The 43,135-nt window shown below is 55.0% G+C and carries 34 protein-coding genes; 23 read left to right on the plus strand and 11 right to left on the minus strand.

Annotated features, from left to right (window positions below; all coding sequences use genetic code 11):
* Both TH19_RS21065 and TH19_RS21070 read right to left on the minus strand, forming a co-directional pair.
* Positions 1-5,878: DUF4347 domain-containing protein (locus TH19_RS21065; protein WP_147250807.1), on the minus strand; the 5,878-nt coding region annotated here is incomplete at its 3' end.
* A gap of 172 nt (positions 5,879-6,050) precedes the next feature.
* Positions 6,051-6,935, minus strand: coding sequence for a sulfotransferase family protein (locus TH19_RS21070; protein ID WP_114104335.1), 885 nt, complete (start codon positions 6,933-6,935; stop codon positions 6,051-6,053).
* 265 nt (positions 6,936-7,200) lie between these two features.
* Here TH19_RS21070 and TH19_RS21075 point away from each other — a divergent pair, with 265 nt between their 5' ends.
* From TH19_RS21075 to TH19_RS21085, 3 genes are read left to right on the plus strand one after another with little or no spacing between them, the layout of a single operon-like run.
* Positions 7,201-7,881, plus strand: coding sequence for a phage tail protein (locus tag TH19_RS21075; RefSeq protein WP_181846507.1), 681 nt, complete (start codon positions 7,201-7,203; stop codon positions 7,879-7,881).
* A gap of 54 nt (positions 7,882-7,935) precedes the next feature.
* A complete protein-coding gene (locus tag TH19_RS21080) occupies positions 7,936-8,616 on the plus strand; it encodes a phage tail protein (RefSeq protein ID WP_114104337.1) in 681 nt (226 codons plus the stop codon).
* Positions 8,617-8,675: 59 nt separating this feature from the next.
* Complete coding sequence (locus tag TH19_RS21085; RefSeq protein ID WP_147250808.1) at positions 8,676-9,389, plus strand: phage tail protein; 714 nt, start codon at positions 8,676-8,678, stop codon at positions 9,387-9,389.
* 216 nt (positions 9,390-9,605) lie between these two features.
* On the opposite strand, the gene TH19_RS21090 is transcribed toward TH19_RS21085, so the two are convergent.
* The 7 genes from TH19_RS21090 to TH19_RS21120 all read right to left on the minus strand — a co-directional run bounded on the left by TH19_RS21090 (position 9,606) and on the right by TH19_RS21120 (position 17,218).
* Positions 9,606-10,670 carry an aldo/keto reductase gene (locus TH19_RS21090; protein WP_114104339.1) on the minus strand — a complete coding sequence of 355 codons (1,065 nt, stop codon included), beginning with the start codon at positions 10,668-10,670 and terminating at the stop codon, positions 9,606-9,608.
* Between the two features lie 110 nt (positions 10,671-10,780).
* Entirely contained in the window at positions 10,781-11,416 is a 636-nt protein-coding gene (locus TH19_RS21095; RefSeq protein WP_114104340.1) for a dihydroxyacetone kinase subunit L, read from the minus strand.
* Between the two features lie 12 nt (positions 11,417-11,428).
* A complete protein-coding gene (locus TH19_RS21100; protein ID WP_114104341.1) occupies positions 11,429-12,430 on the minus strand; it encodes a dihydroxyacetone kinase subunit DhaK in 1,002 nt (333 codons plus the stop codon).
* A gap of 11 nt (positions 12,431-12,441) precedes the next feature.
* On the minus strand, positions 12,442-13,488 hold the full coding sequence (locus tag TH19_RS21105; protein WP_114104342.1) for an ABC transporter permease: 1,047 nt from the start codon (positions 13,486-13,488) through the stop codon (positions 12,442-12,444).
* Positions 13,485-15,032: a sugar ABC transporter ATP-binding protein gene (locus TH19_RS21110; RefSeq protein ID WP_114104343.1), complete on the minus strand. Its 1,548-nt coding sequence runs from the start codon at positions 15,030-15,032 to the stop codon at positions 13,485-13,487. Before TH19_RS21110 ends, TH19_RS21105 begins: the two co-directional genes overlap by 4 nt.
* Positions 15,033-15,123: 91 nt before the next feature.
* Positions 15,124-16,134 (minus strand): substrate-binding domain-containing protein, encoded by a 1,011-nt coding sequence (locus tag TH19_RS21115; RefSeq protein WP_114104344.1) that lies wholly within the window; start codon positions 16,132-16,134, stop codon positions 15,124-15,126.
* 58 nt (positions 16,135-16,192) lie between these two features.
* Positions 16,193-17,218: an ABC transporter permease gene (locus TH19_RS21120; protein WP_114104345.1), complete on the minus strand. Its 1,026-nt coding sequence runs from the start codon at positions 17,216-17,218 to the stop codon at positions 16,193-16,195.
* A 184-nt stretch (positions 17,219-17,402) separates the two neighbouring features.
* Between TH19_RS21120 and TH19_RS21125 the strand changes: the two genes are divergently transcribed.
* The gene (locus tag TH19_RS21125; RefSeq protein ID WP_114104346.1) at positions 17,403-18,431 is read left to right on the plus strand and encodes a LacI family DNA-binding transcriptional regulator; all 1,029 of its coding nucleotides are present in this window, start codon (positions 17,403-17,405) and stop codon (positions 18,429-18,431) included.
* Between the two features lie 72 nt (positions 18,432-18,503).
* On the opposite strand, the gene TH19_RS21130 is transcribed toward TH19_RS21125, so the two are convergent.
* Positions 18,504-19,205, minus strand: coding sequence for a GntR family transcriptional regulator (locus TH19_RS21130; RefSeq protein WP_114104347.1), 702 nt, complete (start codon positions 19,203-19,205; stop codon positions 18,504-18,506).
* Positions 19,202-20,578 carry a formimidoylglutamate deiminase gene (locus TH19_RS21135; RefSeq protein ID WP_114104348.1) on the minus strand — a complete coding sequence of 459 codons (1,377 nt, stop codon included), beginning with the start codon at positions 20,576-20,578 and terminating at the stop codon, positions 19,202-19,204. Before TH19_RS21135 ends, TH19_RS21130 begins: the two co-directional genes overlap by 4 nt.
* Before the next feature lie 81 nt (positions 20,579-20,659).
* Between TH19_RS21135 and hutI the strand changes: the two genes are divergently transcribed.
* The 19 genes from hutI to TH19_RS23180 all read left to right on the plus strand — a co-directional run.
* Positions 20,660-21,871 (plus strand): imidazolonepropionase, encoded by a 1,212-nt coding sequence (gene hutI / locus TH19_RS21140; protein WP_114104349.1) that lies wholly within the window; start codon positions 20,660-20,662, stop codon positions 21,869-21,871.
* Between the two features lie 44 nt (positions 21,872-21,915).
* On the plus strand, positions 21,916-23,457 hold the full coding sequence (gene hutH / locus TH19_RS21145; protein ID WP_114104350.1) for a histidine ammonia-lyase: 1,542 nt from the start codon (positions 21,916-21,918) through the stop codon (positions 23,455-23,457).
* Between the two features lies 1 nt (position 23,458).
* Complete coding sequence (hutG, locus tag TH19_RS21150; RefSeq protein ID WP_114104351.1) at positions 23,459-24,262, plus strand: N-formylglutamate deformylase; 804 nt, start codon at positions 23,459-23,461, stop codon at positions 24,260-24,262.
* A complete protein-coding gene (hutU, locus tag TH19_RS21155) occupies positions 24,259-25,935 on the plus strand; it encodes a urocanate hydratase (protein ID WP_114104352.1) in 1,677 nt (558 codons plus the stop codon). The genes hutG and hutU overlap by 4 nt, the downstream gene beginning before the upstream one ends.
* Before the next feature lie 79 nt (positions 25,936-26,014).
* Positions 26,015-27,109: a TRAP transporter substrate-binding protein gene (locus tag TH19_RS21160; RefSeq protein WP_114104353.1), complete on the plus strand. Its 1,095-nt coding sequence runs from the start codon at positions 26,015-26,017 to the stop codon at positions 27,107-27,109.
* A 66-nt stretch (positions 27,110-27,175) separates the two neighbouring features.
* On the plus strand, positions 27,176-27,697 hold the full coding sequence (locus tag TH19_RS21165; protein ID WP_114104354.1) for a TRAP transporter small permease subunit: 522 nt from the start codon (positions 27,176-27,178) through the stop codon (positions 27,695-27,697).
* A complete protein-coding gene (locus TH19_RS21170; RefSeq protein WP_114104355.1) occupies positions 27,697-29,244 on the plus strand; it encodes a TRAP transporter large permease in 1,548 nt (515 codons plus the stop codon). Before TH19_RS21165 ends, TH19_RS21170 begins: the two co-directional genes overlap by 1 nt.
* A gap of 174 nt (positions 29,245-29,418) precedes the next feature.
* Positions 29,419-31,179: a sensor histidine kinase gene (locus tag TH19_RS21175; RefSeq protein WP_114104356.1), complete on the plus strand. Its 1,761-nt coding sequence runs from the start codon at positions 29,419-29,421 to the stop codon at positions 31,177-31,179.
* The gene (locus TH19_RS21180; protein WP_114104357.1) at positions 31,142-32,515 is read left to right on the plus strand and encodes a sigma-54-dependent transcriptional regulator; all 1,374 of its coding nucleotides are present in this window, start codon (positions 31,142-31,144) and stop codon (positions 32,513-32,515) included. The genes TH19_RS21175 and TH19_RS21180 overlap by 38 nt, the downstream gene beginning before the upstream one ends.
* 241 nt (positions 32,516-32,756) lie before the next feature.
* Positions 32,757-34,094 carry an ABC transporter substrate-binding protein gene (locus TH19_RS21185; protein ID WP_114104358.1) on the plus strand — a complete coding sequence of 446 codons (1,338 nt, stop codon included), beginning with the start codon at positions 32,757-32,759 and terminating at the stop codon, positions 34,092-34,094.
* A gap of 22 nt (positions 34,095-34,116) precedes the next feature.
* Complete coding sequence (locus TH19_RS21190; RefSeq protein ID WP_114104359.1) at positions 34,117-35,430, plus strand: ABC transporter substrate-binding protein; 1,314 nt, start codon at positions 34,117-34,119, stop codon at positions 35,428-35,430.
* Positions 35,431-35,508: 78 nt separating this feature from the next.
* Positions 35,509-36,408: a branched-chain amino acid ABC transporter permease gene (locus tag TH19_RS21195; protein WP_114104365.1), complete on the plus strand. Its 900-nt coding sequence runs from the start codon at positions 35,509-35,511 to the stop codon at positions 36,406-36,408.
* 1 nt (position 36,409) lies between these two features.
* Positions 36,410-37,357 (plus strand): branched-chain amino acid ABC transporter permease, encoded by a 948-nt coding sequence (locus TH19_RS21200; RefSeq protein WP_114104360.1) that lies wholly within the window; start codon positions 36,410-36,412, stop codon positions 37,355-37,357.
* The gene (locus tag TH19_RS21205; protein WP_114104361.1) at positions 37,354-38,130 is read left to right on the plus strand and encodes an ABC transporter ATP-binding protein; all 777 of its coding nucleotides are present in this window, start codon (positions 37,354-37,356) and stop codon (positions 38,128-38,130) included. Before TH19_RS21200 ends, TH19_RS21205 begins: the two co-directional genes overlap by 4 nt.
* Positions 38,127-38,789 (plus strand): ATP-binding cassette domain-containing protein, encoded by a 663-nt coding sequence (locus TH19_RS21210; protein ID WP_114104362.1) that lies wholly within the window; start codon positions 38,127-38,129, stop codon positions 38,787-38,789. Before TH19_RS21205 ends, TH19_RS21210 begins: the two co-directional genes overlap by 4 nt.
* Before the next feature lie 23 nt (positions 38,790-38,812).
* A complete protein-coding gene (locus TH19_RS21215) occupies positions 38,813-39,967 on the plus strand; it encodes an iron-containing alcohol dehydrogenase (RefSeq protein ID WP_114104363.1) in 1,155 nt (384 codons plus the stop codon).
* A 15-nt stretch (positions 39,968-39,982) separates the two neighbouring features.
* The gene (locus tag TH19_RS21220; protein WP_181846508.1) at positions 39,983-41,458 is read left to right on the plus strand and encodes an NAD-dependent succinate-semialdehyde dehydrogenase; all 1,476 of its coding nucleotides are present in this window, start codon (positions 39,983-39,985) and stop codon (positions 41,456-41,458) included.
* A 21-nt stretch (positions 41,459-41,479) separates the two neighbouring features.
* On the plus strand, positions 41,480-42,634 hold the full coding sequence (locus TH19_RS21225; protein ID WP_114104364.1) for an iron-containing alcohol dehydrogenase: 1,155 nt from the start codon (positions 41,480-41,482) through the stop codon (positions 42,632-42,634).
* A 281-nt stretch (positions 42,635-42,915) separates the two neighbouring features.
* The coding region (locus TH19_RS23180; RefSeq protein ID WP_181846509.1) for a dienelactone hydrolase family protein at positions 42,916-43,135 on the plus strand (220 nt) is incomplete at its 3' end.

The following is a 43,135-nucleotide window of genomic DNA, read 5'->3' on the forward strand; positions in this document are numbered from 1 at the left end:
CAACAGTGCCAAGCGTCACGTCACTGCCACCGCCTGTACCGGTATTCCCACCATCATTAGCCTTGATGGTCAGGGTCGCCACATTGTCGCCCGAAGCATTCGTCGCACTGGTATATTTGATGTTCGAAGCGGTATTGAGATAGGCATCAATATTGGCAACTGTGCCTGTCAGGGTCAAAGCACTCGCCGAACCGCCAACCGTCACACCACCAGAGTTTGTTGCAGTCAGTGTTCCCGCACTTGCGGTAATCGTCACGGTAATGCTGCCAGAACCGGAGTCCTTATCCGTGATCGTGATCGCCGAAAGATCGACATTGCTTGCGGTATCTTCCGTCACCGTCACAGAGGCCGGTACCCCCGTCGCTGTCGGCGCATCGTTCACTGCAACCTTGGTAAGGGTCACACTGCTTTGTGTACTGGTCCCACCATCATTATCCGTCAGGGTAATCGTGATGGTTTTGGTTCCCGCTGTCGGGGCATCGGACAGGTTATTATAAGAAAGCGAGCGCAATAGCGTCGTCACCCGGGCAACGGTCGCTTCCTCGTTGAAGTTGACACGGAGCTCATTCCCCGCACTTAGCGCATTGGCAAGCGTACCGATTGTCACGCCACTAACCATGACATTCGAGCCCGCAATACTATCGGAGAAAGTGACGCTACCAACAGCGGCCAGAATATCGTTACTGCCAACCCCGCCGGTCATGGAAACGACGACGCTGCCGCCATTCAGGTCGGCCGGATTGTTGTTGTCGGTGATCGTGGCGTCGCTGCCGCTATCAAGCACAACAGCCCCACTATTCTCGGTAAAGGTGACTGCATCCCCGTTCAGGTTGCCGATATCAGGTCGGTCATTGACTGCAACGGTGATGGTATCGGAATCCGTATTGGTTCCGTCTGACGACAAAACCGTGATCGTATGGCTGCCGCTGGCATTGATTGCCGGTGTGTATTGCAGATTGGCAAGCGTTGCATTGACATCGGCAAGCGTACCTGAAATCTGTATCGAATTGCTGCCGCCACCGGTGATCGATGCCGAGCCCGATGCCGTGGTGCTAAAGGTGCCAAGCCCCGAACCGACCGAAACCGTCGTCGTCACATTGGAGCTGTCCGTATCGGCAACCGAAATCCCGGTGAGCGCCTTGCTGGTGCCATCAGTGCCGCTCTGTGCTCCAGGCACTGTGTTGACCGGCGCGTGGGCGACATTAATCGTCGTGGTTGCCGCCGTCGAGGTGCCCGCATTGGCAGACGCATCAGAAATCGTCAGGCTGAATGTGTGGGCGCCACCGGACGTGCTACTATATTGCAGGGCACGTAACAACGTCTGAACCTTTGCGGGCGTTGCCTCGCTTCCAAAAGTCAGAACAAGATTGTTGGTTCCCTGTCCGGTATCCGTACCGCTTACCGTCGCGATAGCCACGCCATCAACATAAATGGTCTCTCCGGCGGCAATCGTGCCATCGGCGGCCCCCGTCGAGGTACCTGCGGATACACCAGTCGATCCCGTCCCTGACAGAGAGAAATTCCCCGACAGGCTGCCGGTACGGGTAATCGTCAGGGCACCGCCATTAAAGTTGGCAGAATCACTGTCGGTCACCGTCACATTCCCACCCAGGTCAAAACTCACGGTCTGGCCGTTATTGGCGGAAACCGTGTCTCCGGACAGGTTGCTGATGACCGGCGGGTTGGGCTGAACATTCACTGTGAAGTCGGCCGTTCCGGCCTCGACACCACCATTGGCGGTCCCGTCACCATCATTGACTGTAAGGGTAAATGTTCGCGCACCCAGTCCCGATGCCGCGTCAAAAGTCAGGTTACTCAACAACGTCTGGATATTCGCGCTGGTCGCATTGGCATTCAGGGTAATCTCAAGACTGTTGCCACCCTGACCGGTGTTGGTATTGCTGACCGTCCCGATGGTCACACCATTGATGGTGATCGCCTCGCCACCGGCAATGATATCATCGCCCCCCGAATAGGCGACAGTGGTATTCTCAAGCCCCCAGGAACCGTTCGTAGTGCCACTGTTCTGAACGATGGTGATCTTGCCACCGTTATAATCCGTGGAATCAACATTGGTGATGGTTACATCATCAAACAGCGACACATTCTGCGCACCATTGCCCGCGGTGATCGCACTGCTATCTCCGTTCACCCCGCCAACAACCGGCGCGTCATTGATCGCGGTAATATCAACATTGATGGTACCTACAGCAATATTGCCACCACCATGACCATCATTTACCGTTGCAATGATCGTCGTTACATCATTGCCATTGACGTTTTCAGCCCCGGTAAATTGAATATTCGATGCCGTATCCAGGAAACTGTTGATATCTGCAGCTGTGCCTTGCAACGTAAGGGTGCCCGTACCCGAACCGCCAATGGTAACGTTGTTACCAGATGTTGCGGTCATGGTTCCTGCCCCCGCGGCAAGGGTGAGGGTTATGGTTTCACCATCGACGTCGGTCAATGTGATCGCCGAAAGATCAAGGTTACTTGCGGTATCCTCAGTCACGGTCACATCCGTTGGGGCACCTGACCCTGTCGGGTTGTCATTGACCCGCGTGATGCCAACCGTCACATCATAGTTGGCCGAATTGGTCTCGCCATCATTCAGGGTTATGCGCACCGTACGGTCCGTATTGGTCGGATTCCCTGTATCGGTGTTGCTATAAGTCAAAGCACGGACAAGTGCCTGAACATTGGCAAGGGTGGCATCGTCGGTCGTGAAACTAATAACTAGGTTATTGCCCGCAGAAATCGCGTTATCCAACGTTCCGATAACATTACCGTTGACCCGAACGTTTGCACCAGCAGTCACGTCGTCCAACGTGACGACCCCGGACGTCGAGATACCAAGCAGATCTTCAGTCACATCGCCACCGGATGCGATCGCAACTGTCAAACTACCCCCGTTGAAATTTGCATTATCAACATCGGCAACGACTGCGTCCGAACCAACATCAAGCAGAACGGCAGAGCCATCTTCTGTAAAGGTCGCACTGTTCCCGTCGAGCCCCGTAATCGTTGGGGCATCATTGACTGCCGTAATATTGATTGTGCTATCAACAAGCTTCGGATTAACAGTGCCGTCATCAACATGAACGGTATAGGTCGCCGCCGCCGTCCCCGAGGCATGTGATGCACCCGTATACTGAATATTGCTGGCGGTATCGAGATAGGCGTTGATATCCGCCGCACTGCCGACAAGTTTGATGGTTGTGCTGTTTTCCAATGTTGCTGTGACGCCGCTGCCAACACCTACACCACTTGCTGGTGATAAGAATGTCCCGGCAGATACGACGATGGTGACAGTAAGATTGTCACCATCAACATCAGCAAGGGTAACAGCGGATAGATCAAAATTACTTGCCGTATCTTCTGTAACCGTCACAACTGTCGTCCCGCCATTGGGGACGGTCGGCACATCATTGACATCCGATACGGTGATACTGACAGATGCAGTTTGAGACGAGAACGCGGTACTCCCGCCATTGGTGGTGGTATCTGCGGTGCCCCTGCTTGCACCATTTGTTGCAGAACCGGTCGCCTGATCCCATGCCCGGAAGGAAAGTGTCGCAGTTTCACCATTTCTGCTATCAGGCACGTAGCGAAGCTGCTCGTCTGGCTCAAGCAGCAATGCTTCACCTGCGCTTACCGACCCGACATCATGCCAACTCGTACCATCATCCGTCGAATATTCCCATCTGCCGTTTCCTGTTACCCCTGTAATGGCAATCCCGGTCGACGCACCACTTTCAGGATCGCTATAGGACACATCCGTCAGGATATCGGATACCGATTTTGCCGCACTGGTCGTATCCTCGTTGGTCGTCGTCAATAAGGATGTTCCGCCATTGGTAATCGTCGGCGCATCATTTACGTAATGGGCAATCGAAACCGTCTTTGTCGGTGCAGTACTATCTGCGGAGCCATCATTGACAACGAACGAAACCGTCCGTTCCCCGGTCACGGCATCGTTGGTGCTGTCATAAGTAATCGCTCGCAATGCGGCCTGCCATTGTGCAACAGTTGCCGTCGCCCCGGCGGATGTCAGCGTCAGAACGCCGGTTGATGCATTATAACTGGCCGCAATGTTCCCCATTGTCGAGCCGTCATTGGTAAAGGCCAGAACATCAGAACCGGTGTCAAACCCGGTTGTAATCGAAACCGTCGCCGACGCGAGTGTCGCGCTATCGACATCTGAAAGCGTCAAACCACCATCCACGGCAATAGCAACGCCTTCTGTATAGTCCGTCGTGCCACCACTCGCGGTTACAGTCGGTGCATCATTGACCGCCGTGATGTTGATCGTGACCGTATCGGCCGTTCCCGTTCCATTCGCCTTACCATCAGATGGCGTAACGGTCAGTGTGGCCGATCCCGTCGCATTGGCTGCCGGTGTATAAACGATCTTTGATCTATCAGTCAGATAGGTATTCAGGTCCCCCGCCGTCCCCGTCAGGGTCATGCTGCCCGTACCTGAACCGGCTACCACTATATTTTCGGACGTACCGTTATCGTCCGTGCTGGCAATCGTCCCGCTATCCACATGAAGGGTTAGTTCGATCTCGTCACCATCTGCATCCGCGACAGTATAGGCCGAAAGATCAATCGTAGTCGCCGTATCCTCGTTGGTTGTCGCATCACCCGGTGTACCGGTCAGGGTCGGTGCATCATTTGAAGGCGCTGTAGCAATATTGTTAAAGACAATATTGTCCAAATTTATAGCAAACTGCCCACTGTGCTGAGACGAAGTGATCGTAAGCGTGCTTATGCCTGTAAAGTCGGTAAAATTAATTGTTGAAAACGACAGGTCACTAGTCACATCTAATGTTAAAATATCGCCCTCATTAGAGGTAAATGTAAAGGACTGCGGCTGATCATCTCTCATATTAAAGATATCAAGCGACGCAATATTAAATGTCTGATTGTCAGAAAGGCTGATTGTTATCTCGGTTTCCCAAGCCGATGGTTGGTAGCTACCATCAACCGGCGTGGATGTATAACTGTAATAACCTAGATTTATATTCGTATCCTTACCATCGACGACAATGGTATATGCACCAGATGTTTGATGTACCTTGTCGCCTACAACCGAACCACCTTCAAAATCAAACGTGACATTCGCCAGCACCCCGACAAAATTGTTCATCGCAACCGATGACAGGGGCGTGGTGGCGTCGATATCGCCGGTGGTGATTTCAAGGTCCCAGTCGCCGCCAAGGTTTTCGGCACCGGTCAGATCATCGGATGCCGCAATATCCGCCCCTGTGAGGTTGGCAAGCGCATCAACAAAAGCCTGCCCCTCGCCACCTTCGCCAACAAGGCAGCCATAAAGCAGGATATCACCCTGTTCGCCAAGCGACGCGGATATGACCGACAGCGCATCGGCATATCTGGCAAGGGTATCTGTCGTCAGCGTGTCGGTACCAAGCTTGATCATCCCTGTATCGCCATGCGACAGGATATGCAGGGCATCAATGCCGGTTTTCCCCGCAAGCATCTGTGCAAGCTGCGCGATGCCGCCTTTTGTGCCGTCAAGAAGGATGGTTTCCGTGCCCGGTGCCAGATCGCTGATCAGGTCCTGCCAGCCTGCGACAGAAGTATCAACCACCATGATTTCCCGGCGCGTACCGGAATCGGCCCCGGTTCCAGCAGGAATATCGGCAACTTCGTGATTATCCGCTTCGTTACCACTGTCGCTGCTATGGGCCTGCTCTGCCTCGGCTTCGGCTTGCGCATCAGTGGCCGCATCCGCCGCCGTGGCAGCACCGGCCGCATCGAACATGAACCGGGGCTCCAGTGCGATTGGCACAACGGAGGAAAAAGTCGCGGTTAACGGATTTTGTTTCGCCCGCCCTGTGGTGACAGTCATGGCAGTGCCCCTTGATACGCAGTCATATCCAAATTCGAGCGGTCATCAGCCCCGCAACACTTATACTAAAATACAGTTTCAGCACCAAGCCAGCTGCAAGTCATAGTTGCGCCACTTTAGTTGACATACCTAGCGATAGTCGCTGACCACATAAAGTTTTAATTGGTGGATGTCAGAAATTGCCAGAATTGGACAATTTCTTTGCCAGGTCTGCCGGATTAAGCCCGTTTTGTGTCGGGACGATCACGCTTGCGGCGCTGCCGCTGGTATCTTTCCAGAAATCCATATTCTCGAACTTGTGAAAAAGGTCCGGGGGCAGGATGGTTTTCCGGGCTTGAAAGGCAACCTTGGGGCGAACGCGATGCAAGCCATCGACTCCCAGGGCCTCGTCAAACTTCGGCGCGTCATACTCGACATTATCGAAATCGTGGCCATCATACCAAGGTTCGTCGATGAATTTATATATCAGGCGCAGGGTTTTTTCCGGCGATTTCGCCAGAATTTCATAATCGACCACCAGAAGATCCTTGGCCTGTTCGCCATAGAACGCCTCTTTCAGCGCTGTCCACGGATAACCAACCAACCGGTTATGGCGGGCAAGGCTTTCCATACGTGAATAGACCGTGGCACGTTCGCCATCATTGCCAAAAAGACGGGTATTTTCATAAGGATTACGACGAAACAATCGTTCCAGACTGTCAAGTATCCATGGAACATCCCGCACGCAGGCAATGACTTTTGCCCCCGGGAACAGATCGGAAATCAGCGGCATTTTCGCACACCATGACCGGTTGGTATCAAAGAATATTTCGCGGTCTGTGCTGGTCTGGCAAAAGGTTCTTGCAACACTGCGCAGGATTTCGGGTCTCTGCTCTGGCGCCATCAGAAGTGAGACCTCGTGGCCAGAGCTCATGATATCGAGGTTGGCATTGATTAGCGGGGCCAGCGCGCTCGACATCGCCGCATGAAAGCGCGGGTTCTGGCGCAGCAGGGCCGCCAGCAAGGTGGAACCGGATCGCGGAAGACCGGAAATAAAATGAAACTTTTCTGGAGCCATAAAGCCCTCCCCCGCAGGATCACTGAGGATCAGTGACTGTTTGAAGTCATAGACTTGCCAATAGCATGGCCTTTCATGACCGGCACAGCATTTTTCACAAAAAACCGGTCATACCCGTCACCAATTACAGTAAAATTTAAGTTGCAATAAATAGTTGATGTGCAACCCATAATCTGATCCTGTAATAGCGGACATCCTATACGAGTGCATAGATTTCGCAATGCCCGTTCAAGACTGGCATTTTGGTACATTTGGGGAGAATATCATGAAAACGAAAATGGCAGCCTGCCTTGCGGCCGGGCTCGCGATCCTCACAACAATGACGATACAATCCGACGAAGCCAAAGCCTGCAACGACAACGGCTATATCGGAAGCATCTGCTGGACGGCCAACAAATTCTGTCCAGAGGGATATGTCCGGGCAGACGGAACAAGCTATCCGTATCAGCAATTTCAGGCGCTTCTTGCCCTTTACGGGAACACCTATGGCGGGTCGCCGTCGCAAAATACTTTCGCAGTGCCGAATCTGATGGGCCGTGAGCCGGTTGGCACCGGCACGGGACCGGGACTGACACCAAGAGCAGCCGGGTACCCTGTAAATGGGGACGAATCCAGCCTCGTTGCAACACCTTCGCACAATCACGGCGTTGCCCTTTCGGTTGATTCCGGTATCAGCGTTGCGGTGCAAGACCAGCCAGGAACAGAAAGAACACCGGGCGGGAATGTACCCGCAGCACCACAGGCAGCAACTGCGCAAATGTATGCAAACAGCACCAATGCCGTAATGGCCGATGGCAGCGTTTCGGCTAATATCGCAGGACAAAATGTTTACAGCGGTGCAACACCCGCATCAGGTCAGGCCCAGCCAATACCGGTACTTGGGCCACAGCTTGTGATGCTTGCATGCGTGAATTATTCCGGGACTTTCCCGGTTAATCCGAACTGAACCGGTTGCGGTTTTGCAATCTCATTTCAATGATCCTGCCCCGGGGAGGAATAGATGTTCCGTTTGAACAAACGCTTCACAATTGCGGCCATGATGGCCACCATAGTGGCATTTTCGATGCCGGAAACCGCAAAAGCATCCTGCAGCAGCGACCCCACGATTGGCGACATATGCTGGATGGCGACGGATTTTTGCCCGCAAAACTATCTGCCTGCCGACGGGCAGGTATTACAGGCCCAAAGCCATCAAGCCTTGTATTCCCTGCTCGGAATTACTTATGGCGGCAATGCAACTACCCTGCAATTCCAGCTTCCGGATTTGCGGGGGCGGTCGGTGATTGCCGAAGGCAACTATTACAAAGGTACCGTTTTGCGTGGTCAAAAACGCGGCGCATCAACCAGCACCATGAACGCCACCAACCTGATGCCGCATATTCATGAAATTAAACCATCCACCTTTGTCCTTTCCGGATCGGTAAAAGCAAACAGTACCGCACCCGATGCAAACAGCCCGGCAGGCGGCTATCCGGCGCTGGTGACACCGCCAGCACTTGACGTCTATGGCAATGCCGGGGCCGTTGTCGATATGAAAAGCGGCATCGTTTCCGGCAGCCTTGAATACCTGTCAGGCAATACGACTGTCACCGGCGCAGGCACACCGATCCCGGTCACGGCACCGCGACTTGGCCTGACAGCCTGTATTGCGATTACGGGATATTATCCGCAACGGCCCTAGGACCGTCTTTGCCGTGTATTGACAATCGGCATGACCGGTTGTTCGGAAAGGAAACAGAAATGAAAAATTTTGCAAGACAGGCGCGCCGGACAGGCTTTTTTGCGGCATTTGCCACAATGACAACCTTAGGCTCGATACAACCATCCAGTGCGTCAGAGTGCACAACGGACGGATATATCGGATCGGTATGCTGGACCGCTGTACGCTATTGCCCGGAACATTATTTGCCCGCCGATGGGCGGGCCTTGCCGATCAACGGAAACGACGCGCTGTATGCCCTTATCGGCACAAGATATGGCGGATCACCAGTTCAATTCAATTTGCCGGATCTGCGCGGCCGGACCATCGCGGGCACCGGCACCAGCCAGGATCTGAATGTCAATCCGGTAGCCCTGGGCCAGATTCATGGCGCAGAAACAGCGACCGTCACTCCGGACAATCTTCCACCACACAGCCATAGCTGGCAACTGGGAACCGCAGAGGTTACCGGAACCCTCCGCGCCAGAGAAGCTTTGGGAACGACCGAAAACCCGGCCGGTGCTATGTTTGCGGAAAGAAGCACAGGTGGCATACCGGCGTCACGGACGCCCGTATATGCAACTTCATCCAACAAGACATTACATCCGGATTCAGTAACCCTGACCAGCAATCCGGCCACCAGCAGGACAGAAGATGCCGGACTTGATAAGGTGAACTTCGCCTTGAACCCGGCACAACAACCGATGCTGGCCTGCATTATGGTGCAGGGGGTTTTCCCGGTAAAACCCAACTAAGGATGCTGATCTCCCGGATGACAGAGCTTGTCCGGGAGTTTTATTTTCCGAGCTTCGGCCCCACGACCCGTTTCGATCGCTTCGGCAACGGCGACACTTTCCGGCAATCGCCGAGACCCAGAAAAACTTCATCCTGCAATCAGTATTCGGCTTTGATCCTGCAAGACCCAAAAAAATACCTCGCAGGTTTCAGACCACCGGGCTCTCCGATGCCTGTTACGACAGTGCATTCTTCCCCGCCCGATCATGCAAAGCCCAGTCACCATCACTGAATCGGTCGCGGGCGAACTGGCCCTGATGCCAGTATGGATAGATCAGCGGCGGCTGACTGACGAGATCAAGCTGTTTGAGGTCTTCGTCATCAAGCTTAAGGTCAATGGCCCGGAAATTGTTGGTGAATTGCTGTTCGGAACTTCCGCCAACCACAAGCGAAGAGACCGCCGGTCGCGTCAACAACCATGCAAGCGCGACCTGGGCGGCCTCGACGCCGTGTTTTTCACCCACCGAGACAAGGACGTCAACTATATCCCACAAACGTCCCTGATCCCGGATGGGTGGTTCGGTCCAGCCCGCATCCTGCCTTGAACCCTTGGCGACAGGCGTATGACGGGTGTGTTTACCGCTCAGCAAACCAGCCGCCAACGGGCTCCAGACCAGAACCCCCAACCCTTGATCAACCGAAATCGGAAGCAGTTCATATTCTGCTTCGCGGGCCTCAAGGGTGTAATGGATTTGTTGCGTGACAAACCGGACGCGACGGTCGCGTTCAGATGCCTGCAACGATTTCATGATGTGCCAACCCGAATAGTTGGAACAGCCGACATAGCGCACCTTGCCCTGTGTCACGAGGGTATCAAGGGCTGCCATTTTCTCTTCGACCGGCGTTACACCGTCCCATTCGTGCATATAGTAAATGTCGATATGGTCGGTGCGCAGGTTGCGAAGCGTCTTTTCACATTCCCGAATAAGGTGATAGCGACTGACACCTTCGTCATTCGGGCCATCCCCGATCCGCATTCTGGCCTTGGATGTCACCAGAACATTGTCCCGGCGTCCTTCAAGAACTTCGCCAAGAATCTGTTCGGACAGACCGGTGGAATACATGTTCGCGGTGTCAAAAACATTCACACCGTTATCAATGCAACAATCCACCAGACGTTTGGCATCCGAAACACCCTGGCTTCCGACCATGGCAAACGGGCCCTGACCACCAAACGTAAAAGTACCCATCGAAATGGCGGAGACTTTAAGGCCTGAACGGCCAAGGGTTCTGTATTCCATGTCTTGTTCCTGCGGTTATCGAGAACGGAGTTCAGGGAAAGGCGGGCACGGCATATGGGACAATCCCAGGGAAGAAGGGAGAAAACAGATCATCTCCATATGCCGCGTGATCAGCGATTACAGAATGCTGCAACCGTTTCGATCAAAAGTGCTGCTACTGTGCTGCCGGCATCCTGAAGGCCCTTGCTTTTATCGGCAAAGGCGGCTGCCTTGCCGTGCTGGGCAACAAGATCCTTGGTGGCTTCAAGGGCGGCCTTGGCGTCCTGCGACGCCTTGCCGGTCGCATCCCCAAGCGAAACACCCGCTGCAAGCGATGCTTCAAGACTGTCGGCAATCGGCACCAGAACATCAAGAACGGTCTTGTCGCCAAGCTTGGCCTTGCCGCGCTCGGCAATCCCGTCGGCATAGGCCCGCCAGAACGCCGCCATTTCGGCAGTCCCGATTTCGGTCGCGTCCCCAAGGGCCTTGCCACCACGCATAAATCCGGTCGCGGTCAGGGTGCCCATGGTTGACGGCGCTGCTTTTGCCATCGCAGCACCGGCCATCATGAACTGTTTGCCCATCGGGTTATCCGCAAGCGATGCGACGGTGTTTGATGCAGCTTCAAACGCCGCATTCATCGTGATCCCGAGATCACTGTCACCGACCTTGGCATCAAGGGCGATCAGTTCATCGCGTTTGTCACGGAACGTTCCGTGCAGGGCTTCGAACAATGCGGCGATATCGCCACTGGTAATCTTGTCCATTGCGGCCTCGGCTTACTTGGCAAAATGTTTGAAGAACGGGGTGTCGGCCTTGGCCGCCATCAGACGATCAAGTTCCTCGTCGAGATGCAGAACAGAAATGGACGCACCGGCCATTTCCATCGATGTTGCAAACTCGCCGATCCAGACATGCTTTACGTTGACCTTGCGTTCGCTCATCAACTGATGCACGCGACGGAACAGGATATAAAGTTCTTCAAGCGGGGTGCCGCCAAGACCGTTGACCAGAATGGCAACGCCGTCATCGGCCTTGTAATCCTGTTCGGCAAAGATTTTGTCCATCATCTCGTCGACAAGCGGATCGGCCGCGGTCAGCTTTTTGCGGCTGATGCCGTTTTCGCCATGGATACCCATGCCGATTTCCATTTCATCAGCACCGATTTCAAAGGACGGCTTGCCGATTTCCGGGATCACGCAGCTGCTCAGTGCAACACCGATGGTACGCGTGCGATCTTTTGCCTTTTCGGCAACGCGGGCAACATCTTCAAGCGACATGCCTTCTTCGGACGCCGCACCGGCTGCTTTATACAGGAAGAAGATACCGGCAACGCCGCGGCGTTTGTGTTCTTCACCAACGACGGACGATGCAACATCGTCATTGCCAACAACCGAAAGAACCTTGATGTCTTCCATGTCGGCAAGTTCGGTCGCCATATCAAAGTTGATGATGTCGCCGGTATAGTTGCCATAGATATAAAGAACGCCCGCGCCCTGGTCGATATACTTGGTGACTTCAAGCATCTGATCGGCACTCGGGGACTGGAACACGCCACCAACAGCCGCGCCATCCAGCATACCTTCACCAACATAGCCCAGGAACAGCGGAAGGTGACCCGAACCGCCGCCCGTCGCAATACCGACCTTGCCCGGCTTCGGCGCCGATTTCACATAGCAGCGCTTGTCGTCATTCACATAGGTGACGTCGCTGTTGGCAAGATAGATACCTTCAAGCATTTCATCGACGAAATTCTTGGGATCATTCAGAAACTTTTTCATGATTTTCTCTTTTATTTCGCAGGTTTGAATTTGCGCTGGCGGGTCACAAAGAAGGCTGCGGCAAGCAGGATGAATGCGCCGACGAACACCCGTTGCCAGGTACTCGGAATGCCAACCATCACCAGAACGTTATCGACAACAACAACCAGAAGAACACCAAGCATGGTCCCGATAACCGAACCCGTTCCCCCGGTGATGCGCGCACCACCAAGAACCACTGCGGCAATCACCGCGATCTCGGTTCCGACAAGGTCAAACGGATTGGCAAGACGGTTTGCGGTGATGTGAACAATCCCCGCCAGACCAGCCAGGGCACCGGCATATCCAAAGACAAACAGATGAACGATTTTGACGTTGTAACCCAGACGTGCGGTTACCTCGGGATTACCGCCAAGCGAAAAGATCGCACGCCCCATCAGGGTGCGTCGCATGATCCACCAGGTCAGAACAGCAACAGCAGGCAGGATCAGGAAATAAAGCGGCAGACTGATCAGGGCACCGTTCACTGCTTCGACTTCCAGCAACGAAATACGGCCAAATGTCCCCATCTCGCCGGGAAGTTCCATGATCCAGGTCGTGCCGATAAAGGCCAACAAGCCGCCACGGAACAGGTATTGGGTGCCGATGGTCACAATCAGCGACGGGACGCGCAGGGAATAGACAAGATAGCCATTCACAACGCCAAGAAACACGCCACCCGCAACCGCAATCGCAAAGACCGCGATGATCGAAAGATCGGGGGCGAAATTCTGCACCAGCAATGTGATGGAATACATCGTCAAAGCGGCAATTGCGGTAAAGGAAACATCAATCCCGCCCGCTGCCAGAACGACAAAGACACCAAGGGCAAACAGCCCCGTCACCACACTTGCACGTCCGATATCAATCAGGGTCGATGCCTGAAGGAATGCCGGGTTGGCAATGGTGACACCAAGGCAAATCGCCACCAGCAAGAACAGGGTCACAAATTCCGGCCTTTTGGCGATCAATTCGCCCAAACCGCCAGAACGCTGTGCCTGGATTGCCTTGTCACTATGCGAGGTTCCAGCCGAACTCATGCTGCACCTTCCTGTACTGAACCAAGCATTGCCTGGTAAATCTCGTCCTCGTTGGCGCTCGCCCCGTTCAGGTCGGCAACAACTTCGCCTGCATTCATCACCAGAATGCGATCACAGTTCTGAAGAAGTTCGGGCAGATCATCACTGACAATCACAAGCCCCATGCCTTCTTCGGCCATCTTCTGGATAGTCTGGTAAATCGCATCCTTGGACCCGACATCAACACCGACGGTCGGCCCGTGCAGGACAAGAATTTCAGGATCGATACTTAGCCAGCGACCAATCAGAACACGCTGCTGGTTGCCCCCGGAAAGGGCCGAAACCGGTAATTCGATATCCCCGGTATTCAGGCGCATCTTCTCGGAAATGTTGCGGGCAATTTCCTTGCCCTTTTTCATGTCAAGAATGCCGAACTTGTTGGCAAGCTTGGTCAGGATCAGGGCAATTTCGTTCTGATAGATCGACTTGGTCAGGAACAGACCTTCAGACAGGCGATCTTCGGGAACATACCCGATCCCGGCTTTGATGGATTCCGGTGCCGAATGAATGCGAACCGGTTTGCCATTCACCGAAATCGAACCGCTGCTGGCCGGGCTGATCCCTGCAATGGCCAGGGCCAATTCGTTCCTGCCGCTATCGGACAGGCCGGTGATACCCAGAACTTCGCCCTTGTGCAGCTTGAAGCTGACATCATTAAAGCGTCCGGGAACTTCAAGACCATCAAGCGCCATCAGGGTTTCCGTCGATGGGCCTGCGGTGCGATAGCGTTTTTCGCTGATCTGTCGTCCTGTCATCAGTTCGGCAAGATCGGCACGGGTGTAATTGTTGATCGGTCCCTGTGCGACACACAAACCATCTCGGAAGACAATCGCGTGCCCGCCGATCCGGTAGCATTCTTCAAGTTTGTGGGTAACAAACAGCACTGCCACATTTTGCGAACGCAGGCGCGACACAACTTCGATCAGGTTTTCAACTTCGCGACGGGTCAGCGATGTGGTCGGCTCGTCCATGATCACCAGACGCGCTTCGCACGCAATGGCGCGCGCAATCGCAACAAGCTGACGAATGGCAAGCGGAAGCTCGGACACAATCGTTGACAACAATTCGGCCGTCACAGTCAAACCAACCTGTGACAGGGCCTTGGTCGCGGTATCTTTCAGACGTGCGCGATCAAGCGTGCGCAGAAGACGGCCATGGCCTTCTACAAGCTGTTCTCCAAGCGCGACGTTTTCCATCACGGTCAGATTGGGGATCAGTGACAGGTCCTGATAGACCGTCTCGATCCCGAAATCGAGTGACTGGATCGGCGTCAGTTCTTTATGGACTTCGCCATCAAGAATGATCTGCCCTTCGCTGGGCGGATGCGCCCCGGCCATAATCTTGATTACGGTACTTTTGCCACAACCGTTCTCGCCAAGCAGGTGATACACCTCGCCGGCCTCAAGTGACATATCAACCCCCCGAAGGGCATGCACACCACCGAAACGCTTGTGGATATTTCGCAGCTCAAGAAAGCAGCGATTTTGCTGATCTTGCTGGGTCACCAGTTATTCCCTTCTTGCTGACGCGTTCTGTCAGACATAGCCTGACGGGCCCGAAGCAGTTCATGCTTCGGGCCACAGGCATCAGGTGATCTTAGAAAAGGTAATCCTTGTAGGTGTCTTTATCGGCCAGAACCATGCCGTTACCGATAATCAACAGACCTTTACCCGCACCCGGCTTGACGGTGACTTTTTCGTAACCTTCAACGCCAAGATCCATGCCATCGGTGATTTCTTTGCCTTCAAGCATGAATTTCGCGACAGCATTCATCGCCATACCGGCTTTCTGCGGATCCCAGAAGCCGATTGCGGTGATTGCGCCAGAGTCCAGATACGCCGCAGACGGGTTCGGAAGACCGGTACCAACCAGGCAAACCTTGCCAGCCAGACCTGCTTCTTCAATCGCACGACCTACACCAAGAACATCGTTACCAGCCGAAGTCTGGAAACCTTTGATGTCCGGGTGCTTGCGCAGGATTTCTTTGGCTTTTTCGTAGGTGCCGTTGGCATCGTCGAACGATTCATTGTTCGGATCAACCAGTTCCATGCCCGGATATTTCTTGGCATTTTCTTCACCTGCACCAACCCACTGCATGTGGGTACGGCTGCCAAGCGAACCAACGAAGGTGGTCCATTTGCCTTCACCGCCCATGCACTGTGCAAGACGCTCGTTCAGGGATGCACCGTAATCGTTGTTATCGAATGCTTCGATATCAGCGTGGGTGTTTGCCTGGTTATCGGCTTCGTGGGTGACGATGATCGTGCCACGGTCCATAGCACGGCCCAGAATACCTTCAAGGATATCCGGATCCATCGGAACAACTGCCAGCGCATCCACACCGGTCGCGACCAGATCCTGAACGATCTGAAGCTGCTGTGCGGAATCGGCCGTTGCCGGGCCAACCTGGCGAATATTCATTTCCGGGTTCTGTTCCGCAAACAGGTTAACACCGGTTTCCATGCGGTCGAACCACGGAATACCGCTGATTTTAACAACCGTGGTGACGGTTTTGCCGTCCTGCGCCGAAGCCGGTGCTGCAATTCCTGCCAAAGTCATGGCAGCAACAGCAAATACAGAACCTTTCAGAAGAGTCGAAATTTTCATTAGCTTTCCTCCCGAGTTGGAAAATCTTGTTTAGGCAGACGGTGCCCTCGATTTTTGATTATGGTTTCCGTGCCTGAGGGCTTTGCACAGAAGTCGTAACCGGACGGGCCTGAGGACTGAAAAAGTCGGTCAGGCGGAACCGACCAATGGCGAGGAAGCCCAGAAGCAGCGCGCCCCAGGCAAAATCACGCACGAAGTTGGAAAGTCCCATGAAGTTCAACATGCTCGACATCATCTGCAGAGCAATCGCAGACAGAACAACGCAAACCACGCGTCCGTAACCACCTTCAGGACGAACCCCGGCCATGACTGCAATCAGGATCGCCACCAGCAGGTATGACGTGCCGTAATCCCACTTCACATTGATCGTGCGCGCCGCAATGATGATACCGGCCAGCGACGACAGAACGCCGCTTACGGTATAGGTCGCGATGATCACTTTGTTTTGCGGGAAACCGGCATATTCCGACGCCTTCGGGTTTGACCCGTTCAGCATCAGCCACAATCCGAACGGCGTGTAGCGCAGCACGAAACCAATGGCGCAAGCCACAGCAATGAACAGAAGGAAGCTGATCGGAATTTCAAGCAAGTATCCGTTGCCGATTTCATAAAGCGGGCCGGGCGCACCAACGCGAACCGAACGGCCATCGGACAAAACAACCGCCAGACCGATAAAGAACATCTGGGTGCCAAGGGTACAGAGGATCGCAGTGATTTTCAGATAGGCAATCAAAAGCCCGTTCAGCAAACCACCAAGCACCCCGACGGCCAACGCCACAAGAATGAAGAACAGCGAAAACATGCCCGGATCGGCCGATGCCGACAGATGGCTTGAAACCAGCGTCGCGGCAGCAACCCCCGAAAGATTGGCAAGCGCAATCCCCGACAGTTCGATGCCGCCATTGCCAACAGACATGGCCAGCATGACACCGATTGCCAACAGACCAATTTCCGGCACCTGACCAGCCATCGACTGAAGGTTAAACAGCGAAAGATAATTCCCGCCAGATACAATGGCGCCAGCAGTCATCAGCACAATGATAAGTGCCACGAGGACAGTTAAGTGCCCGTCTTTGGTACGCATAATTCCTCCCTTATGCGTTTACTAAACTTTTTGTTTTGTTGACTAAAACTAGCAAGTCATTTTTATGTTGGCAAGCGGCCTATTTCACTAAAAAGTCATAGTAAGGTTGCGCTGAGCTGGTCAGAATGTTTATTAAACAACCTAAACAAAAAAAAATCAGGGATGGGGTTTCGGGGACAACCATATGAAAAAGAAGAACAAAATAACGATCAAAGAGATTGCCGAGCGGGCTGGCGTATCCCCGTCAACTGTATCGCTGGTTCTCAATGGCAAAGGTGAAATTTCCGGCACCACCCGTTCGCGGGTTCTGGAAGTGGTTTCATCACTCAACTACACGCCGCGCACCCCGAAAAAGCACGCAACCACGCAGAAAACCATCAAGTTTCTCAAAATTGCCAAGCATGGTCATACGGTTAACCGAGACCACAGCCACTTCATTTCCGACTATATCGATGGCATGTCGCAAGAAGCGACGAGTCGTGGCTACAAATTGCAGGTACTCAGCTACGAAAACGTAACAACAAACGACATCATTGATTTGCTGGCGACCTCGGATGCAACAGCCGCCATCGTTCTTGGCACCGAGCTTGGCCGCGATGACATCAAAAAGATCCAGGATCTGCATCTGCCAATTGTTTTCATTGATACTTTTTATGATTTGGTCGATGCAAACTTTGTCGATATGAACAACGGGGATGCGGTTTACACCGTCCTCGAACACCTAAAAAGTTTAGGTTTTACTAAAATTGGTTATGTCGGCAGTGACACCCAGACCCGGAACTTTGCCCTGCGCAAAAGCGCATATCTCAGCAACATGGCGACACTGGGCCTGACGGTTGATCCGGCCCATGTCCTGTCGATTGGATCGACCTTGTCATCGGCCTATGAAGAAAGCATTTCCGCATTGGGCAGCGACATTGCCGAGGCCTATTTCTGCGCAAATGACATCATGGCCTATGGCTTTACCAAGGCCCTTAAGGAACGGGGCTATAATGTCCCCGATGATGTGTCGGTAATTGGCTTTGATAACCTGCCCATGAGCATCACGCTTGACCCGCCCCTGACCACCATTGATGTTTCCAAGCGCAAGATTGGCAGCATGGCCGTCACCGTGCTTGATGAACTGATCAATGCCGACACCGCCCCACCGGCAGTAAAGGTTCTGGTTGGCGCGCAATTGATCACGCGCGCAAGCACGCGTTCAAAAACCTGAAATCCTGATTGTTATAGAAAACTGGTTACGGACGGGGTGCCTGCGTCACTGCACCGCCCCACAGTTCGCCGATCAGATCGCCGAATGCATCCGGTAACCCGGCGCAAACAACAAACGTGCAGCCGTAATGCCGGCATCATGTTCCCAGGTCATACGTTCCATCAGGAAAAGCGGCGCGCCCGCATGGGTGCGCAGAATTTTGGCCTCGGTTTCGGTTGCCAGCACAGCCGAGAACGAAATATCGCCCTTGGTGTAGGGTGCATGAAGTACCAGCCATTCATTGGCACTGATCGCCGACAGGTCGGCATCAACGATTTCCGGCACCGTATCAATCGACACCCAGCGTTCTTCGAACATATAGGGTTTGCGATCGGCCAGATGCAGTGACGTGATATGGAGCATATCGCTTTTGGCGCTGACACCAAGATTGGCACAGACCTCCGGGGTCGGTGTGCGCCGTTCACTCAGAAGCAGGCCATAGCCGTATTTCTGCCCTCGGCCTTCGATTTCAAGGCGGATGACCGGAATATCAAGTTTGGCGCGGCGGACCGGATGGGTTGAAACCCGCGTACCGGCCTTGCGCCTGCGATCAAGGAAACCCTCGGCGGCCAGTTCGCGCAGCGCACGGTTCACCGTGGCGCGCGCGCAACCAAGCTGTTCGGCAAGTTCGACTTCCTTGGGGATCTGATCGCCGGGCTTCCATTCGCGTGTATGGATGCGGCGCAGGACCTCATCATGGACCGATTGCCAGTTTGTCTGTTCCGAGGCGCTCACACCACTTCCTTGAGTTGTTCCATCACCTTGCGATACCGGCTGGTGATATCGTCATGCGCGACATGGCGGCCATCGGTCACAACATGGCGACCGGCCGACCAGACATCACGCACCATACGATCATCTCCGGCAAAGATATATGTATCGAGGATCGTATCGCCTTTCCGGCCGATCAGGTCAACAGCCGAGCCATCAAGCGCCATCAGATCGGCAAGTGCGCCAGTTTCGATCCGCCCCGAATCACGAGCTGCGGCGCGTGCCCCGCCCTTTGCCACGGCATCATACAAACGCCGTCCGGTGGACTTTTCCGGTGTTGCCAAGGCCGCACGGGATTTGTCACGCAGGCGCTGACTGTAATCAAGGGTGCGCAATTCTTCGGAAAGCGAAATGCGGATATTGGAATCCGATCCGACACCAATCACCCCGTCCGCACCAAGATACCGCACACCATCAAAAATACCGTCGCCAAGGCTGCTTTCGGTAATGGGGCACAGGCCCGCCACCGCACCGGTCCTTGCCAGACCAAGGGTTTCATGTTCCTGCATCTGGGTGCAGTGGATCAGGCACCAGTTTTCATTCACATCCGCATTATCCAGAAGCCATTCGACCGGGCGCTTGCCCCAGGATGCTTCGACTTCCTCGACCTCGGCAACCTGTTCGGCCAGATGCATATGGATCGGGCCATCCTTGGAAAGCTTTGTGGTCGCAATCAGGTCTTCACGGCCAACTGCGCGCAGCGAATGCGGGGCAACGCCAATGCGGGTATCAGCGGGCAGACCTTTAACCGCACGAACCGATTCCTCATACAATTTGGCGAACTGTTCGGGATCGTTGCCAAACCGGATCTGTCCGGCGCCTAGTGGGCGCTTGTCACAGCCCCCGAATTGATAATGAACCGGCAAAAGAGTCAGACCGATACCAGTAATATTTGCAGCCGCCGCAATGCGTTCAGCCATCTCGCCGATATTGTCATACAAATGTCCGCCCGGACGGTGATGCAGATAATGGAACTCGGTATTATTGGCGTAACCGGCCTCCAACATCTCCATCTGCACAAAGGCAGCAATGGCTTCGACATGATCGGGCGTTAGCTGATCGAGAAAGCGGAACATCAATTGCCGCCATGTCCAGAACGTATCGCGTGGATCCGGTCCGCGCTTTTCGGTCAAACCCGCCATCGAGCGCTGAAAAGCATGACTATGAAGGTTGGCAACTGCTGGCAACAAAACCCCGACGCGATGATCTGCGGTCGATGCCAGCTCGGGTGAATCGGCTTTAATAGTGCCGATTTTGCCCGATTGATCGACCTCTACCGCGACGTCCTGCGCCCAGCCATTACTGGTAAGTGCCTGATTTGCCCAAATAACCGTCATAATCCATACCCGTCTTGACAGAAATATTATGTGCAGACATATTATCTTTAATAACGGACTTATCAAGGGGTGATCATTCGCATGCTTCTCAGAAATGCAAAAATCGTCACAATCACGGATGAAAATCGCTATGGCCTGATTGAGGCCGGTGCGATTGCCATAAAGGACGGTTTGATTGACTGGGTCGGAAGCGATGATGCAATCCCGGTCAAATATCTTGAGCAAGCATCCCGCGACCTTGAAGGCCGCCTGATTACCCCGGCGCTGATTGATTGCCACACCCATGTGGTTTATGGCGGCAATCGTGCGGTTGAATTTGAAATGCGCCTTGAAGGTGCCAGCTACGAAGAAATCGCGCGTGCTGGCGGCGGCATTGTTTCCACGGTCACCGCCACCCGCAAAGCCGATGTCGATCAGCTTGTAAAAACCGCCCTGCCACGCGTTGATGCACTTTTGGCCGAGGGTGTGTCGGTTATCGAAGTCAAATCAGGCTATGGCCTTGATCGCGACACCGAACTCAACATGCTGCGTGCGGCCCGCAAAATCGCGACACTGCGCCCGGTCCGGGTCAAGACCACCTTCCTTGGTGCCCATGCGACCCCGGCTGAATTCAAGGGTGAACCGGATCGTTATATCGACGAGGTCTGCATCCCCGCCCTGCATGCCGCCCACGAAGAAGGGCTGGTCGATGCGGTTGACGGGTTCTGCGAAGGCATCGCCTTTGACACCGATCAGATCAAACGCGTGTTTGACGTCGCGCGTGAGCTTGGCATTCCGGTCAAGCTCCATGCCGAACAGCTTTCCAACATCGGCGGCACCAAACTGGCCGCTGAATATGGCGCGATTTCCGTTGACCATGTTGAATATGCCAACGAAGACGACGCCAGGGCGATGACAAAATCGGGATCGGTTGCTGTCCTTTTGCCTGGTGCGTTTTACACCCTGCATGAAACCCAGTTGCCGCCGATTGCAGCCTTCCGCAAGCATGGCGTGCCGATGGCGGTTGCCACCGATTGCAATCCGGGCACTTCGCCTTTGATGTCAATCCTGATGACCATGAATATGACCTGCACCCTGTTCCGCCTGACCCCGGAAGAGGCACTTTGTGGTGCAACCAAACATGCCGCAACCGCGCTTGGCCTTTCCGATACCGGCCAGATCAAAGCGGGACTTCGTGCCGATCTGGCAATCTGGGATATCGAACACCCGGCCGAACTTTCCTATCGCATCGGGTTTAACCCGCTGTTTGAACGTATTTTCGGTGGCGAAACCGTCGCCAGCAAAGCCGACTAAGACATACGAAACGCCCCACAACCTGTATTCCACAAGGATGCAAAATGACCGTAACCCTGACACCCGCCGCTGCAACGCTTGCCGATCTTGAAAATATCTGGCGCAACCAGATTGCCGTCAAACTTGATCCGTCGGCCAAGGCCGGTGTTGAGGCCGCCAGTGCGATGGTGCGTGCGGCAGCCGAAGGTGACGTTGCGGTTTACGGTGTGAATACCGGGTTCGGGAAACTGGCATCGGTCAAAATTGCCCCTGAAGATACCGAAACCCTTCAGCGCAACCTGATCCTTAGCCATTGCTGTGGCGTGGGTGAACCGCTTGATATCGCAACCACGCGATTGATGATGGCACTTAAACTGCTATCACTTGGTCGTGGCGCATCGGGTGTGCGCTGGGAGCTGATTGAACTGATCGAGGGGATGCTGGCCAAGTGCGTAACCCCGGTTGTCCCGTCACAAGGATCGGTCGGCGCATCGGGCGATCTGGCACCGCTGGCCCATATGGCGGCTGTCATGATCGGTGCGGGCGAAGCCGTTTATAACAACGAAACTCTGTCTGGTGGTGACGCCCTTGCCAAGGCCGGTTTGACCCCGGTTGTTCTGGGCGCGAAAGAAGGCCTTGCCCTGATTAACGGGACGCAGTTTTCAACCGCCTGTGCGCTGGTCGGGCTGTTTTCAGCTTGGCGCAATGCAGCAAGTTCGATTGTGACCGCATCGCTTTCGACCGATGCGATCATGGGATCAACCGCACCGCTGGTCGACGAAATCCATACCCTTCGCGGCCATCCCGGCCAGATCAATGTGGCGCGCGCGATGCGCGATCTGATGGAGGGTTCGGAAATCCGCGAAAGCCACCGCGAAGGCGACACCCGTGTTCAGGACCCCTATTGCATCCGTTGTCAGCCGCAAGTCACCGGGGCAGCCATGGATTTGCTGCGCTTTGCCGGTCAGACGCTTGAGATCGAGGCCAATGCGGTTACCGATAACCCGCTGGTTCTGAAAGAAGACGGGCGCATTGTTTCAGGTGGCAACTTCCACGCCGAACCCGTGGCCTTTGCCGCCGATCAGATCGCCCTTGCCGTTGCCGAGATCGGCGCAATTGCCCAGCGCCGTGTGGCATTGATGGTTGATCCGACCCTGTCACACGATCTGCCACCGTTCCTGACCCCGGAGCCGGGCCTGAATTCCGGTCTGATGATTGCCGAGGTCACAACGGCCGCCCTGATGAGTGAAAACAAGCATCTTGCCAATCCGTGTTCAACTGACAGCACGCCGACCAGTGCCAATCAGGAAGACCATGTATCGATGGCCGCCCACGGCGCACGCCGTTTGGCACGGATGAATGCCAATCTGTCCTATATCCTTGGTGTTGAACTGATCTGTGCAGCACAGGGCGTTGAATTCAGAGCCCCCCTTAAAACGAGTGCCGGACTTCAGAACATTCTGAAAACCGTGCGCAAGGATATCCCGACCGTCAGGGAAGACCGCTATATGGCGCCTGATCTTGCCAAGGCCGGTGAACTTGTGACCGAAGGCGCACTGGTTGCTGCCGCCAAGCTTTCCGGTTTCGTCGTCGGGGAAGGTGCATAACATGACCCATCCCGTTGAAATCAAACACGGCGATGGCCCCATTGTTCTGGGACTGCCCCATACAGGCACCTATGTTCCCGAAGACATTGCCATCAAACTGAATGATCGCGGGCGCGAGCTTGCCGATACCGACTGGCACATCCATACCCTGTATGACGGGCTGATAGATAATGTCACGACGGTTCGGGCAACGTTTCATCGCTATGTGATTGATGCCAACCGCGATCCCGAAGGTATCAGTCTGTATCCCGGTCAAAACACCACGACCCTTGTGCCCCTGACCGATTTTGACGGCGAGAACATCTGGGATGTTGCCCCGACCGAGGAAGACGTTGCCAAGCGTGCCGCGAATTTCCACGCGCCCTATCACGCGGCACTGGCAGCCGAACTTGAACGGGTGCGTGCCAAGCATGGTGTTGCAATCCTATATGATTGCCATTCAATCCGGTCAAACATCCCGTTCCTGTTTGACGGCATCCTGCCCGATTTCAATATCGGCACCAATCTGGGCACAACATGTGATCCGATGATCGAGACCCTTACGTCTGAAATCTGTTCGCAGGCCGAGGGATATAGTGCCGTTTTGAACGGGCGTTTCAAAGGTGGCTGGACCACCCGCCATTACGGTCGCCCGGAGATCAATCAGCACGCCATCCAGATGGAACTGGCACAGTCGACCTATCTTTCGGCCGAAGAAGCACCTTGGGCCTATGACCAAAGCCGTGCGGCAAAACTGCGCACGCATCTTACCGAAATTCTAAAGACACTGGCCGATTTGGCCCCAGCACTAAGAGGCAAGTCATGACCAACAATCCCCGCCACAATCAGCGCGATGTTTACCCGGCAATCGGGACCGAAATCACCGCAAAAAGCTGGCTGACCGAAGCACCGATGCGAATGCTGATGAACAACCTTCATCCCGACGTTGCCGAAAATCCGCACGAGTTGGTGGTTTATGGCGGCATTGGCCGGGCAGCACGTACCTGGAAAGATTTCGATCAAATTGTTGCCAGCCTCAAGGAACTTGAAGACGATCAGACCCTGCTTGTGCAATCGGGCAAGCCGGTTGGTGTTTTCCGCACCCACAAGGATGCACCGCGTGTTCTGATTGCGAACTCCAACCTTGTGCCGCATTGGGCGAACTGGGACCATTTCAACGAACTCGATAAAAAAGGTCTGGCAATGTATGGCCAGATGACGGCGGGTTCGTGGATTTATATCGGTTCGCAGGGCATTGTTCAGGGCACCTATGAAACCTTTGTCGAGGCCGGTCGCCAGCATTATGGCGGCAGCCTTAAGGGCAAATGGATTCTGACCGGCGGTCTTGGCGGCATGGGTGGCGCACAGCCGCTGGCGGCTGTGATGGCCGGCGCAAGCTGCCTTGCTGTTGAATGCGATGAAACGCGTGCCGATTTCCGTCTGCGTACCCGTTATGTCGACGAAAAAACCCATTCCCTTGACGAAGCACTTGAGATGATCGACCGCTGGACCAAGGCGGGCGAGGCAAAATCGGTTGCCCTGATCGGCAATGCTGCCGATGTCTTCCCGGAACTGGTCAAACGCGGCGTTCGCCCCGATATCGTCACCGACCAGACATCGGCCCATGACCCGGTTCATGGTTACCTGCCACAGGGCTGGACCGTTGCGGAATGGCGCGAAAAACAGGAATCAGATCCCAAGGCGGTTGCCAAGGCGGCCCGTGCATCCATGCGCGTTCAGGTCGAAGCCATGGTTGCCTTCCATGATGCCGGTATTCCGACAGTTGATTACGGCAACAACATCCGCCAGATGGCCCTTGAAGAAGGGTTGGAAAACGCCTTTGCTTTCCCGGGCTTTGTTCCGGCCTATATCCGTCCGCTGTTCTGCAAGGGCATCGGCCCGTTCCGCTGGGCAGCACTTTCGGGTGACCCGGAAGACATTTACAAGACCGACCAGAAGGTCAAGGAACTGATCCCGGATGATCCGCATCTTCATAACTGGCTGGATATGGCGCGTGATCGTATTTCCTTCCAGGGCCTTCCGGCGCGTATCTGCTGGGTTGGTCTGGGTCAGCGCCATCGTCTGGGTCTGGCATTCAACGAAATGGTCAAGAATGGTGAACTGAAAGCCCCGGTGGTGATCGGTCGTGACCACCTTGACAGCGGATCGGTCGCAAGCCCGAACCGCGAAACCGAAGCCATGAAAGATGGCTCGGATGCGGTCAGTGACTGGCCGTTGCTTAATGCGCTGCTCAATACTGCGTCGGGGGCCACCTGGGTCTCGTTGCATCATGGCGGCGGTGTCGGAATGGGCTTCTCGCAGCATTCCGGCATGGTGATTTGTTGTGACGGCACGGAAGATGCCGCACGCAGGGTCGAACGTGTCCTTTGGAACGATCCGGCAACCGGTGTGATGCGTCATGCCGATGCGGGATATGACATCGCACTGGATTGCGCACGGGAACACGGGCTTAACCTGCCCGGTATTCTCGGCAAATAAGTTTGAAACTTTCACATCGGGGCAATGACGATTGCCCCGACATAACCTGATCAGGGTTCAATCAAGGAGGCTTCTTAACATGAAAAGACGTGAATTTCTGACGGCCGGTGTTGCCGGCGTTGGTGCTGCGGCCGCTGCCACCTTTGCCACCCCGGCAATCGCACAGGACAAACGCCAGTGGAACATGGTTACCGCATGGCCGAAAAACTTGCCTGGGCCGGGGGTTGCCGCACAGAAACTTGCAGACCGCATCACCACCCTTTCGGGCGGTCGTATCGAGGTCAAACTGCACGCAGCCGGTGAACTTGTACCGGGCAACGGTGTGTTTGACGCGGTTGCCGAAGGTACGGCAGACATCTATCACGCGGTTCCGGCCTATTGGGGTTCGAAATCCAAAGGTATCCTTCTGTTTGGTTCACAGCCTTTTGGTCTGCGCGCAGACGAGCAGGTTGGCTGGTTGACCCATGGTGGCGGTCAGGAACTGTATGATGAAATCTATGGCCAGTTCGGTCTGAAGCCGTTCCTTTGCGGCAACTCCGGCCCGCAGTGGGCTGGCTGGTTCCGTAACGAGATCAAGTCGGTTGACGACCTTAAGGGTCTTAAGTTCCGCACCACTGGTCTGGCTTCTGAAATGTGTTCGAAACTGGGTATGGCTGTTCAGGCCATGGGCGGTCGCGACATGTTCCAGGCCCTTCAGTCCGGCGCACTTGATGCCGGTGAATTCATCGGCCCGTGGAGCGACAGCGCACTTGGCTTCTATCAGGTTGCCAAAAACTATTACTGGCCGGGTGTTGGCGAACCGTCCTCGGCCGAGGAATGCGCGGTTAACGCCAAGGCATTTGCCGACCTTCCCGACGACCTGAAAGCCGTCGTCAAGTTTGCTTGTGACAGTCTTTATAACGAAGTCTGGACCGAGTACGAAACCAAGCACGCAATGGCATTGCAGAAACTGGTTGCCGAGCAGGACGTCAAAGTCCGCATGCTTCCAGACGATGTCGTTGACGCGATGGGCAAGGCAGCCGCCGAAGTGATCGCAGAACTTCGTGAAAGCGACGACGCCCTGACCCGCAAAGTCACCGAAAGCTTTGTTGCATATCGTGATCTGATCGGCGGTTACATGACCTATGCCGATAACGGTCAGATGAATGCACGCGCCAAGGTACTTGGTTTCTGATACAGATGATGCCCGGGGCAAGGATGACCATCCTTGCCCCGGTTCTTTCGTATCCGGGGGGATGTGATGCAACGCCTTGCTGACCGGCTTGATCTTGTAAACCACTGGACCGGGATGACGGTGCGCTGGTTTGCGCTGATCATGGTTCTTTTGCAATTTTCCGTGGTTTTACTGCGCTATGTTTTCGGCTTCAGTTCAATCGCACTGAATGAAAGTGTTCTGTACCTGCATTCCGGGCTTTTCATGCTGGGGGCGGGTTATACGCTTTTGGTCGACGGGCATGTGCGCGTTGATATTTTCTATGCCGGGGCCAAGAACCGCACCAAGGCGGCGATTGATGTCTTTGGCTATGCCGTCCTTGCCATACCCTCGATGCTGGCCCTGCTATACTGGACATGGCCATCGGTGATCAATTCGATCTCGATGATGGAAGGGGCGATTTCGGTTGGCGGTATCCCGGCCGTGTGGCTTTTGAAATCCCTGATCCCGGCATTTTGTATTCTTTTGATTATTCAGTCTGTTGCCTGTTTGCTCAGGCAGATCATTGCCCTGCGCAGTGGTGTTGAAGACCAGGGTGCGCAAAGCTGATGGAATATCTTGATCTGTTGATGTTTGCCGCCCTGATGGGCTGCATCCTTTTGGGCTTTCCCGTGTCGTTTTCGATTGCCGGTGTGGCAATCATTTTCGGTTATATCGGCTGGGCCACCGATGCGATGAATATCGGGCTGATGGGGGCATTCGGGCAGCGGGTATTTGGAACCCTGACCAATGACGTCCTGATCGCCATTCCGCTTTTTGTTGTGATGGGTGTGATCCTTGAACGGTCGCGGATTGCCGAAGATTTGCTGCATACCATGGGCCGTCTGTTCGGCCAGTTGCGTGGCGGCCTTGGCATTTCGGTCGTCCTTGTTGGCGCGTTACTTGCCGCATCAACCGGGATTGTCGGGGCGACCGTGATTGCCATGGGCATGATTGCCCTGCCAACCATGTTGCGCACGGGGTACAGCCCGAAACTGGCATCGGGCCTTGTCTGTACTGCCGGTACACTGGGCCAGATTATTCCGCCTTCGACCCTTTTGATCATTCTGTCAGACGTCATGTCGTCGGCCTATCAGCAGGCACAGTATGAACAGGGCAAATTCACCATCGAAACCATTTCGGTTGGTCAGATTTTTGCAGGTGCGCTGATCCCCGGCCTGACACTGGTGGCGATTTACATCCTTTATATTCTGCTGCGCGGGGTGTTTCGCCCCGATGATATGCCGCCGGTTCAAAGCGATGATGGTCGCCCCAATGCCGGTGAAATTTTCCGTGCGATTCTACCACCTGTCCTGCTGATCATTGCTGTCCTTGGTGCGATCCTTGGCGGCATTGCCACCCCGACCGAGGCAGCATCGGTTGGCGCAATTGGTGCAATCCTGATGGCCGGTGTCCGTCAGGGGGCCAATCGCAAGCTGGTTTTGCTGGGCACCGCATCGCTTCTTATTCTCGCGGTAATGGCCGGGATTGCGCCGGTTCGTTTCCAGCGCAGCGATTTGACCGGCTTTGATTATGCCCTTGGTGTTGTCTATGTAATCCTTGCGATCACCGGGGTATGTGCGATCCTTGCCTGTCTGCGTCAGGCTTGGAAATCCGATATCCTGAAGCCTGCCCTGACATCGACCATGTCGGTTACCTCGATGATCTTTGCCACCATTCTGACGGCCAGCATGTTCTCGCTGGTGTTTATCGGTTTGGGCGGTGAAGACCATGTAGCCGAAATCCTTGAAGCCATGCCAGGTGGCCCGACCGGTGCGCTCCTGTTCTGTATGGCCCTGATTTTCATTCTCGGCTTCTTCCTTGATTTCGTTGAAATCACGGTGATCCTGTTGCCGCTGATTGCACCGGGTCTGATCATGATGGGTCATGACCCTGTGTGGCTGGCGATCCTGATTGCGATCAACCTTCAGACATCGTTCCTGACCCCGCCATTCGGCTTCTCGCTGTTTTATCTGCGCAGCGCGGCCCCACCGGAAATCACGACGGGTCAGATTTACAAGGGTGTGGTGCCGTTTATCGCGCTTCAGGTCTTTGGCATTTTTGTCATCTGGCTGTGGCCGTCACTGGCGCGATGGTTGCCAAGCGTCGTGTTCTAAGCACGGACAAAGCCGAACAAAAAACGCCCCGGTACGCCGCGGGCGTTTTTTGTTGTGCGGTTCGGGTCAGGAGCCAGCCACAACAAGCTTTGACTTGCTGCCATGCAACATTTGCGTCAGAACTGTCATAATAAAAAAACAAACGTTGAGCATTCAGCGTAAGGGAGCCCGTTTGTGTCCGGTTTTCATTGGTCACGAAATCAGCGTCTGAGCCTTGTGGGCCGATACACATTGTTATCGGTCGGCGTTGTTGTATGCGCGCTTGTTGCACTCAGCTTCTTTTATCAGCGTTTTTCCAATGAACTGATTGACCGCCTGACTGGTGAACGATTAAGCGCACAGGTCGCGGCAACGTCAAACAAGCTTTCGGCATTTCTGGACGCCCGTATCTATCAGCTTGTGACACTTTCAAACCACCCGGCTTTGCCAGCCTTTATTGATGCACCCAATTCACCGCAGGCCGAAGAAGCCCTGACGCTGCTTCGGGTCGAGGCGGATTCTCCCGATCTTTATGGCGTGCTGTTCTTTGACTGGAACGACAATCTTGATCGTCTGGTCGCCGGGCAAGCGGCATCCGGCCCGCCATACTGGTCAAAGACCGGATGGGATATTCGCGGCCTGCCACGGGTCGAGCATGAAGGCATCGAATTTATCGGACCGCAATTGCCCGAAAACGGCAATTCCGGCTGGCTTTTGATGCGCCAGCATATCCGCGATACCGGGTTTGGTCAGAATACGTCAGTGGCCCTTCATGTCCGTCTGTCATCCCTGACCGAGCTTCTGGTCAGTGCCGGGGTGGCCGGGGTTATTGAGCCACTTTTGCGTACACCGGGCGGCATTGTTCTTGATCCGACCGGACGCCCGGCCGAGGTTACCGGCGAGCTGATTGAAGGTCCCAGCATCCTTCCGGGCTGGAACATTGTCATGAGCGTTCATCCCGGCACCATTTTGCAGCCGATTGATCAGACGCGGTTCTGGCTTTATGTCACGGCAACCTTGATCATCGTGGTCATTCTGGCGATCTTTTTTGCCCTGTCGCGCAGCCTGCGCCGACGGGTTGATACGCTGGTGCAGGGTGCGCACAGCATTGCATCGGGTGATCTTTACTATCGGCTGCCCGAAGGGCGCAGACGTGACGAGATCAGCACGGTTGCCAAGGCTTTCAACACCATGGCCTGGCAGCTTAAGGACCTGATTGATCGAACCGTACGGGCCGAAAAACTTGCCGTTCTGGGGCAGTTTGCCACCGGTGTCGCCCACGAGGTCCGCAACCCGCTTGCCACCATGAAGACCACGGTTCAGGCCCTGACCCGTCAGGAACAGGATGTTGAACGCAAGGTCCTTCTTGATGACATGGGCCATCAGATTGATCGTCTGTCGCGGGTGGTGAATGATCTTTTGGCGTATGGCCGCCCGGGCGAGGCTGCGCCGCAAAATACCGAAATTCGCGATCTGTTCCGTCAATCATCGCGGGTTCTCGAACCGATTGCCAAGGATGCCAATATCCGGTTTTACACAAGCGGCGATTCCGGTCTTAAGCTTTATATCGATCCGGATCAGGTTTTGCAGGTGTTGCTTAATCTTGGCATCAATGCCATTCAGGCCTGCGACGCGGGCGGCACGGTTGGCCTGCGCGCCGAACAGAACGAGGAATGGGTCGAAATCCGCGTTACCGACGATGGCGCGGGCATCCCCAAACAGCATTTGCTTGACGTGGTTCAGCCATTTTTTACCATGAAAAGCAAAGGAACCGGCCTTGGCCTTACGATCAGTCAACAGCTGGTCGAGGCCAATCACGGTAAAATCCATATTGAAAGTGCCCCGCAAGAGGGCACGACAATCACACTGAAGTTCCCGGCTGCAAAAGCCGGAACTACCGAGGAGGAAGACCCCGAATATGTCCAAGAGGATCAGATTACTGATCGTCGACGATGAGGAATCATTCGTTCGTTCCCTGAGCTTTGCGCTCAGGACCGAAGGCATGGACGTCACCGGCGTTCATTCCGGCGAAGATGCCTTTCTCGAAGTTCGGAAAAACCAGTTCGATATCATCCTGCTTGATCTGCGCCTTCCCGGTGCGGATGGCATGGAGGTGCTTAACAGCATCCGCAATCTTGATATCGATGTGCCCGTGATCATGATTTCCGCACATGGCGATACCCGTGCGGCGGTCAAGGCCGTCAAACTTGGTGCTGCGGATTATCTCAGCAAACCGTTCGAGCTTGATGAACTGATCCATACGATCAACAGCGTCATTGATCAGAACCAGACCGCGCTTGAGCTGGAATATCATCGCAAGCGCGATGTTCCGGCCAACGGACTGATCGGTGATTGCGCCGCCATGAGCGAATTGCGCACCACCATCGACCGTGTCGCGCAAAGCAGTGCCAGCCGTATTCTTTTGCTTGGAGAGTCCGGGACCGGCAAGGCACTGGTCGCCCGCGCCATCCATGGCGAAAGCCCGCGATCATCGCGTGCCTTTATCGAGGTCAATTGCGCCGCCTTGCCCGAACAACTTATTGAGTCCGAGCTTTTTGGCGCGGAAAAAGGATCCTATACCGGGGCGCATCAAAAACGCACCGGACTTGTCAAACTGGCCGATGGCGGCAGCCTGTTTCTGGATGAAATCGGGGAACTTCCCCTGGCACTTCAGGCGAAGTTCCTGCATTTCCTTGAAAATGGCGATTATCGCCCGGTTGGCAGCGAACATTCGGCATCGGCAGATGTGCGGGTGATTGCCGCAACCAACCGCGACCTTGCCGAAGAAGTTCGTCTGGGCAATTTCCGCGAAGACCTGTTTTACCGTCTTAATGTCATCACCATTGATATCCCGTCTCTTCGGGCCCGTGGTGAAGACATCATCAAACTGGTCGAACATTTCGCCGACAAACAGGCCAAGGCCGAAGGATGCCATCCGATCAATTTTGCACCGGAAACCTTGGATATTCTGCTTGCCCATCGGTGGCGCGGCAATGTTCGGGAACTTAAAAACCTGATTGAACGGCTGACCATTCTGTATCCGGCCAAGACGATCTCGCCCGAACTTTTACCGGCTGAATTTCATGAGGCCGAGATAACCGGCGAAAGCCATGCCCCGCAGGACGCCCATTCAAACGGGCCACAATTGCAAGATCGCCTTGATACGACCGAACGCAATCTTGTGCGTGATGCGCTTGATCAGGCGGACGGGCATAAGGGCCGGGCCGCCGAAATCCTTGGTATTTCCCGTCATGCCCTGAAACGCAGGTTGCAAAGGCTGGGCCTTCAATAACCTGCCGGCATTAAGCCACATGCAAAGCCATTGAGCGAAAACCGCTCAATGGCTTTTTCTTTTTGGAGCGCCAACCGCTCATACGCGCGCTCATAGCGCGCGCGCCAACCGCGCATCTTTGGCGCAAAGCCGCGATCTCCCTGCCTTTTTCATTTTGCCGATCAGTTGGCACAGCCTTTGCCAATTACACCGACAAAGGTACAAACACGAATGGAACAACCATTCGTAGGGAGGATACATCATGGAGATGCTCACACGCCCGGTTTCCGGGTGCATCACCATTATTGTTGTCGCGTTCACATTGCTTGTCGCCCAAGGCGCACAGGCCGAACGTTTTGAGCTGGGCGCATCGGCGGACGAAGCTGATGCGGTGATCGGCTGTTTGTACCCGATGACCGGTCGCTCAGCGACTTATGGTCGCGACAGCATTGTCGGCATTCAAATCGCACTGGATGATCTGGCCGCCGAAGCCAAAGCAGGATTAACGCCGCCGAAACTGCGTGTCATCGCCGATGATCCGCGATCAAAGGCGTCCTATGCGGTGCGACTGGCCCAGGATTTCGTTGCCAAGGATAACGCCCGATTCTTTTGCGGGATCGTTTCATCAGGCGTTGCCCACGCGGTCAGCGACCTTGCCCGGAACGACAAGATTATCATGGTCGGAACCGATCACGCATCATCCCGACTAAGCATCGAGGCCGGTCACGACTATTACTTCCGCGTCACCAATGACAGCTGGACCAGCATGGCCGCAGGTGCGCGGTATTTGCGCGATCTGCAAAAACAGACCGGCTGGAAACGTCTTGCCTTTGTCGGTCCCGATTATGATTACGGGCATGTTTCCTGGACCGATTTGCAGCTCGCCCTTGACGGGCTTGGCGTTGAATATGAAACCGTCAGCGCGCTGTGGCCCAAGCTGTATGAGCCGGACTATTCGATTTACATCAACGCCCTGCAGTCGGCCAAACCCGATGTCGTTGTGACCGCACTTTGGGGTGGGGATTTCATTGCCTTTATCAAACAGGCATCAACCACCCGCTTCTTTGAAAATATCCGTCTGGCCAATTTCGATACCGGTGCCAATTACGATGTGATGATGGCGCTTGGTGATCAGCCCTATCCCGGTCTGATCCTGTCGGCACGCCACCACAATAACTGGCCCGAAACGGGGCGGAACAAACGATTTGTCGCACAGTTCCATGACCTGACCGGCCGTTATCCGACCTATGCCGCCGAGGGTGCCTATACCGGCATCATCGCGATTGCACGCGCCATCGAAAAGGCGGGCGGTTCGAATGACAGCCGGGCACTGATCAAGGCACTCGAAGGATTGCAACTGGCCCTTCCCGAAGATCCGCCGGGTTTTGCATCCTATATCGATCCCGACACTCACCAGATTGTCCAGGCGCAAGCCGTGGGCACGGTCGTCCATAACGAAGATTTTCCGCCATCAAAGCTGATGGTGGGGAATTGGGCGATCTACGACGCCGAAGACCTCAAACCGTCAAAAGAGATGGTCAAACGCCGCCGCGATGCCGTGGCCGGCGGGTCGGAGGCTGTTCCACCGCCAACTCCATAGACCTTTCCCAAGGGAGGAAAACGTGAAGAATAATAAAACAACTTTCAGCAAATATCTGGTTTCGGGCGTCGCTGCCCTTGCCCTGACTGCCGGCCTTGCATCGGGTGCATCCGCAGCCGAAAACGGCAAATTCCGCGTCGGCATTGTAACCTTCCTGTCCGGTCCTGCGGCCGGTCCGTTTGGTGTTCCGTCTGCCAATGCCGCCAAGGTTCTTGTTGAAGCATTGAACAAGGGCGAACTGCCTGCGCCGTACAACAAGATCGGTATCAATGGTGCCGAAATCGAAGCCGTCATCATTGATGAGGCCGGTGGCGCAACCAAGCAGGTCGAAGAATACCGCAACCTTGTCCAGCGTCAGAAAGTTGATGCCGTTATCGGCTATGTTTCTTCGGGTGATTGCCTTGCTGTTGCACCGGTTGCCGAAGAACTGAAAACCTTCACCATCGCATATGATTGCGGGACCTCCCGCCTGTTTGTTGAAAACAGCGATGCACAATACATGTTCCGTACCGGTCTTGACGCATCTGTCGACAATATCGGCGCTGTTCGTTACCTCGCCGCAACCCGTCCGGACGTCGCACGTCTTTCGGGCATCCAGCAGAACTATTCCTGGGGTCAGGACAGCTGGGCAGACTTCACCGCTGCTGCGGCGAAACTGCTTCCGGAATCTGAAGTCGTCGAAGAACAGTTCCCGAAAATCTATCAGGGCCAGTACGGCGCAGAAATCTCTGCCCTATCGGTCAAGCGTCCGGAAATCGTTCACAGCTCCTTCTGGGGTGGCGACATGGAAGCACTGGTTCTTCAGGCAAATGCCCGTGGTCTGCTTGAAGATGCAACCGGTCTTCTGACCTGTGGCGAAGCAAGCCTTGCGACCTATAAGGATCAGGCACCCAATGGCATGATCATCGGCGCACGTGGCCCGTTCGGCGCATTCGCCCCGGAAAACGACCTGAACACCTGGTTCAAGGGTGCCTATAACGCGGCCTATGATCTTGATCCGGTTTATCCGGCAACCAAGATGGCACAGGCAATCCTTGGCCTGAAATTCGCTGCTGAAAATGCCGGAGTTGCCGACAAGGCAATCCCGACCGCCGATCAGCTTGCCGCTGGCCTGAAGGGTGCTTCTTTCCCGTCAGTTTCAGGTACGGTTGAAATGGCACGCGGCAACGGTCATCAGGCCATGCAGGGCATTGCTTATGGCGAATACCACTACGAAGACGGCAAGGCGTCCATCGTCAATTCCGTCGCGTTCTCTGGCGAATGCGTAACCCCGCCAGAAGGTGTTTCTGCCGCAGACTGGATTGCCCAGGGTTTCCCGGGCGCTCAGTGTAACTAAGCGCACGCAATCTTCCTGCGATGCGGGCATCTCCTTTGCGGGATGCCCGCCCTTTTCCCTGCACACTGGATATTTGTGATGACAAGTCTTCTTGCCGTCCTGATTGATGGCTCGATCTATGCATCGTGGCTGTTTCTCGTGGCCGCTGGCCTGACCGTGATTTACGGGGTGATGCGCATCCTGAATATGGCCCATGGCAGTTTCTATGCCATTGGTGCCTATTCTGCGGCGTCCCTTGTCGGCTGGTATTTCAATAACGGTATTGGCCCGGCCTGGATCAGTTATCTTTTGCTGGTTGGTGCGGCACTGCTTGCCGGACTGATTGTTGGCGTGATCATTGAACGCGGATTGCTGCGCCTGATGTATGGCCGCGACGAAATCCTGATGGTGATCATAACCTATGCGCTTTTGTTGATCCTTGAAGACACGATGAAAATCGTCTGGGGGGTTAACCCGTATTTCGCCTATCAGCCCTATTCAGAGCTTGGCCGAACGTCCCTGGGATTACTGAAGGTCTCGAACTACGACCTGTCACTGGTCGGCGTTTCGGCAGTCATCGGCCTTGTCTTGTGGGGACTGCTTGAACGGACCAATACCGGCAAGGTATTGCGCGCCGTGATCCATGACCGCGAAATCGCGGTTGCGATGGGCGTGAATGTCCGCCTGATGTTCACCATCACCTTTGTCATCGGAACCATCCTTGGCGCACTTGCCGGTGCGCTGACGGCGCCGGCCATTTCAGTTGTGCCGGGCATCGGGATCGAAGTCATTGTTCTGGCCTTTGCCGTGGTCGTTATTGGCGGACTTGGCAGTATCGGCGGTGCCGCTGTTGGCGCGCTGCTTGTCGGGCTAAGCCGTGCTGCGGCCGTTCACTATGCCCCCGAGTTTGAACTTTTCGTCATTTACGGCGTGATGTCGCTGGTTCTGGCGTTCCGCCCCGAAGGCCTGTTTGGCCGTACTTTGGCGAGGAAAATCTGACATGCGTTTTGATAAAACTGAAATCTCGCTTGCGGCAGTTGCGATTGCCTGTGTGCTGTTCGGGTTTGTGTCGCCCGGCTGGCTGATCTTCCTTTTGACCATCGCCTTTGCCAAGGCGCTTGTCGTACAGGGCGTGGTCATGCAGATGCGTTCGGGTCTGGTATCGTTTGGTCAGGGCCTGTTTTACTGCATCGGTGGTTATACCGTCGGCATGGGCGGCCAGTTCTTTGGCATCCATGATGCGATTGCGGCCCTGTCACTTGGCATGCTGGTTGCCATTGCGGTTGCGATGGTGCTGGGGCTGTTGCTGACACGCTATCGCGACATCTTCTTTGCGATGCTGTCACTGGCCTTTTCGATGATCCTGTTTGGCATTCTGGTCAAAAGCCCGGGACTGGGCAGTACGGACGGCTTTAACGTTCATAACTGGACAATCTTTGGCTGGGCCCCGGACGGTGGTGAAAGCAGCCAGCACACGGTCTTTACCCTGACCGTTCTGGCCGGTCTGATGATTGCCGTTCTGATCCATCGTTACACCAAGGCCGGGATCGGCGTCATTTGCGAAGCCGTTCGCGAAAACGAAGTCCGCGTTGAATATCTTGGTCTTTCGCCGCGCTGGTTGCTGTATGGCAACTATGTCAGTGCGGCCGCGGTTTCCGCCCTTGGCGGCGGCCTGACCGCCCTTGCCACCGGGCATGTTGATCCGGAAATGGCCTATTGGACCACGTCTGGCGAATTCATCTTTATCGCGCTTCTGGGTGGCCTCGGTCATGTCGCGGCACCGTTTATTGCCGCTGTGGTTTTCTCGGTCGTGCGGACCTATGCCATCGAACTGGTTCCCCATACATGGCAGATGATCCTCGGCTTTACCCTTTTGGGCGTCATCGTCTTCCTGCCCAAAGGCCTCTGGAGCCTGGTATCGCGTAAAAAAGCAGGAGAACGGGCATGACTGTCATTCTTGAAACCAAATCGCTGAACAAGGAATTTGGTGCGGTCATCGCCGCAAAGGACCTTGATGTCCGCATTGCCAAAGGCGAGATCGTTGGCGTTATCGGATCAAACGGTGCGGGCAAGACAACCTTCATCAATATGGTGACCGGTTATCTGAAACCGACCCGTGGCGAAATCCTGTTTAACGGCAAGTCGATCCTTGGTCACTCGCCGCGTGCAATCACCCGTGCGGGCATGGCGCGATCATTTCAAGTTGCACAATTGTTTCCTGAAATGACAGTCCTCGATAACCTGATCGTTGCCCTTGCCGCGGCTGAAAGCCCGCGTCCGAGTTTCCTAAGCCCGCTTCGCAGTGACAAACGCGTTGCACGGGCCGAAGACATCCTGCGCGAATTCGGTGTCGAAAACTATCGCGATTCAATGGTTACAGCGGTGCCCCAAGGCGCACGCAAACTGGTTGATATCGCCATGGCCCTGATCGGCAATCCGCAGATGCTGTTGCTTGATGAACCGACCAGTGGCGTCAGTATGGATGAAAAAACCGGTTTGATGGATACCGTGATGAATGCGGTCCGCCAACATGGTGTAACAGTGCTGTTTGTTGAACATGACATGGATGTGGTTGAACGTTACGTGTCGCGCGTTCTGGCATTCTATAGCGGCGAGATCATCGCCGACGGCCAGCCATCCGCCGTTCTGGCCGATGAGCGCGTGCGCGATTTGGTCACCGGCCATCGTCCCACCCACAAGAAAGGGAATGGCGCATCATGACGCTGGAAATCAAAAAACTGAATGTGTCGATCGGCAATATTCCGATCCTGCGTGATGTTTCCCTGACCGTTCCATCGGGACAGATGTTTGGTCTGATCGGGCATAACGGCGCGGGCAAAACCACCCTGATGCGCGCCATCATGGGATTGCTTGATGCCGATGACGGTTCGATCACCTTTGATGGCAAGGATTTGCGCAAGACGGCGGATTTCGGTCGCGCCAAAGGCGGCATCAGCTACATGCCCGAAGACCGCCGCCTGATCCCGTCCCTGACGGTCGAGGAAAACATTCTCCTTCCGGCCTGGACCAACGGCATTGCGGACGCCAAGGAACGTCTGGAATGGGTTTATGACCTGCTTCCGGAAATTGCCCAGTTCCGCGCCCGTCGTGCCTTGCAGCTTTCCGGTGGTCAGCAAAAGCTGGTGGCCCTTGGTCGTGCCTTGATGCCGGGCCGGAAGTTGCTGCTTTTGGATGAACCGTTCGAAGGTGTTGCGCCGGTTCTGTCGCGCCGCCTGTCCGAGGTTATTTCCAATCTTGGCAGCAGTGGTCTGTGCGTCCTGATTTCTGAATCAGATGACACCCACTCCGCCGATCTGGTGACAGGCAGCTATCGCATCGAACGCGGCACTGTTTCCCCATCCGACACCCAACCCGCATAAGCCCGGCCAACGCGAGGATCACCATGTCAGATTTTACATTTGAAACCACGCCCCGCGTCATCTGCGAATTTGATGGCGCACTTCAGTTGGGCAGCCTGTGTAACGAGTTCGGCGCGAAGCGCGCCGTTCTCATCACCGATCCGGGCTTGAAGCAAGTCGGGTTGATTGACGCCCCCTATCAGGCCCTGATTGATGCCGGGATCGATACCCTGTTGTGGACACGGGTTGAAGCCGATCCACCCGAAAGCACCATCCTTGAGGCCGTCAAAGGCGCACAGGATTTTGGTGCTGATATCATTATCGGCCTTGGTGGCGGATCATCGATGGATACCGCCAAGCTGGTGGCGTTGCTGTGCGGTAATCCACAGCAACTTGATGCAATCTACGGGATCGGTCTGGCAAGTGGCCCACGATTGCCGCTTATTCAGGTTCCGACCACGGCGGGCACCGGATCGGAAGTGACCCCGATTTCCATCGTCACCACCCCGACCCAGGAAAAGAAAGGCGTTGTCTCGCCGCTTCTGTACCCGGATGTTGCATTGCTGGATGCCAAATTGACCATGGGCCTTCCGGCATCAATCACCGCAATGACCGGTATTGATGCGATGGTTCATGCCATCGAGGCCTATACGACCAAGCACAAAAAAAACGCGCTGTCTGATGGCTTGGCCATTCGCGGCATGCAGTTGATGACCGCCCATATCGATGATGCGGTGTCGGCAAACCCGTCCCGCGAAGCCCGCGAAGCCATGCTTCAGGGATCAATGATGGCTGGCATGGCATTCGCCAATGCCCCGGTCGCCGCTGTCCATGCGCTGGCCTATCCGCTGGGCGGGCATTTCCATGTTCCACACGGTCACAGCAACGCGCTTGTCTTGATCGAGGTTCTGAAATTCAACCGCGATGCGGCCTGTCCGCAATATGCCGAACTGGCCCGTGCGGTTCTGCCGGGCGAACGGTTTGCCGATGATGATGCCGCCTGTGATCGTTTCATCGACTATATAACCGACATGGTTGAACGCATGCCCTTTACCCGTCAGCTGCGTGATCTTGGCGTCACCGAGGCCGATCTCGACATGCTGGCGACCGATGCAATGAAGGTCGAACGCCTTTTGATCAACAACCCGCGCGAAATGACCTTTGAGTCCGCACGCGACATCTATGCCGCCGTGCTGTAACCACAGGATAGCCCCATGACGATTGAACTCAATGATGCCGGTCTTTGGCAAACCCTTGGTCATATCAATGGCAAATGGGTATCAGCCGACGCTGGCAAAACCTTTGCCGTGACCGATCCGGCTACTGGCGAACATCTTGCCGATGTCCCTGATATGGGGGCGGCGGAAACCCGCACGGCCATTGATGCCGCCAACGCCGCCCTTCCGGCATGGCGGGCAAAGACCGCCAAGGAACGGGCCAATATTTTGCGCAAATGGTTTGACCTTTGCATGGCAGCACAGGAAGACCTTGCCTTGCTGATGACCCGTGAACAGGGTAAGCCCCTTGCCGAAGCACGTGGTGAAGTGGCCTATGGCGCGTCCTTCCTTGAATGGTTTGCCGAAGAAGGCAAACGCATTTATGGCGATGTCATTCCGTCACACGGCGCAGACAAGCGTATCATCACCGTCAAACAGCCGATTGGTGTTGTCGCCGCGATTACGCCCTGGAACTTCCCGATGGCGATGATCACCCGCAAATGTGCCCCGGCGATTGCCGCGGGTTGCACGGTTGTCATCAAGCCGGCAGAAGACACACCTTTGACCGCCCTTGCCCTTGCCGAACTGGCAAAGCGTGCAGGTTTCCCCGATGGTGTGATCAACGTCGTCACCGCATCGCATGGCGCGGATATCGGTAATGAACTGACCGCCAATCCGATTGTGCGCAAGCTGTCCTTTACCGGATCGACCCAGGTCGGCAAACTTTTGATGCGTCAATGTGCCGATACCGTCAAAAAGGTCAGCCTGGAGCTTGGCGGCAATGCACCCTTTATCGTCTTTGACGATGCCGACCTTGATGAAGCCGTTGCCGGTGCCATCGCATCGAAATACCGCAATGCCGGTCAGACCTGTGTTTGTGCGAACCGCATTCTGGTTCAGGAAGGCGTTTATGATGCCTTTGCCGAAAAACTGGCAGCCGCGGTTGCCAAACTCCGCGTTGGTCAGGGCACCGAAGACGGCGTGACCCAGGGGCCGCTGATCAACACAAAGGCGATTGAAAAGGTCGAGACCCTTGTCAATGACGCGATCAGCCACGGCGCCAAAGCTGTTCTGGGGGGTGAACGCGCCAAACCGGGCAGCAATTTCTTTAGCCCGACCATTCTGACCGGTGTCACGGCAGAAATGCGGATTTTCTCCGAGGAAATCTTTGGTCCGGTTGCACCGCTGTTCAAATTCAGTGACGAGGCCGAGGCTATTCGCATGGCCAATGACACGCCCTTTGGCCTGGCGGCTTATTTCTATGCCCGTGACATTGGTCGCATCTGGCGCGTTGGCGAAGCCCTGGAATACGGCATTGTCGGGATCAATGAAGGGATCATTTCCACGGAATCTGCCCCGTTTGGCGGCGTGAAAGAGTCGGGCATCGGTCGTGAAGGATCGAAATACGGCATCGATGATTTTGTCGAGATTAAATATATGTGCCTCGGCGGTCTCGCCGGGAAAGCCAACTGACCGGCAACGAGGAGCCCCACCATGAGTTTCATGTTTCGTAGTGTCCCGCGCATCGTTTGCGAGGCTGGTGGCATTGCCAAAACCGGCACCCTGATGAAAGAACTAGGCGCAACCCGCGTCACCGTTGTGTGCGATCCGGGCATTGTCACACTGGGCTATGCCGACAAGGTGCAGCAATCACTTGAAGCAGCCGGCATCGCCGTGCAAATTTTTGCCGATGTGCAGGCCGACCCGCCCCAGAATATCGTCCAGCAGGCGATTGACGGAGCCAAGAACTGGAAGGCCGACGGCGTGATCGGTCTTGGCGGCGGCAGTTCGCTTGATAGTGCCAAACTTGTCGCCTTGCTTGCCAACAGCGATCAGACCATCGAAGGCATCTACGGGATCGACAAGGCCACGGGTGATCGTTTGCCCTTGATCCAGATTCCGACCACCGCCGGGACCGGATCGGAAGTCACATGGGTGTCGGTGATTACCGACAACAACAACCTCAAACAGGTTGTTTACACCCCGCAACTGATGCCTGATATCGCCCTTCTTGATGCGGAGCTGACCTATGGGCTACCGCAAAAGGTAACGGCGGCAACCGGGCTTGACGCGATGGTTCACGCCATCGAAGGCTATACCAGTCGGACGCGCAAGAACCCGATTGCCGATGGCATGGCGGTGACGGCCTTGTCGCTTTTGGGCAAGAACCTGATGAAGGTGATTGAAAATCCGGGCGACAAGGAAGCACGTTCGGCAATGCTTCAGGGGTCATTGATTGCCGGGATGGCCTTTGCCAATGCATCGGTTGCCGCCATTCATGGTCTGGCCTATCCGCTGGGTGCACGATTCCATATTCCGCATGGCCATGCCAACGCATTGGTCATGGCACAGGTGTTGCGCTTTAACCTGCCCGCAGCAGGTAAACTTTACGCCGAACTGGCCCCGTGCCTGATCGAGGATTGTGATTTCGCATCCGAAGAAGAAGCCGCCGAGGCCTTTGTTCGCCGGATCGAGGAAATGGTTCCGGCCAGCGGCCTTGAAACCCGCCTGCGCGATCTTGGCGTTACCGAAGAGTCCCTGTCGGAAATGGCCGAGGAAGTCTTTGGCAAAATCTATCGCCTGATTGAAAGCAATCCGCGCGACATGACGGCAAGCGACATCGAAGCGATTTATCGCCAGGTCTACTGATCCCGAAGGGTGTTTGACTTTACACCCTTACGCACAAACCGGCGGCTTGCTTGGTCGCTTGGCCGCCGGTTTGTTTAACGCTCTGAACAATGACAAAGATGGATAAAGCCGTTTTCCAGTTCAGACCTATATTAAGTCCTGTTGTAAACAGTCGACCAAATCGGTTTTACTCGCGATCGCATTCAGGACAACCGAATGATTATCGGCAACGACCACCATCTGGTGCGCGATGTCCTGTGTGTGCAAAACCGGTTTGCACCAAACGACAGGAACATTTTGATATGATGAAGACCATTACCGCATCGGACAGCCATTCGCTGAATTGCTGGTTTGAACCGGCCGTTGGCGAACGCCGTGGCGGGATTGTTATCCTTCAGGAAATCTTTGGGGTTACCGACCAGCTTAAAGGTGTTGCTGCCAAATATGCGGCCCTTGGCTATGAGGTTGCAATCCCGGCTCTGTTTGACCGACAGGAACGCGATGCGGTTGTTCCGTTTGATC

Origin of the sequence: Thalassospira profundimaris (genome assembly GCF_003326675.1) — a bacterium.
Lineage (GTDB): Bacteria > Pseudomonadota > Alphaproteobacteria > Rhodospirillales > Thalassospiraceae > Thalassospira > Thalassospira aquimaris.

Excerpts from the sequence above, each read along its gene's own strand:
- TH19_RS21205 (WP_114104361.1), top strand. The coding sequence starts at position 37,354 with ATGACTGTCATTCTTGAAACCAAATCGCTGAACAAGGAATTTGGTGCG.
- TH19_RS21135 (WP_114104348.1), bottom strand. The coding sequence starts at position 20,578 with ATGACGGTTATTTGGGCAAATCAGGCACTTACCAGTAATGGCTGGGCG.
- TH19_RS21200 (WP_114104360.1), top strand. The coding sequence starts at position 36,410 with ATGCGTTTTGATAAAACTGAAATCTCGCTTGCGGCAGTTGCGATTGCC.
- TH19_RS21095 (WP_114104340.1), bottom strand. The coding sequence starts at position 11,416 with ATGGACAAGATTACCAGTGGCGATATCGCCGCATTGTTCGAAGCCCTG.
- TH19_RS21170 (WP_114104355.1), top strand. The coding sequence starts at position 27,697 with ATGGAATATCTTGATCTGTTGATGTTTGCCGCCCTGATGGGCTGCATC.
- TH19_RS21195 (WP_114104365.1), top strand. The coding sequence starts at position 35,509 with ATGACAAGTCTTCTTGCCGTCCTGATTGATGGCTCGATCTATGCATCG.
- TH19_RS21180 (WP_114104357.1), top strand. The coding sequence starts at position 31,142 with ATGTCCAAGAGGATCAGATTACTGATCGTCGACGATGAGGAATCATTC.
- hutH (WP_114104350.1), top strand. The coding sequence starts at position 21,916 with ATGACCGTAACCCTGACACCCGCCGCTGCAACGCTTGCCGATCTTGAA.
- TH19_RS21080 (WP_114104337.1), top strand. The coding sequence starts at position 7,936 with ATGTTCCGTTTGAACAAACGCTTCACAATTGCGGCCATGATGGCCACC.
- TH19_RS21120 (WP_114104345.1), bottom strand. The coding sequence starts at position 17,218 with ATGCGTACCAAAGACGGGCACTTAACTGTCCTCGTGGCACTTATCATT.
- TH19_RS21165 (WP_114104354.1), top strand. The coding sequence starts at position 27,176 with ATGCAACGCCTTGCTGACCGGCTTGATCTTGTAAACCACTGGACCGGG.
- TH19_RS21070 (WP_114104335.1), bottom strand. The coding sequence starts at position 6,935 with ATGGCTCCAGAAAAGTTTCATTTTATTTCCGGTCTTCCGCGATCCGGT.
- hutG (WP_114104351.1), top strand. The coding sequence starts at position 23,459 with ATGACCCATCCCGTTGAAATCAAACACGGCGATGGCCCCATTGTTCTG.
- TH19_RS21225 (WP_114104364.1), top strand. The coding sequence starts at position 41,480 with ATGAGTTTCATGTTTCGTAGTGTCCCGCGCATCGTTTGCGAGGCTGGT.
- TH19_RS21085 (WP_147250808.1), top strand. The coding sequence starts at position 8,676 with ATGAAAAATTTTGCAAGACAGGCGCGCCGGACAGGCTTTTTTGCGGCA.
- TH19_RS21125 (WP_114104346.1), top strand. The coding sequence starts at position 17,403 with ATGAAAAAGAAGAACAAAATAACGATCAAAGAGATTGCCGAGCGGGCT.
- TH19_RS21075 (WP_181846507.1), top strand. The coding sequence starts at position 7,201 with ATGAAAACGAAAATGGCAGCCTGCCTTGCGGCCGGGCTCGCGATCCTC.
- TH19_RS21185 (WP_114104358.1), top strand. The coding sequence starts at position 32,757 with ATGGAGATGCTCACACGCCCGGTTTCCGGGTGCATCACCATTATTGTT.
- TH19_RS21115 (WP_114104344.1), bottom strand. The coding sequence starts at position 16,134 with ATGAAAATTTCGACTCTTCTGAAAGGTTCTGTATTTGCTGTTGCTGCC.
- TH19_RS21210 (WP_114104362.1), top strand. The coding sequence starts at position 38,127 with ATGACGCTGGAAATCAAAAAACTGAATGTGTCGATCGGCAATATTCCG.
- TH19_RS21100 (WP_114104341.1), bottom strand. The coding sequence starts at position 12,430 with ATGAAAAAGTTTCTGAATGATCCCAAGAATTTCGTCGATGAAATGCTT.
- TH19_RS21220 (WP_181846508.1), top strand. The coding sequence starts at position 39,983 with ATGACGATTGAACTCAATGATGCCGGTCTTTGGCAAACCCTTGGTCAT.
- TH19_RS21160 (WP_114104353.1), top strand. The coding sequence starts at position 26,015 with ATGAAAAGACGTGAATTTCTGACGGCCGGTGTTGCCGGCGTTGGTGCT.
- TH19_RS21215 (WP_114104363.1), top strand. The coding sequence starts at position 38,813 with ATGTCAGATTTTACATTTGAAACCACGCCCCGCGTCATCTGCGAATTT.
- hutU (WP_114104352.1), top strand. The coding sequence starts at position 24,259 with ATGACCAACAATCCCCGCCACAATCAGCGCGATGTTTACCCGGCAATC.
- hutI (WP_114104349.1), top strand. The coding sequence starts at position 20,660 with ATGCTTCTCAGAAATGCAAAAATCGTCACAATCACGGATGAAAATCGC.
- TH19_RS21090 (WP_114104339.1), bottom strand. The coding sequence starts at position 10,670 with ATGGAATACAGAACCCTTGGCCGTTCAGGCCTTAAAGTCTCCGCCATT.
- TH19_RS21105 (WP_114104342.1), bottom strand. The coding sequence starts at position 13,488 with ATGAGTTCGGCTGGAACCTCGCATAGTGACAAGGCAATCCAGGCACAG.